This is a genomic window from Fictibacillus solisalsi, assembly GCF_900103485.1.
Taxonomy (GTDB): domain Bacteria; phylum Bacillota; class Bacilli; order Bacillales; family Fictibacillaceae; genus Fictibacillus_C; species Fictibacillus_C solisalsi.
The window spans coordinates 1,874,030-1,923,200 of sequence record NZ_FNHW01000001.1; the positions used below are offsets into that span (position 1 = coordinate 1,874,030).

Below are 49,171 nucleotides of genomic sequence, written 5' to 3' on the forward strand. Positions count from 1 at the left end.
TCCCGTTCAACCAGTTCGTACTCTTTCCCTTTTAAAGCACCGATATTGATTACCATGTCCACTTCAGTTGCCCCGTTTTCAATGGCATTTTTTGTTTCAAACGCCTTCACTTCAGGAGTACTTGCGCCAAGCGGAAAACCAATGACTGTACATACAGCCACGTCTGTCCCTTTTAGTTGCTCGTACGCGGTATACACCCAAACGGGATTAACACAAACTGAAAAGAAATTGAATTCTTTTGCCTCGGCACACAATTTTAAAATATCCTCTTTGGTTGTTTCCGGTTTTAAAGCGGTATGGTCAATGAGTTTAGCAAGATCTGTTGCAGCCATTTTTATCATCCTTTCCTCACTTCTATTCCACCTCTGTATTTTACCAAAACCCGACATTAAAATACAAAACTCCGGTTATCATAAAAAAAGAAAGCCCGGCTAACCGGACTTTCAGTGGAATCAGAAGTTTGCAATTTCCTTGGAAAGGTGATTATCAATTACTTTTACAAACTGACCGTCATTATACGGGTAACCCGCTTTCGAAATTTTCACAAGGACTTGTTTACCAATCATCTCTTCAGTTGCAGGGAACCTGACTTTAAGATAGTTCGGTGTATATCCGACATAAAGGCCTGTACCCTTTTCTTCCTTATATTCTTCTTCAGGAATAACCTCTACGACTTCATCTTCATAATTTGAAGCATATTCCTTCGCCAGTTGGTCTGAAAGCTCGATCAAGCGGTGAACACGTTCGTTTTTCACCTCTTCAGGAACTTGATCCTCCATCCGTGCAGCAGGTGTGCCTGTGCGCTTGGAGTATGGGAAGACATGAAGCTCGGAAAATTTGTGGTCACGGATGAAATTATAGGTCTCCATAAATTCTTCTTCCGTTTCCCCAGGAAATCCAACAATGACATCTGAAGTAATTGCCAAACCAGGAAGAGCTTTTTTCAACTTGGAAATACGCTCTGCAAAAAGTTCCATGGTATACTTTCTGCGCATTCTTTGAAGAACCGTGTTGGAACCGGACTGAAGGGGGATATGAAGATGTGGAACGACCTTATCAGATCGGTTCATGACCTCAATCACTTCGTCCGTAATCTGGCTCGCTTCAATAGAAGAGATGCGAAGCCGTTTTAATCCTTCCACTTTCTCATCCAATTCTGCAAGAAGCATGGCAAAGTTGTAATCTTTTAAATCTTCACCATATCCCGCAGTGTGAATGCCAGTAAGCACGATCTCTTTATACCCGGCATTAACAAGCTGCTGTGCCTGATGGATGACTTCTTTTGAATCCCGTGAGCGCAATAGCCCGCGTGCCCAGGGAATGATACAAAATGTACAGAAGTTGTTGCAACCTTCCTGAATTTTCAGGGATGCACGTGTACGGTCCGTAAACGAAGGAACATCAAGTTCTTCATAAACTCGAGCCTTCATGATGTTGCCGACTCCATTGATGGGAAGCCGTTCTTCTTTAAATTGCTCAATAAACCCTAGCATCTTCCCTCGATCCTGAGTTCCCACTACAATGTCTACACCCGGGATCGCCATGATTTCAGCAGGAGAGGTCTGGGCGTAGCACCCCGTCACACAAATGACCGCATCCGGGTTTTTACGGATCGCCCGGCGGATCACCTGACGGCTTTTTTTATCGCCTGTATTGGTTACAGTACATGTATTAATTACATAAACGTCAGCTGTTTGCTCGAACTCTTTACGTTCATAACCCTCACTTTGAAACAGCTGCCAAATCGCTTCTGTTTCGTAATGGTTTACTTTACAGCCTAATGTATGAAAAGCCACTGATGGCATTTCAATCACCTCATTAATTCAAAATGATAGGAAACAGCGCTTAGGAGATAAGAACTGGCTGTTTCTGTACGCAATATTCGGGGGCCAAATCCACAGGAAACAAAACCGGCTTCCTTTAATTCAGACACTTCATGCCTGCTAAATCCGCCTTCCGGTCCGATGGCACAAAGAAGTGTCGAACCGGGAGACATGGAATTCAGGACTTCAGCCAGCCGCTTCGTCTCTCCCTCTTTCGCTTCTTCTTCATACGCCACAATTTTATAATCAAAACCAGCTGCTTGTTTCAGAAGAGTTGTAAAGGAAACAGGCGTAAACACGTCAGGAATCACGCTGCGGTGTGACTGCTCAGCCGCCTCTTTTGCAATTTTTGCAAGCCGCAGGATTTTTTTCTGACCTTTTTTTTCATCCCATTTTACAATACACCGCGATGAAGAAAAAGGCAAAAATCCCTTTGCTCCAAGTTCAGTCCCTTTTTGTACAATCGTTTCCAGCTTATCTCCTTTAGGAATTCCCTGGGCAATGATGACCTGTATAGGGGATTCCTTTTGTTCCTGTATCTCTTCGATCACAGAGGCTTGGACAGAATCACGGTCCACTGCCGTGATTTCACAAAGCACAGTCCGGCCCTGACTATCGGAACAAATAATATGGTCGCCGTTTTCCATTCTCATTACTTTTGCAATATGATTTGCATCATCACCCGTGATTGTCACGGTGGTCTTGCTCATATCGTTTCCTGAAACAAAATACCTTTGCATGTTAGACCTCTTTCGAGTGCGAAAGATTGCGCGCAATGATCGCTACCCAGTCTTCCATCTCCAGCACCTCTACAATGGTAAAGCCGTTTTGTTTCAGCTCTTCTTTTACTTCGTTCTTTTTTCCCTGAATGATGCCCGAAGTAATAAACAGGCCATTTTGTTTAAGCACCCTTGCGGCATCTGGAACAAAACGCAGGATAATATCAGCAAGCAGATTGCCGACAATAAGATCGGCAGGACCGTCAATATCGTTTAACAAGTTATTCTGCTTTACAGTAATTTTTTCTGCTGCTTTATTCAGTTTCACATTAATATTGGCGCTTGAAACTGCTACATCGTCCAAATCAAATGCCTGAACACGCTTCGCTCCCAGGTGGGCCGCAGCGATACTTAAAACACCGGAGCCGGTTCCTACATCAATGACTTCATCCCCTGGCTTCAGGTATTTCTCAATGGCTTGCAGGCACATGACCGTTGTTGGATGAGTCCCGGTGCCGAAGGCCATCCCCGGATCCAGTTCAATGATAACCTCATCAGAGCTCACAGGCTGATAATCTTCCCAAGTCGGTGTAATGGTTATTTTTTCTGAAATTTTGACCGGTTTGTAGTATTTCTTCCAGGCGGTTGCCCACTCTTCTTCATTTACCTCACTAATGGTTACATGGTTATGGCCGAGATCGATATCATAGGTCATTAAATTATTAATGGCTTCCTTGATTTCATCTACTGTTTCACCAAGAAAGCTTGTTACCGGCAAATATGCCTTAATCAGTACGCCTTCTTCAGGATAATCATTAGGATCGAGTTGATAGATTTCCCCAAAAACGGATGTTCTCTCTTTAATTAAGTCTTCCGGATCTTCTATCACCACGCCGCTGGCACCTGCTTCGTGTAGAATGTTTGAGATTGGTTCAACCGCTTCCTGGGTAGTATGAATGCTAATTTCTGACCATTTCAATTCTATCAACTCCATTCCTATGATCCATTACTCGCCCTTGAAGGCTCTTTTTACTTTGTCAAAAAAGGATTCTTCATGCTCATCCGGCACATCTCCGCCGATTTCGGCAAAATCCCTGAGCAATTGCTTTTGTTTGTCGGAAAGCTTGGTTGGTGTCAGCACTTTTACCTGAATGTGCTGGTCTCCCTGGCCGCGCCCCCTGACATTTTGTACTCCTTTTCCGCGCAGACGGAAATGAGTTCCGGTCTGTGTTCCAGCCGGTATTTTCAATTTGATTCGCCCGTGCAATGTAGGAACTTCAATTTCATCTCCCAATGCAGCCTGAGCAAAAGTAATTGGCATTTCACAAAAAATGTCGTCTCCGTCTCTCTCGAAAAATTCGTGAGGAAGAACTCTGAAAACAACATAAAGGTCTCCTGGAGGACCCCCGTTTACGCCTGGTTCTCCATGCCCTGAAAGACGGATTTGCTGGCCGTTATCTACGCCTGCAGGGATTTTCACATTGATTTTCTTTGTGGTGGTTATTTTCCCTTTACCGTGGCATGTACCGCATTTTTCTTTGATGATCTTGCCCGTTCCGCTGCAGTACTGACATACTCGTTTGTTGACGATGCGTCCAAACGGTGTATTTTGCTCGACGTTCAGCTGGCCAGAACCTTTACAATGTGAGCATGTTTCCGGTTTCGTGCCAGGCTTTGCACCCGATCCGTGACATGTTTCACATGTTTCCTCTTTAGGAAGCTCAATTTCGGTTTCTTTACCGAAAACCGCTTCTTCAAACTTGAGGTTCATATTGTACTGCAAATCTGATCCCTGTCTCGGGGCATTCGGGTTTCTTCTTCCCCCGCCGCCGAAAAACATATCAAATATGTCTCCGAAGCCGCCAAAGTCAGCTCCTGCGCCTCCAAAACCCCCAAATCCCTGATTAGGATCCGTATGGCCAAATTGGTCGTACTGAGCTTTTTTTTGAGGATCTTTTAACGTATCATACGCTTCCCGCACCTCTTTAAACTTCTCGGCAGCATCCGGCTCCTTGTTCACATCAGGATGGTACTGCTTGGTCAGTTTGCGGTAGGCTTTTTTTATTTCATCGGTGGATGCATTCTTATCCAAACCGAGTACTTCATAGTAATCCCGTTTACTCATAGAAACCCACTCCCGAATCTTCACATAAAAATTATCTTACCATTGTTGCTTTTCTTTTTTCAACAAAGATCGTTAAATATGTGAATTGTTTTTAACATCTGCTAGTGAAATGCATTAAAACGGAAAAAAAGTCAAAGCCAAGATGATCGCCTGACTTTGACTTTTTCCTTAACAAATCACGTTATTATTTCTTTTCGTCGTCGTTCATTTCTTCGTATTCAGCATCTACCACGTTGTCATCGGCTTTCTTCTCGCCCTGCTCCTGACCTTGAGCTGCCTGCTGTGCTTGTGCAGCTTGTTCATAAAGCTTAACAGATAGCTGTTGAACAACTTCGCTCAACGCGTCTTTTTTGGTTTTAACCGCTTCGATATCCTGGCCTTCAAGCGCAGTCTTAAGCTCTTCTTTTGCTTCGTTTGCTTTGGTTACTTCGGCTTCGTCAACCTTGCCTTCAAGATCCTTAAGCGTTTTGTCTGTTGCAAAGATTAGCTGATCAGCTTCATTGCGAAGGTCAATTTCTTCACGTCTCTTCTTGTCAGCTTCTGCATTTTCTTCCGCGTCACGCACCATTTTTTCGATCTCTTCCTCTGAAAGACCAGAAGAAGATTTGATGGTGATGGACTGCTCCTTGTTTGTTCCAAGATCTTTCGCACGCACGTTTACAATACCGTTCGCATCAATATCGAAGGATACTTCGATTTGAGGAACACCGCGTGGAGCTGGAGGAATGTCTGACAATTGGAAACGGCCCAGTGTTTTATTATGTGCAGCCATTTCGCGCTCACCCTGCAACACATGAATGTCAACAGATGGCTGGTTGTCAGCAGCTGTAGAGAATACCTGGGATTTTGTAGTCGGAATTGCAGTGTTGCGGTCAATCAGCTTTGTGAATACACCGCCAAGCGTTTCAATACCAAGAGATAGAGGAGTTACGTCAACAAGAACAACGTCTTTAACGTCACCAGTAATTACTCCACCCTGGATTGCTGCTCCAAGAGCTACTACTTCATCCGGGTTAACTCCTTTAAATGGATCTTTTCCTGTGAACTTTTTGATCGCTTCCTGAACAGCTGGAATACGAGTAGATCCCCCAACAAGGATAACCTTGTCAATGTCGCTTGGTGAGAATCCTGCATCGTTCAATGCCTGGCGAGTTGGACCCATTGTACGCTCTACAAGGTCAGAAGAAAGCTCTTCAAATTTCGCACGGCTCATGGATACTTCCAAGTGTTTTGGACCAGTTGCATCGGCAGTGATGAACGGTAATGAAATTTGAGTTTGAGTTACACCAGAAAGTTCTTTTTTCGCCTTCTCAGCAGCATCTTTCAAGCGCTGAAGTGCCATTTTATCTTGAGAAAGGTCGATGCCGTTTTCTTTTTTGAACTCAGATACAAGATAATCAATGATTACTTGGTCAAAGTCGTCTCCACCCAGCTTGTTGTCACCTGAAGTTGCAAGAACATCAAAGTTACCATCGCCGATTTCAAGGATGGATACGTCGAAAGTACCGCCACCAAGGTCAAATACGAGGATTTTTTGATCGCTTTCTTCTTCAAGACCGTATGCCAATGCAGCAGCAGTCGGCTCGTTAATGATACGTTCTACTTGCAAACCTGCGATTTGACCAGCATCTTTGGTCGCCTGGCGCTGTGCATCATTGAAATAAGCAGGAACAGTAATAACCGCACGTTCTACTTTTTCTCCAAGATAGCTCTCTGCATCACTTTTCAATTTTTGAAGGATGATTGCAGAAATTTCCTGAGGTGTATACGCTTTACCCTCAGCTTCCACCTTATGGTCAGAACCCATGTGGCGTTTGATGGAAATAATGGTATTCGGGTTAGTAACCGCCTGGCGTTTTGCCACTTCCCCAACTGAACGCTCTCCATCTTTGAAGGCAACAACTGAAGGAGTTGTACGGCTGCCTTCCGGATTAGGAATAACCGTCGCTTCTCCTCCTTCCATAACAGCAACACAAGAGTTTGTTGTACCTAAGTCAATTCCAATAATTTTGCTCATGTAACATACCCTCCACTTTTATATGTAATATTAAGTGCCTTAATATTACTGATTTACTTTTACCATTGCCGGCCGAATGACTCGGTCCTTTAATTTGTAACCCTTTTGCAGGGTCTCAACGATTACGTTAGACTCATACTCTTCATCCTGAACTTGCATGACCGCCTGGTGAAGATTCGGGTCAAAGGCTGCGCCCTCGGATTCAATAACTTCCAGTCCTTCGCTCTTCATCGCCTCAAGAAGCTGGCGATACACCATTTCCACTCCTTGCAGAACAGAAGAGGCTTGAGCATCTTCCACCTTAACATCCATGGCTCTTTCGAAGTTATCAAGAGCAGGCAACAGCTGTGTAATCAGACTTTGAGATTTATATTTTAACTGAGCCGCCTGGTCTTCCCGTGTGCGGCGCTTGAAATTTTCAAAATCGGCCTGCACACGAAGCAGCCGGTTCTCAGTTTCAGACAGACTGGCTTCCAGCTGAGCAATTCTGCTGTCTTCCACAACAGGTTCAGATGATTCAGCCGCTTGATCTTCATCCCCCTGCGCGTTTGAATTTTCAAGATGTTCAGCCTGAGCAGCTTCCTCTTGCACAGTATCATTCATTTCCTCAAATTCAGCAGTATCTTTGTGATTGTTTTCCATGTTGTCACCTCCCTAACCTAATACGTTGTTCGTTAAGATTTAATATCTCGCATTAAACAGATTCGTAAATTCTTTACTGATGGTATCAAGCAGCCCGATAACCCGTTTGTACTCCATTCGGGTCGGCCCGATTAATGAAATTGTGCCGATATGCTTTCCATGAAAGGAGTAGGATGCTTTAATCAGACTGCAATTCCGGACCGCTTCCACTTGGTTTTCCTGTCCAATCGTTACGGTTATCCCTTCATTATTCGCAGATAACAGCTGTTCGATGACCGTCTTCTCCTCCAGTGCATCAAGCAGAATACGGACTTTTTCCACATCCCTGAATTCTGGCTGATACAGCATCTTTGTTTTCCCGCCAAAGAATATTTTATCCTTGTTGCTCCACTTGAAGATATCATCGATAAACATTGACGCTTGCTGGTGATTGTTAATATGCTTTCTGAACACAAGATTAAGCTCATCCCGTATTTTTTGGTGGAGCTCTGCGAGCGGAACACCTGTCAAGTTTTCATTCAAAATATTGACAAGTGCTTCAATTTCTTCAGGGGCTATGCCACCCGGCAATGTGACATGCCGGTTCTCGACCTGGCCCGTGCTTGTCACGAAGATCGCAACGGCCTGCTGTCCTCCCAACGGAATCAGCTGAATGTGCTTCAATGTCGTTTCCAGAGCTTCGGGTCCAAGGATAATGGATGTGTAATTGGTAAGTTCAGACAGAATTTTAGCGGACTGCTCAAAAATCCGTTCCGTTTCTGCCAATTTCTCATTAAATAATTCCTGTATGTTATAAATGTCAGCTGTTGATAGTATGGTTGGGCTCAACAGATGATCCACATAGAAACGGTACCCTTTTTCAGAAGGGACCCGTCCGGAAGAGGTGTGCGTTTTTTCAAGATATCCCATATCCTCCAGATCGGCCAGTTCATTTCGAATTGTAGCAGAACTGAAGTGAACGTCTTCTCTTTTAGAAATCGTCCGTGATCCAACAGGTTCAACGTGCTGGATGTAATCATCGATCAGCACCTGAAGTATAAAAAGCTGCCTTTCAGATAACATCCTTTTCACCTCCGTGGCTGTTAGCACTCCAAAAGAGTGAGTGCTAAATCTAATATTAAATTACCAAATGCCACTAAAGATTGTCAACGATTAAACTACACCGATAAACTCTTGAAACACTTCATTGCCCAAAAACGTACCATTCCTGGTTAATACCAGCATGTCCCCCGATCGTTTGACCAACCCACGCTCCAGCAGTTTATCGATTTGACTGCCAAACACATCAAACATCGACCGCCCGTATCGTTCCATAAATCGCTGATCAGAGACACCTTTCATTTTCCTGAGTCCCATAAAAAGTTCCTCTTCCATTTTCTCGGATGATGACAGAACATCTTCATGTATATAGGGAAAACCCGTCTCGTCAATGAGCGACATATACTTTTTCAGAGGACCCGCATTGGCCTTCCGCGAACCGTTCACATAACTGTGAGCCCCCGCACCAATGCCATAATATTCGTTATTATCCCAGTATTGCAGATTGTGCCTGCTTTCATAACCAGGTTTTGCAAAGTTTGAGATCTCGTATTGAACATAACCATGCCTATCCATCTCTTCCATGAGGATCTCATACATACGTGCTTCTTCCTCCTGTTCAGGCAGCAGAAGTTCTCCCTTGGCGGCACGGTTATAAAAAACGGTTTTCCGTTCAAGCTGCAGGGAATAGGCTGAAAAATGAGGTACCTCGAGTGAAAATGCGATATCAAGAGTTTCCTTCAGCATGTCAACCGTTTGGCGTGGAAGTCCGAACATAATATCGAGTGATAAGTTATCAAGCCCGAGCCTTTTGGCCTCCAATACCGTTTGTACAACATCCTGCTGATTATGAGTCCGTCCGAGCTCTCTTAATAAATTATCCTGAAACGCCTGTACACCTATGCTCAATCGATTTACACCGGCATCTCTCATTATTTCAAGTTTTCTTAGATCAGTCTGTTCCGGGTTGGATTCCACTGTGAATTCCTCCCGGTCCGGCGACGAGAAGTACCGGTTTACCATCGCCAAAAACCGTTCAAATTGCTCATAATCCAGAGCAGTTGGTGTCCCTCCTCCGACAAAAAGTGTCTTCATGCTGGAGTACGGTGACTGTTCCAGTGTGTTTTTCATTTCTTTTTCCATATAGTCCAGGTACTCATTGACAGGCTGGCCTTTCAGGAAAACTTTATTAAAATCACAGTAATGACAGATGTTCACACAAAATGGAATATGAAAATAAGCCGCTTCCGGCATACGATCACTGCTTTCGTTTCTAAAATTTCTGAAGACCGCAATAAATCTGCGGTCTTCTCTTGGTGCCTATTTTATTCGGTAAAATCAATCATTGTCCATACGCAATACCGCCATAAACGCTTCCTGAGGGACTTCAACCCGTCCGATTGTCTTCATCCGCTTTTTACCTTCTTTTTGCTTTTCAAGAAGCTTCCGCTTACGGGAGATGTCACCGCCGTAGCATTTGGCCAGTACATTTTTACGCAAAGCTTTAATGTTCGACCTGGCAATGATCTTCTGTCCGATGGAAGCTTGAATTGGAACTTCAAACTGCTGGCGCGGAATAAGCTCTTTCAATTTTTCAACGACTACTTTCCCCCGCTCATACGCGAAATCCTTATGAACGATAACCGATAGGGCGTCGATCTTTTCTCCGTTAAGCAAAATATCCATTTTCACCAGTTTAGAAGGCTTATAGCCAATCAATTCATAATCGAGTGAAGCATAGCCTTTTGTGCTTGACTTCAACTGGTCAAAGAAATCATAAACAATTTCAGAAAGAGGAATTTCATACAGCACATTGACCCGATTGTTTTCAAGATAGTCCATGGTTTGGAAAATCCCGCGTTTTTTCTGACATATTTCCATGATCGTTCCAACATAATCATTTGGTGTCATAATCGTCGCTTTTACGTAAGGCTCTTCCACCGTCTGTATGAGCTGGGCTTCCGGCATGTTCGCCGGGTTATCCACGGTAAGCTGTTCCCCATCGGTCATCATCACGTTGTAAATAACACTCGGAGCCGTAGCGATCAGGTCGATGTTAAATTCGCGTTCGATCCTTTCCTGAATGATTTCCATATGAAGCAAGCCAAGGAAACCGCAGCGATATCCAAAGCCCAATGCCTGGGAAGTCTCCGGTTCATATTGCAGTGCTGAATCGTTCAGCACAAGTCGTTCCAATGCTTCGCGCAAATCATTATATTTGGCATTGTCTACCGGATACAAACCGCAATAAACCATCGGATTCATTTTTCTATAGCCTGGGAGCGGTTCTGCCGCCGGTTTAACCGCGCTTGTGATAGTGTCACCCACCTGGGTATCCCCAACATTTTTTATCGCCGCGGTCAAATAGCCAACATCGCCGACCGTCAAAAACTCTTTGTTTACCGCTTTAGGGGTAAAGACTCCAAGCTCCACGACCTCAAATTCCTTTTGAGTGGCCATCATCCTGATCTTATCCCCCACTTTTACCGTTCCTTCTGTCACCCGGATATACGTCACAACTCCTCGGTAAGGATCATAAAGGGAGTCAAAAATAAGGGCTTGAAGCGGGCCGTCGGGATCACCTGCTGGTGCTGGAACTTTCTCAACAATCTGCTCGAGAATCTCTTCAATACCAATTCCAGCTTTAGCAGAAGCAAGGACAGCTTCAGATGCATCAAGGCCGATCACTTCTTCTACCTCATTTCTTACCCGCTCCGGTTCTGCACTCGGCAGGTCGATCTTATTGATGACCGGAAGAATTTCCAGGTCGTTTTCAAGAGCCAGGTAAACGTTGGCAAGCGTTTGTGCTTCAATGCCCTGAGCAGCATCAACAATAAGCAGCGCTCCTTCACAGGCAGCCAGGCTTCTGGATACTTCATAGGTAAAGTCAACATGTCCCGGGGTATCGATCAAATGAAAAATGTATGTCTCCCCGTCTTTTGCTTTGTAATTCAATTGCACAGCATTCAGCTTTATCGTAATTCCACGCTCACGCTCTAGGTCCATTGAATCAAGAAGCTGTTCTTTCATCTCTCTTTGGGTAAGGGCGCTGGTTTTCTCTAAAATGCGGTCTGCCAGCGTGGACTTTCCATGGTCAATATGAGCAATGATGGAAAAATTTCGAATCCTCGATTGCCTCTCCAGTTTTTGTTCTCGGTTCATTCGTTTCACTCCTACATTTTTGCGCAAAGTACACTAGTTTAGATTATAGCAATACAAGCACTCTTGTTCAATGCTGAACGCACCCAATTGCGAAAGCGCTTATAAAGCAAAAAACAGTTATTTTTCCCTCTGAAAAATAACTGTCAGCTCAAAGAACCAAAAATTTGTGATAGGATGGCTGATATCAGACTCACTATTCCTTGGAATAAGGAAGAAACAAGGCCGGACACTTTCTCTCCCATGGCAGAAAAAAAGTTAAACGCTTTGGATTCTTCCAACTGCTTTTGCTTTGTCTTTAAGTCATGAACATCAACCTGAGTGCCAAGCACTTCAGCCTCCCCAGCCCCTTTGCCTGACTCAAGCGTTAAGGTTTCCCCATTCTCCTGATTTCCCTTTAACGCGCTCATTCCATCAGAAGCCTGCTGCATTCCAAGAAGAACACCGAAAAAAAGAACAGCAGTGATAAAAAAACACTTGATCATAAATTTCGTCACAGGACCCACTCCGTTCACCATCAATTAATAACATTCGTATGTGGCAGCTTGTCCTTTTATGTGTTAATGCGTATAGGAAGAGCTGTTTGACTGGTCCACCTGCCTGTGAAGCGAGGTATTCAGCCCAACTGCAATCACGTTGGCCATGTCCTCTACAAACGTATCCACTTCTTTCGGAGTTACCATTAAATTATGCCCGAGGGGTGACAGCACTTCTCTTATTAATGCCCTTTTTTCATCTTCCTCCAATGTGCCCACCATGCCAAGAAACGACTGTCTTTCCTCTTGCCCCGGAAGATCATCCTCATTCAATACCTTTTTTTCGCCGAATGTCATCCATGAAGGGGCCAGAGATTTGGAAGGCTTATCCTTCTCTTTAATTTCCCGTCCAAAATGTTTCAAAATATAATCAATCGTGTCACTGGCAATGGTAACTGCATCCACAACTGTTGGAACACCAATAGCAATCACGGGAATACCCAGCGCCTCCTTGCTAAGTTCCTTGCGTTTGTTGCCTACCCCTGAACCCGGATGGATGCCGCTGTCTGAAACCTGAATGGTGGTGTTTACCCGCTCGAGCGAACGTGAGGCAAGAGCATCAATGGCAATAACAAAATCAGGATTGACTTTTTTGATGATACCTTCAATAATATTGCTTGTTTCTATACCGGTTATTCCCATTACTCCTGGAGAAATGGCACATACCGGCCGAAATCCTTCCTCCACGTTCTCAGGAGATATATCAAATAAATGTTTGGTAATCAGCAGGTTTTCCAGTACGTTAGGACCCAGTGAATCAGGTGTGACGTTCCAGTTGCCCAGACCGACGACCAAAGCGGTATCTGTTTCCTGAATGCCAAGCTCATTCATAAAATTCCTGAAATCCCGGGCAAATACTTCCTGAACCCGCTCCTGAAGTGCGGAATCCTTTTCTCGGATGCCCTGCATCTCAAACGTTAAATACGTTCCCGGCTTTTTGCCTGTAGCCTCCGCGCCGCGTTCATCAATTTCCACCCGGGTCAGTTTTATCCCGTCATGATCCTGTTCTTTAATGATGATTCCTTCAATCGTACTTTCTTTTTCCTTCATCTTTTCATCATTGACCAGCATTTCATGTGCTTCAATTGCTAAATCGGTCCGGACATTGTACTTGTTCAAATCAAGGTCTTTGTTGTTCATTTAGGCACCGTCCTGTCATGGGATATATTGTCTCTATTTTTGCCCGCAAAAACCCTTTTCATTCTTGTATTGCAATTGAAGAATGAAACTGATAGAATACTTTGTGTCCTATTTTTTTGCAACCCAAGTTGCAATGTTAGGGAGGTGAATGGATTGGCTAATATTAAATCTGCTATTAAACGTGTAAAAACGAACGATAAGAACCGTGCTCACAATGCTTCTTTAAAGTCTGCTATGCGTACAGCTGTGAAAAATTTCGAAACGAAGGTCGCTAACAACGATGCTGAAGGTGCGAAAGAAGCTTTTGTAGCTGCTACTAAAAAAGTTGATAAAGCGGCAACTAAAGGACTTATCCATAAAAACGCAGCATCACGTCAAAAGTCTCGTCTTGCTAAAGCGTTGAACGGAATTAACGCGTAATACGGGAACCGACATGAAACGACCTTATGGGTCGTTTTTATTTTTGAGCTGAATTTAAAAAACGAGGAAGAGCCCCTTTTAAGGGGCTCTTCCTCGTTTTTTATTTGGCCATTTTGAGCATGATAAGCTCCAAAATCAGCTGCTTGTCCATTTTACCGGTTTTCATTTCATAATCGGCTTCTGCAATCCGGTCGAGAAGGGTAAACAATTCTTGTTCGTCAAACATCCTTGCCTGTCTGGAAGCGAGCTTGACCGCATAGGGATGCAGCTTGAGTACCCCGGCAATTTGCTTTTCACCGTATCCTTTGGCAAACAGTTCTTTCACACCAAAGATAATCCGGAATTGACGTGCCATTAAAGAAAGAATTTTAATGGGCTCCTCATTTTGTTTCATTAAATCATAAAATGTTCTGAGAGCCACATCAATTTTCTTATGAACGATATCATCAATCAGCGAAAAGATATTGTCTTCAAGTGTGCGAGGAACCAGCTGATCAATGACTTCAATGGAGATGGTGTTCCCTTCCCCTACATACAATGCAAGCTTATCCATTTCCTGCACGAGAGCCATCAGCTCATTACTGACTTTTGAACTCAAATATTGTGCAGCATCTGCATCTATAAAAACGCCTTGCTGCATGGCACGGTCCTTGATCCATTCAATCGCTGAATCACCACTTAGCGGGGAGGCGGAAAGAACTTCGCCATTTTTCTTCAAGGTTTTGACGATCTTTTTCCGTTCATCCAGCTTTTCGGCTGGGACCACAAAAACCAGGATCGTAAAATCAGCAGGATCTTGTATGTACCGTTCGACGGTAGATAGATCATGCTCCACCTTGCTTTTGTCTTTTGCCCCCGTTAGAAAAAGGGCATTTTTTATGACAACCACACGCCTGTCCCCCATGAAGGGCAGCGTCTCTGCATCCTCCATTACCGCCTGTACCGGCGTTTCCTGATAATCGTAGGCTGAATAATTGAAATCCTTGTCTTCATCGTTCAGAGCGTACTTCACAATAGAGGAAATGGCTTGTTCTATAATATAAGATTCTGTTCCATACAAAACATAATAGGGAGCAAATTGATTTTGTTTTAAATTCTTTTGTAATGCTGAAATTGACAAACCCTTCACCTCAAACTTTCTCTATTCTTATCGTATGACGGAACGCGTTTTTTTTCAATAGTGGAACCATGTAATGCAAAAAGAAGAAGCAGCATATGCTGCTTCTTCATTTATATTAAACGCCGGTTACCAGGACCCCGGGACTCCCGGCAGCCAGCGAGTAAACCCTGAGATTGCCCTTTAATGTTATGATATCCTATGCGACTCAGCGATATTGGTGACAACAGTTAGCAAAACAGGAAAAGAATTTAGGATTTGCTGTTCAATTCTGAATCCTTTATGGATTTTTTTTTAGGGATAGCTTATACTTATATCGATATGGGAGGGTTGCGGAAATGAATCAGTTCGAAAAAGACGTTCAAAGCAAACGGAATGATTTAATCGATTCAGGCATGGGCTTTGTTTGGTCCTTTGGTTTTTTCACGTTAATCTTTGCACTGGGAGTTATCATCAAATTAATTGCATCTTAATACATAAAAAGAAGCCCACAGTGAGGCTTCTTTTTATTTTTTGGAGGCGGTTACACTGTGCCGGATTTTCCAGCCTCCTACTGAAACCGTAATTTCCACATCACCCTGCTCGTCCGTACGGAGGGTTTGAACTCCACGTTCAATAAATCGTTTCATCACTTCAGGATGAGGATGCCCATACCGGTTGTTCTTTCCGGCTGAAATCAAAGCATAGGAAGGCACCACTTGATCGATAAACTCGGCCGAAGAGGATGTTTTGCTTCCATGATGCCCGGCCTTTAGAAAGGTCGACCTGACCGGCTGCATCTCTCTTAGAATACGCTGCTCTCCCTGCCCATCCAGGTCTCCCGTAAATAAAAAGGAAGCAGCATTTATTTGTGCCCGGATAACAATGGAGCGTGCATTGCTTTCCGTCTCATCTCCATAGGGAGACAGCACCTGAAACACCCCTCCTTCCGCCGACCAGCTTTTCCCCCGCTGTGTAACGGTGATCGGCAGATGTCTTTTTGCCGCCTCATATAAGACCCGTGTTTCCAGGGGCTCTTTGATCGTTCCCTTTGGAAACAGCACTTCTTTCACCTTTATACGTGATAGAAGGGTTTGTGCCCCGCCGATATGATCCATGTCACCATGTGTGAGAATAAGTTTGTCAATTACCCTTATTCCTCTCGCTTTTAATGCCGGAAGCACTACCTCCTTCGTGACATCATACTCCTTTCTTCGTTTCTTCCATGCTTCTGCTGGAAAATGGATGGTACCCCCTGTATCGATCAAATAGACCCCCTTTCGATAAGCGAGCTCAATCAATGTACTGTCCCCTTGTCCCACATTTAAATAGGCCACTCTTCCATTCTTATCGAAAAGATGAATATTCCAATGCAGGATCCCAACAGAAAGCAGACATAGGACGGGAGCAATTAACTTTCGGATCACTCCGCCTCTCTCCAAACAAATCAGAAAATATATAATCCCCGCATAATAGAAAGGAATAACGATCAACGGCGGTTTACCAAACGTCATGGTAAAAATGTCTTGATTCAAATCAAGAAGTATATGGTTTGTAAGCTTCAGTACAAGTACTGCGGGATAAAAAAGAAGTTTAGCTAAAGAAATGGAAACAAACGAAAAGAGAACACCAAGGCTGGCCGAGGGAAGAGCAATGATGGACAATAACGGAATGAAGAGGAGATTTAGCGGCAGAGACCAAAGAGAGATTTCGTAGAACGAGGTAATGATCAGCGGGAAAGACACCAACTGGCAAATCAAACTGGACATAAAAATTTGAACCCAGTAGGAAGAATAGCGGCTGAAAATAAAACGGGAAGAAACCATGAGAGCAAAAACATTCAGAAAAGAAAGCTGAAAACCAAGCTGAAAGGCATAATAGGGGTTGATGAGAAGCATAGCGAGGCAAACGCAAGAGATGATGGTTAATGGATGCACTTTTATTCTATATCTCTGGAAGAGAACAACACACATTCCCATTATGCCGGCCCGTACAATGGAAGCCTCACCACCTGTCAAGAAAATATGCAAAGGCAGTATCGCAGCAATACAAACAGCAGCTTGTTCACGGGTCACACCCGCCCTGAGAAGCAGAACAAAGAGCATCCCGGAAAGAATGGCAACGTTCAATCCTGATACAGCAAGCAAATGGGAAAGGCCGAGACGCTGATATGCCTCATTTATTTTATCAGGTATATGGTCCCGGTATCCGAAGACAAGTGCATTTAACAAACTTGAGATTTCCTCGGGATAGGTACGCTCAATGAATTGAATTTCTTTCGATCGGAATGTGATCAGACGGTTAAAAAACGAGCGTTCCTGCGGTTTACACTGGGATGGCAGCAAAGCTTTACCCGTGACCAGCCAATGAATTCCTTGTTTTCTTAAATACTCGGAATAATTCATTCCCGCAAAATTCTCCTGCCCTGGAGGGTGTGCGAGCTTCCCCTGAAACTGGCACACCATCCCCGCTTTTAGCTCACGTCGGAGTAATTCCTGATGTTCCTCTGATGAAATTTTTTGCCGGACGATGACCGTTTCTTCTTTCAGCTTAAGTCTAAAGCTCAGCAAATCCCCGTCAATGTCAGGGAGGCTTTCGATCTTTCCGAGAAATACTCCTTCATCGCCCTCCAGGTCCGTTACATTTCGTTCATCAGCCAATTGATAATAAAAATAAAACGATAGAAAGGCAAACATACATAAGGAGACCGTCTTTCTATCCACCCCTGGTAAAAAATAAAAAAGGGCGATTATAAGAATCGCCCAGATGTAATGTCCATTCGATGAATAAATTGCCGCTATCGCACAAAGTGCATAAAGATAGCCAGCCTTCATCTTTATTTCAGATGCAGTGCGGCAGGATAGAGCTGCTCAGCCTTCTGTCTGAGCCTTGCGACTTTATCCTGACTGTCTGCAGCCCCTTCTTCCACTGCCTGTAAAAGGTCAAACGTAAGCTGCATTTGATCCTCATAATGAGGGTTCATCTTGTTCTCATTAAAGGGAACCTGCTTTACGATAAGACCAGCTTCCTTGAATTGTTCAATAGCATAGGGATGGTTTTTATAATCCTGTGCATAATACAAGGTTTTAATGCCGCTTTGTATAATGGTCCGGCAACAGTGAAGACACGGAAAGTGGGTTACATACATTTCTGCACCTTCTACCGGAACCCCGAACTTTGCACACTGCAGGATAGCATTCATCTCTGCATGGATGGTGCGTACACAATGTCCGTCAATGACATAGCATCCTTCATCTATACAGTGGACACCCCCTGAGATTGAACCATTGTATCCTCCCGCTATTATTCTTTTATCTCTCACAATGGTCGCACCCACTGCCAACCTTGTGCATGTGCTTCGGTAGGCAAGCAAATGGCTTTGCGCCATAAAATATTCATCCCAGGAAATACGCTCCATTTTTTCTCTCCCCCAATCGAATCTTTCTTTTTAGTTTAGGCATTCTCCAAGTGGATAGTCAATGAAATTTCCTAATCGGCAGTAACTTGGGCTCTCATATTTTCAAGTGATTTCTCTCCAATGCCAGGCACATTCAAGAGATCGTCAACGGTCTTAAAGCCACCATTCTCTTCCCTGAATGTGATGATAGCTTTCGCTTTTGAGGGTCCTATACCGGTTATGGTCTGCAGTTCCTGATCATTGGCAGTGTTAATATTCACTGCGGCTTGTCCGCTGTCATTTCCCAGTCCTTTTCCATTTCCCGCCGCATCAGCCGCAGCTGGCACTGCTGGTTCTTCACCTTTCTCCAGAATATAGAGAAGCATTTCGTCTTTGACCTTGCCTGAAAGGTTTACGCTGCGTTGTTCAGCGTTTTTTGTGAATCCTCCTGCTTTTTGCACAGCATCTATCACCCGGTCTCCTTCCTTCATTTCATAGACACCAGGACGGACCACAGCTCCTTTTATATCGAGCATGATTTTTGCTGACTGTAAATTTATCGAACCTGGGCTCTCTTTTACAGGGCTTTGGGCATTACTTGGTTCTTTCGCTGTTAATTCCTGCGGCAGCTCCTCTATGGCTTTTTCCTCCAATGGTACCTTTTGTTCATACAAGTACACCACCGCTATCCCAACTATGAGAACAGCTGGCAGTATATAGCGGTGCTTGCGAAACCAAACTTCATATTTTTTCAGCATACCGTGTCTCCTTTCATTTTTTCATAAAACAGGCCGCGTATGCATATGTATCAAGGTAGGATGGATCAGGGAGAGGAGGAGTAAACAGTGAAGCTAGGGTTTATTGGAACGGGAAACATGGGAAGCATCCTTGTGTCTTCCTTTATTGAATCGGCTGCTGTACAGCCGTCACGGATTATGGTGACCAACCGGACACTGTCCAAGGCCGAAGCACTACAGTCTGCCCATCCCAAACTCCGGGTGGCAGCTGCCGCGGAAGATGTGATTCGTTTTGCAGATATTCTGTTCATTTGTGTAAAGCCGCACCAATTTTTTGACCTTCTTTGTGAAAATAAAAAGCACATTTCAAAACATAAACTTGTCGTCTCCATTACAAGTCCCATTTCTTGTGAACAGATAGAAAATTTGCTTGACTGCAACGTAGCCCGGGCGATTCCAAGCATTACGAACCGGGCACTTTCCGGCACTTCCCTTATTACGTTTGGCTCCAGATGCCACACTGAATATCAGGAAAAATTGTTATCGCTCATGTCTTTCATATCAAAGCCCGTGATTATCGGTGAAAATGTCACCCGCATTTCGTCCGACATCGCCAGCTGTGGGCCAGCCTTTATCGGATACCTTGTGCAATGCTTTGTGGAAAGTGCTGTAAAAAAGACGGACGTTACCAAAAATGAAGCTACTCTTCTTGCCAGTGAAATGATTATCGGTATGGGCAAACTGTTGGAAAAAGAGGTCTTTTCGCTACCATCACTGATTGAAAAAGTATGTGTAAAAGGAGGCATAACAGGAGAAGGAATCAAAATTTTGAATGAGGATGCAGGAGAAGTCTTTGATCGTGTGATTGAACGGACGCATGAAAAATACCATGAGGAATGTGAAAAGATCAATGGGCAATTCGAGGTAAAAGAAGAACTAAAATAAGATTTCTCTAATTATCCCCGAAATCCTTCCTTAACAGAAAAAAATAAGCCATCAGTATGATGGCTTATTTCGATTTTTTACAAATGAAAAAAATTCTCTCAGCTTCAGATTTAAGTTCGTTCTCCGAAAAATCCCCGGTAATTTTTATTACTGTGAAGCCGGCTTCTTCAAGAAGATGCTCATAAGTCTGCACTGATAATGTTCTTTGCATATGTACTTCGTCAAATCGGGTATACCGCGAGTCCTCTTCATGTACAAAAAAGCTAAGTTCATGTTCTACACTGTCCGGATATTCCCCTTCATAGCACTGCCAGATGTAGGAAATTTCCTGCGCATTTTCAGCGAAAGTATTCCCGGAAAAGATATTATGAATTTTATAAAGGCTGTGTACATCAAACAAAAAGATTCCGTTTTCCTTCAGATGTCGATGTACAGAGTGAAAGGCTGCAGCTACCTTCTCTTCTGTCAAAAGATAGTTCAGCGAATCACAAAAAATGACAGCAGCATCAAATTCAGGCAAGCCTTCGATCTCGGTCATATCCTGCTGCAGAAATTGAACGGAAGCATGCTGAGTCATCGACTTTTCATGAGCTACAGCAAGCATATCGTCGGACAGGTCGATTCCGGTTACATCATAACCTTTTAACGCAAGCGGTATGGAAATCGACCCTGTCCCGCAGCCAACATCGAGAACACTCGATACGTCAGCTCCAACAGTGGCCATCGCCTGTTCAAAAAAAGAGATCCACTGCCCATAAGGAGCTTCTTCCATTAATTGATCATAATAATACGCAAAATGTTGATAGCTCATACCGGCTCCTTTTATTTATGAAAGGATTTGGTTCAGGTCAACTGATGGGGCATCTCCCCATAATTTTTCCAGGTTGTAATAGGATCGTTCGTCACGGTGAAAAACATGGACTACCATATCACCCATATCAACAAGAACCCATCTTGCCTGATCAAAACCTTCCATTCTCCGAATATTGATTTCCTTCTCTGCGGCTACATCCTTAATCTCCCGGGCAATGGCCTGAACCTGTTTCTCCGAATTCCCATGGCAAATTAAGAAATAATCTGCGACAAGAGAAATCCCCTTCATATCAAGCATCATAATATCTTCTGCCCGCTTGTCATCCACCGCTTTCACTACGAGTTCAATCAGTTCCTGTTCATTCAAAATTACATTCCTCCGTTTCTTTTTTATTTTTTAAGCTGTGCCAAAAGACTGTTATAGGTATTAATTGTTTCCGGATACACCAGCTGATTTTGCTTCATCAGGAAAGTTACTGTATTTTTCAGTGCTTGAAGGCACGCTGTGTCCAGGTCTTCCTCTGCCAGCTGCCGAACTTCTTCCACCCCGGGGAACTTTCTTCCAGGTTCAATATAATCGGCAAGAAAAATAATTTTCTCAAGCTTCCCCATCCCAACACGCCCGGTCGTATGATAGGCAATTGCAGCCAAAATGTCGCGATCCTTGATGCCTGCTTCCTTTTCTACCAAATAGGCGCCGACTGGCGCATGAAGGAGCTCTCCTCCATAATGCAGCAGACTTTCCGGCATGGCTTGCTTTCTTACGATTTCCTTCATTTCTTCTTTTGGCCGGAACTTGGCATAATCATGAAAGATTGCGGCCAGTTCTGTCTTTTCTTGATCCTCTTCATATCGGTCTGCGAGTTGAAGAGCGGTTTGCACAACGCCAAGCGTATGCTGATAGCGGTGCTCTGTTAATTGTTCCTTAACTATTTCAAGGGCTTTTTTGCGATCCATAAAGTCCCTTCACCTCGATTTGTTTTCTGACACGTTCCGGAATGAGATACGTGGTATTTTTCCCTTGAGACACTCTTTCCCGGATGAGGGTAGAGGAAACATCAAATAACGGCACTTCAAGCATGGCGGCCTGATATGGATTATGTTGGGCATTCAGCGGATGACCGCTGCGATTGATCGCGATAAAGGTCACCATCCGGCTCAGTTCATCAATCTGATGCCAGGTATGCAGTGAATCCAGCATATCTCCCCCAATGATAAAAAAGTACTCATGATCCGGATTTTCTTTCTGAAGTTCTCTCATCGTATCTATAGTATATGATGGCCCTTCCCTTTCAAACTCGATCAAAGAGAGGGAAAATTTAGCATTATCCTGGATTGCCGCTTTGACCAGTTCAATCCTGTCATGGTCTGAAACGCCAGATGCCAGTCGTTTGTGCGGAGGATGATTGGCCGGCATCCAAATCACCCCATCAAGTAAAAAAGCACTCAGCGCTTCCTGGGCAATGAGTAAATGCCCATTGTGAGGCGGATGAAAAGATCCTCCAAATATCCCTATTTTCGCCATTGTATCATTCCTTTACGGAAGTATGATCTCTTTGTTTTCTTTGGATTCTTTATAAAGAATAATGACGTTCCCGATCACTTGAACGAGCTCAGCCTTCGCTCCTTTGGCAACGGCTTGCGCTACTTCCTCGCGCGGTTCTTCACAGTTTTGAAGAATGCTGATTTTAATCAGCTCTCTGGCTTCCAGCGCTTCCTGGATTTGTTTGATCATATTGCTGTTGACTCCGCCTTTTCCTACCTGAAAAATAGGCTGAATCGGATTTGCTTTCGAACGCAAAAAGCGTTTTTGTTTACCTGTTAACATAACTTCCTCCCAATTCTTCAATCACAATCTTTTCCATCAATGATGCGTCCGGCGCAACACCTGTCCACTTTTCAAACGACAGCGCGCCCTGAAAAACGAGCATGGCCACTCCATTATCAATAATTGCACCGCGTTTTTCGCTTTCTTTTAATAAAGCGGTCTTAAAAGGATTATAAATAATATCCGATACCACTGTTCCCGCTTTTAGATGATCTACACGCAAAGGAAGACGATCCTCTTTCATGCCGATCGACGTGGTATTGATGACAATGCTGAATTCAAAAAGCCTTTCTTCAGCTTCCTGAAGAGAGATGACTTGATCCTGGTCCCTCAAACACTCGTTAAAAATGTCTTGTGCCTTTTCCATGGTACGGTTCGTGATAGCAATGGCCCTGGGTCCTTCTTTGCTCAATGCATAGCTGATGGCCCGGGACGCTCCTCCCGCTCCAATGATGAGAACCTTTGCCTCTTCGATTGGAAAGCGGACATGGCGCATCAAACCTTTTACAAAACCGGCACCGTCTGTATTGTACCCGGTTAATACTCCGTTTTCATTGACTACGGTATTGACTGCTCCGATTTTCAAGGCATCCTCTGCAATTTCATCAAGAAATGGCATAATGGCCTGCTTGTGCGGGATCGTTACATTCCACCCGGCAAAACCCTTTTCACGCATGTCTTGTACAGCTTCTGCCAACTGGTCCGGATGCACCTCATATTTATCATAAACGTAGGAAAGCCCTGCTTTTTCAAAAGCACCATTCTGCATCTGTGGAGACATGGAATGGCTGACAGGATATCCAATTAAACCAACCTTTTTTCTCATCCTTCCCTCTCCCTTCAGTTAAATGAGTGAAGGCCTTAACGTCACAGCAACGCCTTCTGGTGCATGGGCTGCAATCCTGGCACCCGGTTCTTTAACCGTAACCCAGCCAAGCCCTGATATCACCACATCTGTATCCTTTTCCTTAATAGTAAACTCATGCCTTTTTAGCGGAGGAAGGTTATCCGGATCAGAGGGCGGTGACAATAGATCACCCAGATGGTTTTGGTACAGCTCATCTGCATTCTCAAGTTTCGTCCGGTGGATATTTAATTCGTTGGACACATGGCAGACAAATGACCTTCTTCCTCCACTGATATAATCGAAGCGTGCGAGTCCTCCCAAAAACAGAGTCTGTTCCTCATTCAACTGGAAAACCATAGGCTTAATTTCTTTTTTAGGCATAATAAACTTCAGCTCATCCTTGCTGACAAAGTGAGCCATTTGGTGATGGTTGATAATACCTGGTGTGTCGAAAAGAGCACTCTCTTCATCCAAAGGGATATCGATCAAGTTCAATGTGGTTCCCGGAAAATGGGAAGTTGTAATGATGTCTTCCTGCTCCGTGCCAAGCTGCTTGATTAAACCATTAATGAATGTTGATTTACCTACATTCGTACAGCCCACAACATAGACATCTCTGCCGCCGCGCAACTCATCAATCCGTTCAGCCACATCCAGAAGACCTGTTCCTTTTGCAGCCGATACAAGATGGACTTCCTCTGCCTTTACACCCAACTCTCTGGCCATGGAAGACATCCATTGTGTAAGTCTGTTTTTATTAACGGATTTAGGTAGTAAATCTACCTTATTCCCAATCAGCATGAGTTTGTTTCTGCCGATATAGCGGTGGATGCCCGGCAGCCACGATCCGTTAAAATCAAAAATATCGACCACTTTAACAACCAATGCGTCCGTATCTCCGATGCCGGATAGAATTTTACGGTAATCATCATCCGTAAGGCTGACATCCTGAATTTCATTATAATGCTTTAAACGAAAACAACGCTGGCAAATGACAACCTCCCTCTTTAAACTCGAGGGTGGCGCATAGCCGAGCTCATCCTTGTTTTCTGTCTGTATGGTTGCTCCGCATCCAATACATCTAATTTGTTCCTTCAATCTTATTCCTCCCAGTTGAGCATGCCTTTCCTTTTCATCCAAGACAATAACATTCTTTCGATTTTTCTGTTTACCCTTGTCCATAATCCGTCCGTGCTGGCCACAGGCACAACCATTATGGTATGCAGTTTAAGACGGTTTCCTCCCAGCACATCCGTTAACAATTGGTCGCCGATTACCACAATCTCATCGCGCTTCAGGTTCATGTCGCGGATTGCCCGCTTAAACGCACGGGACATCGGTTTTCTTGCACTATAAATAAATGGTATTTGTACAGGGTCAGAAAAACTGCTTACACGCTGCTGCGTATTGTTGGAAACGATCGTAATTAAAATTCCCTTCTCCTTAAATGAACGAAACCAATTTATCAGTTCTGGAGTTGCTTCCGGACGATCCCACTCAACAAGAGTATTATCAAGGTCAGTGATGATTCCTTTTACATTCCGTTTCAATAACATTTCAGGCGTTATATCAAAAATGCTCTGGACATGTTCATCCGGCAAAAAATGTTTTAACATGCTGGACACCTCTATACTATTCATTCAGTTACACTTTTACATTGTACCAGTTATTCGCCATGTAACAACTTTTTTATTGTTTTCAAACAGCTGCCAGCCTCTCAAAAAGAGGGGTTATTCAGAAAAGTTTTCGACAAATTGTTCGCATCCGACAATGTGGATAACTTTATCAACATTGTCCCCTGCGAAATGAGCAGAATTTTCTGTTTTATAAACAACCTACCCACAGGTTATCCACCAAACATTGTGGATATTCGAACGATTGTTCTGTTTCCCTTTTCATGGTAAGCTGAATTTAGAAAGTATCAGAACTTATAGTTTATGCGGATTTATACCATTTCATAACCCATTCACCTTGAAAAAATGCATCCTAAGGCATTTAAAAAAACAGGAGGTGAACATGCCACCCGATGGCAGCTCACTTATGGAAAACTTATCGGACGAACTTTTGATTGAATCGTATTTTAAAGCAAAAGAACTGCGACTGAGCTCTGATTTTATCTCATTAATCCAACAAGAAATTGAACGAAGATCCCTGGAAAAGAGATTGAACGTTTATTTGCTGAAAGCCCATCACTAGATGAGGCTTTTTTTTATTTTTGATAGAACCCTCCCTTGAGGGAAAAACTAACCGTATTTTCAACTCTCAGCAGTATGTTTTTTCTGGTTTTTATATTAAATAGGAAGAAACAAAAACATTCAGTATTTTCAACGGTTTTAAGTTGATTGCGCCTGTTTTTTCTGCTTACAATGAAATGGCAATGGTTAAAAAATCACATACATAATCATGACTTTTTAAGGAGGAACGGATTTGTTTTTGTACTACATCGCTTTGCCTTTTATCGCGGCCTTTTTGCTTTTCCTTTTTTCCCGCTCGCTTTCAAAGACGTTCCATACTGGATGGCTGGTAGCAATTGTCCCTTTCGTTCTGTTTATTTTGTTTTTGACAAACAGTAGCGAAATTTCAGAAGGACAGCCTGTGGCTTCATTGACGAACTGGATTCCATCAATGGGTATACAGCTTTCCTTTTACTTGGATGGACTTAGCCTTCTTTTCACCTTGCTCATAACAGGTATTGGCTTTTTGGTTGTTTTGTATTCTGTTTTTTATTTAAGCAAAAAAGAAAATTTGATTCATTTTTATATTTACTTGCTGCTTTTCATGGGATCCATGCTTGGGCTTGTGATGTCTGATAATCTATTTGTTCTGTATACATTCTGGGAATTTACCAGCATATCTTCTTTTTTGCTGATCGGTTTCTGGTCACATCGTGCGCGATCTGTATATGGTGCTCTAAAATCCATGATGATCACAGTGTTTGGCGGGCTTTGCATGCTCGGCGGTTTTCTACTATTGTGGGTTGCAACGGACACCACCAGCATCAGGGAAATTATCAGCCAAAAAGAAGAGTTAATGGCAAGTCCTCTATTTATGCCGATCTTGTTGCTCGTATTACTAGGTGCCTTTTCCAAATCAGCTCAGTTTCCTTTCCATACCTGGCTTCCGGATGCGATGGAAGCTCCAACTCCTGTTAGCGCTTATCTTCACTCTGCCACCATGGTAAAAGCAGGAATCTACCTGGTTGCCAGATTATCTCTATTATTCAGTGGCAGTGATCTGTTTTTCCTTTGCGTATCAGGCTTTGGACTTGTCACCTTATGCTGGGGTTCATTTATGGCCGTGAGGCAGACGGATCTCAAAGGCATATTGGCTTTCTCAACCATAAGCCAGCTTGGGATGATTATGTCCATGCTTGGATTTGGCTCAGAGGCTGCCATTTTCGCTGCGGTTTTTCATATTTTTAATCACGCCACGTTCAAGGGGAGCTTGTTCATGGTTGCCGGGATTGTAGATCATGAAACAGGGACAAGGGATATTCGAAAGCTCGGCGGTTTGATGACCTTTATGCCGATAACCGCAACTCTTGCATTCTTTGGAACGTTTTCCATGGCAGGGTTCCCACTCCCCATCTTTAATGGTTTTTTAAGTAAAGAAATGTTTTTTGATGCTTCGCTGCAAACAGCGTCACCATCCGGTCTTGCCCGACAGACAGCTCCTCTCTTTCCCTATCTCGCTGTTTTGGGCAGCATCTTTACGTTTGTCTATTCAATGTATTTGTTCTTCGGAACCTTCAGAGGAAAAGTCCAATTGCACCAGCTGGAAAAAAAACCCCACGAGGCCCCGTTTGGCATGCTGATTCCGCCATTCTTGCTCGTTTGTTTCATCGTCGTAATCGGCGTTCTTCCCAACCTGATCAATGAACGCCTTTTGGCACCCGCAGCTGGTGCCATAGCCGGAAATTCGATCCATATCCATGTGGCGTTTTGGCATGGCATTAAACCACCGCTCATTATGTCTCTGATCGTAGTCACTGCAGGTGCCTTGTTATTTGTTTTCAAGCGTTACTGGGAGATTATTTACCGGTATCTTCCCGGAAAACTTTCTGCGGACAAAGCATATCAAGCATTTCTGAACCGTTTGCTGCGGGCGGCCAAAAAGATTACAGGTTCCTACATGACAGGTTCATTAAGTCTATATTTGGCAATCATTGTATTGTTTCTGGTATGCGTGACCGCCGGAATGATGGCTGTCACGGGAGGATTTGCCTTCAGTACGGCGGATCTTTCACCTGTAAAATGGCCGGAAGTTATTACAGGCGTTTCCATGTTGATAGCAGCTGTGGCCACCATTTTTATGAAACGCCGCATTGCTGCCGTTATTGTAATTGGCGTGGTCGGTTATGGTTTGTCCCTGTTGTTCGTCTTATTCCGGGCTCCAGATCTGGCATTAACTCAGCTTATTATTGAAACAGTTACCGTTGTTCTCTTTTTACTCTGTTTCTCACACCTGCCTGTGATGAAACCAAATTCTAAACCGCTGCGTTCCAGGGTGGCGGATGTCCTGATTTCATTAGCAGCAGGTACACTCATTACATTAGTCGCAATCTCATCACACAGTTCGAAATGGTTTCAGCCCATTTCCGATTACTTTGTCAAAACCTCATACTCGCTTGGCGGTGGTAAGAACATCGTGAACGTGATTCTTGTTGATTTCAGGGGGCTGGACACCATGTTTGAGATCACGGTTCTGGGGCTGGCCGCACTAGGGATCTATGGAATGATTAAAATTCGGTTACGGAAAAAAGGAGGAATGGAGCAATAATGGAAATTTTGATGTGTATTTTGGGAGGCGCCCTTTTTGCAGCAGGCATATATCTCCTGCTGCAGCGCCAATTGCTCCGTATCATTCTGGGGACGGCTTTGGTTTCTCACGGAGCTCATCTCTTAATATTAACAATGGGAAAATTAAACCGTGGGGCTCCACCTGTATTAGGCGAAGGAATCGGGCACTATACCGATCCACTTCCTCAAGCGCTCATCCTGACCTCCATCGTTATCAGTTTTGGCGTGACTAGTTTTCTACTGGTATTGGCGTATCGTGCTTACCAGAAAAACAGGACAGATATGATGGATCAATTGCGAGGTACGGAAGATGAGTAACCTGGTTGTACTGCCGATTCTGATTCCTTTGTTTTTTGGTGCAATGTTTGTTTTTTTTCACAATAAATTGGCTGCCGTCCGTTTAATGTCATTTGTTGTCCTCTTGATCAATACAGCTACTGCGATATTCATCGTTTACGAGGTTTATTCCAAAGGCGCATTGATCCTTGAGACCGGCGGGTGGAAAGCCCCCTACGGCATTATTCTGATTGCCGACAAATTGTCATCTCTGCTGATATTAACCACCAACATCATCGCGTTGGCGGCATGCGTGTATGCGGGAGCGACACTTGATGAGGAACGTGAAAAGCACTATTTCTACACACTGTTTTTGATCCTCATCGCCGGTGTAAGTGGTGCCTTTTTGACAGGTGACCTTTTTAACCTGTTCGTCTTTTTTGAAGTACTGCTGATGGCCTCCTATAGTTTAATTGTCCTTGGTGCCACAAAGGTCCAGTTGAGAGAATCCATTAAATATGTACTGCTTAACCTTTTTTCATCCATGTTGTTTGTGACAACTGTAGCCTTTTTATATTCGGTTACAGGAACCGTAAATATGGCCCAGCTGGCCGAACGTGTTGGCGAAATACAGCAAAAAGGCGTTCTTACATCAATCGCCATACTGCTGTTTGTCGTTTTTGCCACGAAAGGAGCCCTTTTCCCGCTTTACTTCTGGCTCCCGAAATCGTATACCGCGCCGCCGTCAGTCATCTCTGCCCTGTTTGGTGCACTGTTGACGAAGGTTGGAATATACTCCATCTTACGGGTCTTTTCCTTGATCTTCGTTTATAAATTGGAAACAACTCATGCCTTCTTCCTCTTACTGGCAGGGTTCACTCTGATTTTCGGTGTGATAGGTGCGTTGTCAACCCATAATGTAAAGCTGATTATTGCTTACAACATTATTCCTGCCATTGGTTTTATGTTACTGGGGATCGGTACGTTTTCAGCAGAATCTCTGGCAGGAACCATCTACTACCTGGTCCATGACATGATAATAAAAGCCGCCCTGTTCTTCCTGGCCGGTATTCTTGTTTATATTGCCGGTACAAGCGATTTACGGAAGATGGGCGGGTATATTAAAGGATATCCGCTGGTCGGCTGGATGTTTTTCCTTTCAGCACTTGTTCTTGCCGGAATCCCCCCATTTAGCGGATTTATCGGTAAATTGTTACTGCTCAAAGGAGCTTTTGCAGAAAAACACTATTTGGTAGCTGCCATCGGTCTTGGGTGCAGCCTGTTGATCCTGCTGTCCATCATTCGCATCTTTATTATGGCGTTTTGGGGTGAACAAAAAGAGGGCAAAAAGATAAAACTTAAGCGTGGAATGGTGATTCCTCCCCTTGCGCTTCTTTGCTTCTCCATTTTTCTCGGCATAGGAGCAGAATGGGTCTATCCGCATATACAATCAATTGCCGACGGTCTTGCCAATCCGTCGCAATATATTAATGAAGTTTTAAAAGCGAGGTGAGTGATTAATGGCCTTTCAATTGTTGATCAATATATTTATTGGGGTTATCTGGATGTTCCTGTCTGAAAACTATTTGTTTGGCAGTTATGTCAGCGGGTTTATCGTGGGAATCGGCTTGATTTACCTGCTGAACCGCTATATCCCCGATGAATTCTATCTCCTGAAGGTTTGGGCTATCATTAAGCTCATCTTCTTGTTTATAAAAGAACTAATCCTCGCAAATTTTGATGTTCTGAAATGGATTTATAAACCCAAAATGGATTTTCGGCCGGGAATTATTGCCCTTCCCACCGATTTAAAAACCAACTGGGAGATCAATTTGCTGGCGAATCTGATCACTCTTACACCCGGCACCCTCTCGGTAGATGTGTCGAGAGATCAGCGCTTCATTTATATCCATGCAATCGATCTGCCCGACACAAATGAAACAATCCATTCCATCAAAGAAACCTTTGAAAAAGCGATTATGGAGGTGACCAGATGAGCAGCTGGTTCGAAAATGTGGTTACTGTCTGTCTTATTGTGAACTGTCTTTCTGTTCTTTTACTGGTCTATCGGGTGGTTTGGGGACCATCTAGTGCAGACAGAGCAGTTGCCATAGATACAATCGGGATAAATCTTATCGCCATTACCGCTCTCGTTTCCATACGTCTGAATACTATTGACCTGCATGATGTCATTTTGCTGATCGGCATCCTTACCTTTATAGCAACCGTGGCCATTGCGAAATTTTTGGATAGGGGTGTTCTCATTGACAGAGATCGTAATTAGTATTTTTCTCATCCTTGGTACTTTTATTGTGTTTTCGGGAACGCTGGGCGTGCTCCGGTTTCCCGATGTGTATTCCAGGCTTCATGCCGCAACCAAAAGCGCCACATTGGGTGTTTCCGGTATATTGATTGGCTCCTTCCTTTTCTTTCTGTACGCTCAGGACTTGGTCAGCGGAAAACTTCTTCTTGGAATTGTATTTGTTCTGCTGACAGCGCCTGTAGGGGGGCACATGATTTCCAGAGCCGCCTATCGAAGTGGTGTTCGATTGTCCGAAAAAACGATACAGGATGAATTGAACACCGAGAGGGATTACTATTAATGATATTGGTCAGGAAAGTATTGGGAAATATCCCCTTTCCAAATTTACAAAATTAACATATAATGATAAGAATCTAATATATTTCATTAATAGTGAATGATTGATTACACAAGTATCTTTCCTGTCTTACGGACATAAGGTACGGAGAGTGATGTGATGTTATGTTCATGACGGCAAGAGAACGGGTTGATTCCACAGTAAAAAAGGTAAAAGGCCAAACGGCCAATATTTTAACATTGATCAACCTCTCACTCGGTGCTCTCGCTTTATTGTTTATTTTTAAAGAGGATTTGAAAACAGGCTTCATTTTAATTTTTTTGGCTGGTCTTTTTGACCGTTTTGATGGTATGGTTGCCCGGAAATTAAACATAGAATCAGAGTTTGGCAAACAGTTAGATTCCCTTTGTGATTTAATTTCATTCGGCATTGCACCCGCATTTTTGATGTACCAAGCTTCTCTTTTTGAATTTGGTGTTCCCGGTATTATTTTTACGATCTTATTTATCGTTTGCGGTGCCATACGACTGGCGCGTTTCAATATCACGGAATTCACCGGATCATTTGTCGGAGTCCCGATTACGGTGGCAGGCTGTTTGGTTGCCATTTGCTACCTTTTGATTCCGTTCATTCCCGGCTATTTCTTTATGTTTATTATGATCGCCTTTTCTTTTCTGATGATCAGCACGATCTCAATCCAAAAAAGATAAATCCAATAAGGGCAAACAAAAAAACAGCTTTACAGCTGTTTTTTTGTTTTTTATTGAGTTAATCTTGTGTCAGCTCCAAAAATTCCTTCACGTCTTCGATGGCCACATCAATCCCTTTTTTCCAGAATTCTGCCTTCGTCACATCTTCATTCAAATGTTTCATAGCAAGCTCTTCGACCGTCATGCTGGCTGTATCTCTGAGCAACGCAATGTACTTTTCTTCAAAGCTCGTTCCTTCCTGTTTGGCAATGGCATAAATGCTGGCACTGAATAAATAGCCAAACGTGTAAGGGAAGTTGTAAAACGGAACATCTGTAATATAGAAATGAAGCTTTGATGCCCAGAAATACGGGTGGTAGCTTCCCAATGAGTCACAAAATGCTTCTTTTTGTGCTTCGATCATGATCTCCTTCAACCGTTCAACAGGAACAAGACCTTGTTTGCGCTCTTCATAGAACCTTGTTTCAAATAAAAAGCGTGCGTGGATGTTCATAAAGAACGCAACCGAGCGCTGAGCTTTGTCTTCGAGGAGGGAGATTTTTTCCTCCTTGCTTTTTGCTTTTTTCACGGCGGCATCAGACACCACCAACTCCGCAAACGTAGAAGCCGTTTCAGCCACATTCATCGCATAGTCTGTTGCCAAAAATGGCATGTCGTCCATCACATACGAATGAAAAGCATGGCCAAGTTCATGAGCCAATGTGGAAACATTGCTTGGAGTACCTGAGTACGTCATGAAGATCCGCGTTTCATTTTTCACTGGGAATCCTGTACAGAATCCGCCTGGTCGTTTTCCAGAGCGATCTTCTGCTTCAATCCACTGCTTTTCAAAAGCCCGCTTGGAAAACTCCGCCATCTTCGGGCTGAAGGATTGGAATTGTTCTACAATAAAGCTGGCACCTTCATCATAGCTCATTTTACTGTCAACATTGGTAAGCGGAGCATCTACATCTGCCCAGCTCAGCTTCTTCACACCTAACAGTGAAGCTTTTCGGTTCAAATACGTCACGAACAGCTCCTTGTTTTCCTCGATCGCCTGCCACATCGCCTTTAATGTCTCCTCTGACATTCGGTTAATATCGAGAGGTTCTTTCAGGACATTCTCCCATTTACGATGTTTATACACACTGTTCCGGAATCCAGCAATATGGTTTAAAGCTTCTGCACAAAAATCCGCCTGCTCTTCCCATGCTTCTGTATATTTGGCAAAAACACTTTCTCTTTCGTCTCTGTCCGGACTTGTCATGCGGTTTTCGGCCTGCCCGACAGAAAGGGTTTCTTTATTTCCGTCCTTTTCCACTTCGATGCCAATTTTTCCAACGACCGTGTCATACAGAGTAGACCAACTGTGATAACCATCTACAGCCAAATCATTCATCAGCGCTTCTTGTTCATAAGAAAGCTTTTGTGAAGCAAGATTTCGTCTTTCTGACAATGGAAAAGCAATAGCAGCAAAATAAGGTTTTTGAATCACGCGATTCCACTCTTCATCCGGAATGTCCGCCATCTTGTTATCCAAAAGAACCAAAACTGTAGCATAAACAGCATTTAATGATTCCAATTTTCCACGAAGATTCAGGGCCTGCTTGTCATTGACATCCTGAGCTGTCAAACAGCCGACAAAAGAAACACATTCATTGATAAGCGCTGCACTTTGCTGAACGCCTTCAACAACTTCTTGAAGGGCTTCCTCCGAAAATTGAAAACTTTCGACTTTTTGATTAAGATCAGCCAGTTGTGTTTCAATGCGTCCGATAGCGGCAAGCAATTCCTCAGAGCGGCTTCCGCCCTTAAATATTGATTCCAGATCCCAGCTTTCACGCAAACCTTGCAATAGCATCTAAAATCCCCCTTATGTATAAAATATTCGATCTATTTCCATTATAGTGAAATTTTCATAATAAATCGACCCTTTAGTTTATTTTAAATAAAAACTCTCTTCCTTCATTCAGGAAGAGAGCAAAGAAGCTATTCTGCGATGCAAAGATACATGAAATAAACGAGTGTAATGATCATTATGGCAAAAAGCAAAACTTCCTGCATACGCCCGAGCCTCCCTTATGTAGAATGTTCTTTACATCTATTCCCCTTAATTCTTAGATCAATCCCTTTATTGGTATTATTCGATCGAAAACATTATGTCCATTCGTTCAAGTCTTTTTGATACGAGATGGCTCCTTCGAAAATACTATGGAAAGAAAAAAAAAGCGTATTCCATTTTAATGCGAATTTGTTGCATTTTCCTGTATCGTCGCATATATTATAGTCAATTCTCAAAATGTTGAATGCAGGAAACTTTTTAACCTTAAGGACACACCCTGTGACTTATTTTGCAAAAGAAGGTGAGCAACATTGAATAGTAAAGCATTGGAAGCTGCAATGCCCAGAAAGGGGAAAATTCGCAGAGCAATTCCTTTTCTCGGCCCCGCATTTCTTGTAAGTGTGGGTTATATCGATCCCGGAAACTGGGCCACCAATATTGAAGGCGGCGCTGCTTTTGGCTACACGCTATTGTGGGTTCTATTGCTCAGTAACCTTATGGCCATTCTCTTGCAGACAACAGCTGCAAAACTGGGGGTAGCCACCGGAAAGTCATTATCAGAAAACTGCCGGCAGCATTTTAAAAAGCCGGTCGCTGTTTTTTTGTGGATTACGGCAGAGCTGGCTGCTATGGCAACCGATCTCGCCGAATTTCTTGGAGCAGCACTCGGGATCTACTTATTGCTGGGCATTCCTTTGTTTCCGGCTGCTTTGATTGGAGCTGCCATTACATTTGGCATCCTTCTGCTTCATAAATACGGTTTCCGTTTTATTGAACAATTGATCCTGGGCTTTGTAATTATAGTGGCAGCGGTCTATATTGTTGAATTGTTTTATGCAAAACCCGACCTTGGGCAGGTCGGCTACCATATGGTCGTTCCCCATCTCAACTCGGCGAGCATCCTTGTGGCCATCGGAATGCTTGGGGCAACAGTCATGCCGCATAATATTTTTCTTCATTCTTCGGTTGTGAAAAATCGGCTGAAAAAGAACCAGCCAAAGCATAATCACCTGGTATATAAGTACGCTATCGTTGATTCACTGCTTGCGTTGAACGTGGCATGGTTCATTAACTCGGCCATGATTGTAGTGGCAGCAGCTGTCTTTTACAAGAATGGCTTGAAAGTCACATCCATAGAAGATGCGTATTCTACTCTGACACCGCTTCTCGGTGGATTTGCAAGTCTCGCCTTTGCCATAGCCTTGTTATCAGCCGGACTTTCATCTTCTGTAACGGGGACTATGGCCGGCCAATATATACTTGAAGGCTTTTTGAACATTAAGATTCCGATTTGGGTACGAAGGCTCGTTACCATGATCCCTGCTCTTATCATTATTGGAGCGGGAATCGATACATGGAAAGCGCTCGTGGTCAGCCAGGTCGTTTTGAGTCTGCAGCTTCCGTTTACCATTATTCCTTTAATCATGTTTACCCGCAGTAAAAAGATTATGGGTAGCTACGCAAACAAGCGGTGGACCAATATCCTGCTGATATTGGTGGCAGCCATCATTATTATGTTGAATGGCCTTCTCATTTATCAGACATTCGGAGGCGAATTTTAAAAAAACAACAAGCCCGGCTTTTGCCATGGCTTGTTGTTTTTTTATCCTATCACTTTACTCACAATAATCATGAGGATTCCTGCTAATGCAAGACTATAATTCGGGGTCAAGTTTTTTTCTTCCAATGGTTCTGGTTGGTTAAAAAGCTGATCAAGGGCTTGTTTCCGAAGCAATGTATCATTTCTGTACCTCGAGGTACCCTCTATTGTAACCGCTCTCATTTTTACTGTAGTAACCAAATCCTTATTTTCAAAATAGTAAAAAAGGTACACATACCGTGTACCCTTTTTTGCTTCTTTCATTAATGAGCAGACACCTTTGCGTTTTCCTTGTCATGAACCGCAAGTCTGTTCATCAGCTCCATACTGCCTTTATTTACTCCAACCAGTTTGGTTTTAACACCATCCTGGCGATATTTTAATACGACCTTATCAATGGCTCCAATAGCCGAGTCATCCCATAAGTGAGCGTAGGTGAGATCAATAACGACTTCATCAGCCCTTTCTGCAAACTCGAATTGTGATACAAAGTCGGTGACAGAAGCAAAAAACAACTGCCCTTTTACTGTAATCAATTTTTTGTTTAATTCTTCATCCAAATGGGAGTGGACCTCCACTTTAGATATTTTCGAAGCAAAGAACAACGCACTTAAAATGACACCTGCAACAACACCTTTGGATAAGTCATGTGTAATCACAACCGTTACCACCGTTACAATCATAACAGCCGCATCGGTTTTAGGCATTTTGTGCAGCTTGGTTAAAGATGACCAGTCAAACGTACCAATGGATACCATAATCATAACGCCAACAAGAGCTGCCATCGGAATCGAAACCAAAATATCATTTAACACAACGATCAGCACCATCAGGAACGCACCCGCCACAAAAGTGGATAGTCTTCCTCTTCCGCCTGATCTGACATTGATTCCGGATTGCCCGATCATGGCACAGCCAGCCATTCCGCCAAAAAATCCTGCCACGATATTTGCAATTCCCTGTCCTCTGGCTTCCTTGTTTTTATCACTGTCCGTATCGGTATAATCATCGATGATCTGTGCGGTCATCAGCGATTCAAGAAGACCGACAAGAGCCAGCGCGATCGAATAAGGGAAGATTATCTTTAACGTTTCCAGGTTAAATGGAACATCAGGAATAAGGAACGTTGGGAGCGATTGGCTTAAATGCCCCATGTCCCCTACTGTCCTTACAGTTGAACCAGTTGTAACAGCAAAGATGGTAATGACGATAATAGCCACCAACGGCGAAGGAACCAATTTTGTGATTCGCGGGAACAAATAAATGATAGCCAGTGCCCCTGCAACCATGGCATACATTGGCCAGCCTTCACCCACAAAATGGGGCAGCTGTGCAGTAAAAATTAGAATCGCCAACGCATTTACAAATCCAATCATGACTGGACGCGGCACAAACTTCATGTATCTTCCTAGTTTAAGCGCTCCAATAATGATTTGGATAATCCCTGTAAGAATCGTCGCCGCCAGCAAGTACTTCAACCCGTGATCTGCCACCAAAGATCCCATTACGAGCGCCATCGCTCCGGTTGCAGCCGAAATCATGGCTGGACGTCCACCAACAAAGGAGATCACGACAGCAATACAAAATGAGGCATACAATCCAACCATTGGATCTACCCCTGCGATAATGGAGAACGCGATTGCTTCTGGAATAAGGGCAAGCGCAACAACAATACCCGAAAGGATGTCCCCTCTGATATTGCCAAACCAATCCTTTTTAATTGTCTCGAAATTCAACTACAAAACACCTCGTTTATACTTATTTTTAGTGACTTTCAACTCTCATGAAAGTCGGGGCCGTTATCAACGGCTACGATTATACCACGGATCACTAAAAGGAGTTACTATTATGTAAGCGCATAAATAATTTCTTATCTTTAAAATCCTTTGATTTTCTCCATCTAACAAGAAAATCCTATGTTTTACATTAAATTGGTTTTATAAATTAATCCTATGACCAGGTTACGTTTTATTGAGAATGATGGTGGTATAAACATTAATAACAACTTTCGTCTAGCAGAGAAAGGAGTTTATTATGTTGGAAAGACTTGCTCCAAACACGAAAATTCAAGGTACCGGGCTTAATATATCCGACTTTTGGTCTTGGGGGTTTTCAGATGTTTTAACAAATTCATTAAGAGGTGTTTTTGCCGAATTTCTTGTTGGAAGCACATTAGATGTGTTACACCAACCTCGTATTGAATGGGATGCTTACGATTTAATGTACAAAGGCAAAAAATCGAAGTAAAATCTGCTGCTTATATACAGTCCTGGCATGAAGGCCAATATTCCAAAATAAGCTTTGGGATTGAAGCAAAAAGAACTTATAACTACGAAACACGAACCTACACAACAGAACCTATCAGAAATGCAGATCTTTATGTTTTTTGTTTACTTTTTGAAAAGGATGCGAACCTGATTGATGTTCTTAACACCGAGCAGTGGCACTTTTATGTAGTAAAAACCACTGTCCTAAACACTTTATTCCCTCAGCAAAAAAGAATTTCATTAAGTACTTTAGAAAAAGTCACACAACCAGTTGCTTATACAGAAATAAAAGAGACCATAGAGCTTGCGATAAAATAACTTGCAAACCCTCAATTTCGACTTTGGTTATTTACACTTCCGGAAAGAGGATAACAGTGTATAGTAACGATAAAAAGCAGCCTCCCAAACAAAGAAACAAGTATTCCTTCGTACAAAAATAAAAGGGTACTCCTTAGTGTAAGGAATACCCTTTTATAGATGCAGCAGGAACAATTACTTAATAATTTGGCCGATCCTTCTGGCTCTGCTGACGGCTTCGATAAAACTCGTGGAACAGCTTCATCAGTGCCCGTTTTTCAATCCTCGATACATAACTTCTGGAGATCCCCAGCATTTTCGCTATTTCCCGCTGGGTCTTCTCTTTTTGCAGATCCAGGCCAAACCGGCCGACAATAACTTCTTTTTCACGGTCATCAAGCACATGAATGTAATCATATATTTTCTTTTTTTGCATTTTCAGCTGAATGGCATCCACTACGTCCTCTGTTTCCGCTTTCAGCACATCAATCAGTGTGATCTCGTTCCCTTCCTTATCGGTCCCAATCGGATCATGAAGAGATACGTCTTTTTTCGTTTTTTTCAAGGCCCTCAGGTGCATGAGGATTTCATTTTCAATACAACGTGCGGCATACGTCGCAAGCTTCGTACCCTTCCCTCTCGAATAGCTCTCAATGGCCTTAATCAAGCCAATGGTCCCGATGGAAATTAAGTCTTCCGTATCTTCCCCTGTATTCTCAAATTTCTTCACGATATGTGCAACCAACCGCAAGTTGTGTTCGATCAGTTTGCTTCTGGCCTCCTGGTCTCCCTCGGCCATCCGTTTTAAGTATTCTTTTTCCTCGTTTTCAGAGAGGGGCTGCGGAAACGCATTGTTTTTCACATACGAGACAAACAGCATAACTTCTTTGAAAAAGTACCCTAATACAACAAGCAACCCGGACATTCAGACACCTCCCGGCGGTTTTTTCGTACTCTTATCTGTATGCCGGGTTGGGCTTGTTAGGTGTCTGTACAAATGGAATGAAACACACTCTAAAAATATCTAATTTTTCTCATCGATTTTTCCATTATATTTTTAATTCCTCTTCCACTAACTGACCAATAAATCCATAAGAAAAACTGTCTTAAAGATGCTCCGATCTTCAGCTAACGCACCCTTAAGATTAAGTGTATTTCTTCACAAACTCATCCTCATTCACATATTAAAAGAAATTCTGCCCCGTTTGTAACATTTTAAAAAAAAGCTACTAAGATAGTTGTAAATATTACATATTAATAAATGGTTGGAACCATTCCTCCATCCATACGGATTGGAGATCCCTTAAATGCAGATGCATATGGACTGCATAAGAATGCAGCTAATCTGCCTATTTCCAGCGGTTTAATAAATCGCTGTATTTCAGATTGAGGTAGATTTTCAATCATAAATTGTCTTTCTTTTTCTGAAAAAGACATGTTATCATTATTGTAAATCCCCTCAATAATTTGTTGTACATTTTCAGAAAGCGTAGGTCCAGGCATAATCGTATTGATTGTAACTTCGGTTCCTTTTGTTAATTTAGATAAGCTTTTTGACAATGATAAAAGCATGGATTTTGTCATACAATACTGGGGCATCTGTCCAGAAGGCATTACTGCTTCTTCACTTGCAATAAAGATAATGCGGCCATCATTATTTCCCAACATTTTCGTTAAATAATATTTGGATAATCCATTTGCAGCTAATACGTTAGTTCGGAAGTATTTCTCCCATATTTCATCGGTAAGATCTTCATATTGCATAATTTCATATATTCCCATGTTGTTCACTAAAATAGCGACACTGGGGAATTTTTTAAATAACTCTTCTCTTTGTTGGGCATCAACGATATCCGCTGTAGCATTCTGGGGAGAAGTTGTTGGGAAAGTTGATTTAATTTCCTTTACCGTTCGTTCTACCTCTTCATCATTACGTCCATTTATAAGAACATTAACACCTTCTTTGGCCAGTTCTATAGCAATTGCTTTGCCTATTCCTTTTGTAGAGCCTGTAACAAAGGCTGTTTTATTGTTTAATTCCAGTTCCATCCTATATTTCCCCTTTACTTTTTATCTTTTAAGACGGTTCCAATTTAATTGAATTTATACTTACATATTCAGTACGCCAATTCAAAGGGGTAATACCTTCCCAACCACGAAAGGCTCGATAGAACGAGCTCTGATCTTTATACCCTACAAGAAAAGCCACTTCTTTAATATCTAAAGAAGGATTTGACAAGTACTCTCTTGCTAGTTCATGGCGTGCTTCTTTTAATAGCTGTTTGAAGCTTGTTTGTTCGTCAGTTAGACGGCGCTGTAAGGTGCGTTCGCTCATTCCCAACTCACTTGCTACATCTTGTATTTCTAGTCGATCTCCTGTTAAACTGCGTTTCAATATCCACTTAGCTATCTCCGTTATAGTGTGACGACGTCGCTGTTCGTCCAAGGTTTGGTCGAGTACGGGGGTTAATATGTCCAGTAATTCAGCATTGTAAGAAACAAATAGGCGATCCAAATCTTCTCTATGCAATGTCAATCTGTTACATTTTGCACCAATTTGGATAGGACAACCAAAGTAATCTTCCATTCCTTTTACTTGATTCATGGTATGTTTAAATTCTACTAAGCTCGCTTTTAAAGGCAAACCTGTACCACGTCTCCCTAGCTCAAGTAAAAATGCAAGCGTAGTTCCAACAAGCAACGGTGGACCAGGTTGATCAATATCCGACCATTCTACTTCGATGGTACAACCTCCGCCTTCCTCCACAATGCGAATATTTTCAGGAGGACACAATTCTTTATACCGAGCCATTCTCTTTAGGGCATCCCGGTAGTCACGAGCATGGTAAGCTGCCAGTACAGACGGTGGAAAATGAGATGTTTCAAATACTGTCGGAAGCTTAATTATCCCCTCTTCCATATCACCGATAAGATCGGAATATGCTTGCCATATTGCGAAATATTGCTCAGTAGTAACAACAGATTCAGTGATCACGGTAAGGGGCAATTTCGCTTTCCTAACCACATCTTGAGACGTAATTCCAAGTTGATACAGTCCTTCCCAAAATCCATCCTGTATTTTAATACGATTATGTGCAGTCATATATTACACCTCTCATCTATCAACACATTAGCGTTTTTTAGAAAATGGACGCAGCTAAGTTTGCTAACGGGACAGTTATTTCATTTTACTTATATAATCCGGTCCTGTAACTAGCACAAAACGACAATACACTAGCAATAGACGCCAAATAATGAATCATCTTCTAGTATACAGGTAACCTTCACAACAGTATTTATATTAAGCAATCTTGCTTGGGCTCATTGAATTCGTTTTTTGAAATCATTATTTCGATGGTCTCATGAAGAAGGACATATTCCAAAAAACCCAGCAGCGAAAATAAAAGAACCTACGGGAATCGAATTCCTAAATTTTTGACTGAAATGGAATTTGAACATTTCGGGAAACCTGTTGTTCCCCAATGGAAAAGGCTCTGTTTGAATTCATGTTTTCCACTGGATGTAGACCTAGGTGAAGTTGTTACCCGAAGGTAGAAAAAATTGGTCGAACCGGTCAGCTGTTATAAGAGGTAAAGGCGATAAGGAACGGGAAGTCTATTTTAAAATCCGCTGCGAAATTTGGTTAAAACGATACCTGGATAGTCGTGTAGACAGGGATCCTGCTATCTTTGTCACGAAACGCGATCCTCATCGAATGGGCATAGCTACGATGGGTTACATAATTAAGCGAATTAATTGCCAACCGTGCTTGCATTAACAAAGATATACTTCCGAATCAACTGACCACAGCTATGCAACCCATTATTGAATAATGGAGCACCTCTAAATGTTATTCAAAGCTTATTAGGTCATGAAAAAAGTGAAACTACCTGGATTTATGCGCAATTAAGCGGAAGCATCAGACAGGATTTTTATAGGAAACTATTTTTAGCCATAGAAAAGTACTCCAAAAGTCAGAATTCAGCTCTAACTTATGGAGTGCAGTACAGATACATTACTTTTTCACTCTTGCCACTGTTAGTTTAGAAGGATTTTTTTTATCTTCTAAAGTCGAAAGTTTCATTAGGTACACTTAATTCGTGGCCATTAATTACAACAGTATTTTTATCTATCCATTTAATAATAGCTTTTTCTTCGTGGTAGTCCCAATAAATGTTCTTTGGCTTTTTGTTCTCTTTATTAAAATTTACTTCTCCACGAACAGCAAAATCTGTTGTTGCTCCTCCATTTGAAACATAGGCTTTAAGCGTATAAGTTCCATCAGGTGAACTTACTTCTGAAATTAAATCTCCTTTAGGTAAACGACTCATATCAAAAAATGCCCAATAAACACCGTATCCTAATAACCCAAGGATAAATAAAGGAATAATAATGATCATAATTTGTTTCTTTTTCAACCTTTTTCCTCCGAAAGACTGCATAAAAATAGTTTATCAAAAACAATCCCTTAAACCTTATGTAAAAGATGAACTTTTTTATTAAAACTAAAGAGTTTGCTCAGTAGTACTTGTTATTCATCAATTCCTTCCTGTTTCAACAGTATTAGTCCCTCTTTAAGTAATTTGAGATTGTTCTCTTCATAGACATCAGCAAGTTCCTCAGCAATAAAAAATCCCTTAGATTTTTAAAATCTAAGGGCTAATGTTCCTTCCTGTCCTTCCAAAGTAATGATGTACGTGTCCATCATTAAAGGTGGTTGTTCCCGAAAACTCATGATAATGAGTCCCATCGCTCAGATAGATAGCAGGTCCTGTGTCTCCTGAAAACCCATGAACATGCCCATCTGCAAAAGTGGTTTTTCCCTCATAGTAATGAACATGAGGAATGGTGTTATTTGCTGGCGTTGTTGTTCCCTGAACGTTATGCGAATGTCCGTTATTTATCGTCGTTTGCGTGGCATATTGATGTCGATGAAGAACTCTGTCATTCCATTCTATTTGTTCAATATCATGCTCGTGCACAGAACCCCCTCCTCTTTCTTGAATCACGACTGAATATATATATGCACCAAATTAAACACGTATAACTCCAATCTTGATTTACCCAAGCGACTTTTTCATCAAACCAGTACCTATATAAAGCAATCGTAATGACATTAGAATCTCATTTTACTCTCAACGTGCCACATGCGTCCGAAGCTTGGTGCTATCCCTCTTGAATAGCTCTCGATCGCCTTGACAGCCCGATGGTCCCAATGGAAATTAAGTCTTCCGTATCTTCCCCTGTATTCTCAAATTTCTTCACGATATGTGCGTGCAACCAACCGCAAGTTGTGTTCGATCAGTTTGCTTCTGGACACCTCGTCTCCCTCGGCCATCCGTTTTAAGTATTCTTTTTCCTCGTTTTCAGAGAGGGGCTGCGGAAACGCTTTGTTTTTCACATACGAGACAAACAGCATGACTTCTTTGAAAAAGTACCCTAATACAACAAGCAAACCCGGACATTCAGACACCTCCCGGCGGTTTTTTCGTACTCTTATCTGTATGCCGGGTTGGGCTTGTTAGGTGTCTGTTCCAAAATGGAATTGATGGCAACACATTAACAATATCTCAAACTAAAAACTATACATAAGGTGAGGGATACTTTCGAGGAGAATTTACATTTTTTGTAAACATCAGAAAGGAAACGCAAAATACGAGGCGGCTTTGTGGGGGGATTCAATCTGCCAGACTGTATTCAAGTAACATTTGAACGCTTTTCACATTTGTTCCTCCCTAGCGACCCAAAAATGGTATATCATGCTCAGTAGTAATTTGTTAAAATTCACCATTTGAAAATTGAAAAGAAAGCTCTAGAAGATAAAAACACTTAAAGCTCTCCCTCCTCCATACATCGTATAGACAATAACCGATGTCTATAAAAAACATACTAAGATTAGTATGTTTTAATTTCTCCGAATTTCCCTTCTTATCTAAAACAAATGGTACGCACTTAATCGCCTCCGAAGGCAAGTCTAATAGTAGTTAGAGCGATGTAAAAAATACATTAAGACAGGAACCTGTTGCAACCTCCCTTTGCAGTAAGTAACAATTTGGACAATAGAAATTATAATTGATTGAAATGGAAAACTAACGTTAATACTGTGGTTGAGAAAGGAGTTGACTCTTTTGGCTGAGGAAAGAAGTGAAAAACCGAATGAAATTACTAACCATATGGATGATGAACAACTATTCATGGTTGTTAAAAAAACCTATGAACATATAGAAGTTATTAAATACCAGGATGATAAATAGTTCCAATGCCTATTTCAGGAAACTGCTAACTTCCTATAAAAAGAAAAGAAAGGTCGTTATTTTATGATAGATCAAAAAAAATGCAGGGATTCTTTTGTAGTAAAAACGAGCATTGTATTACCACCTGATACAAACAATCATGGAACGTTGTTTGGTGGAAAACTAATGGCTTATATAGATGATGTAGCTTCAATTGCCGCAATGCGCCATTCCCGTAAAAATACTGTTACAGCTTCGACTGATTCTGTAGACTTCTTGCACCCTATTCATGTCAGTCATGCCGTCTGTCTAGAGGCTTTTGTTACATATGCAGGCAGAACATCAATGGAAGTATTTGTTAAAGTAATAGCAGAGGACTTACTATCAGGAGAACGGAATGTATGCGCACTTTCTTTTTTAACCATGGTCGCAGTTGATCAAGACGGTAAGCCTACCCACGTTCCAAAAGTCATTCCAGAAACGGATGAGGAAAAAGGATTATTCAATTCTGCAGCGGAGAGAGCAGCGAACCGAAAAAAAAGAAGAAAAGAAAGTGGGAACCTGGCAAAGGACTTCGGTACCGGTTTGCCATGGTGAAAAGCCTGATCCTTAATTAGAATGCATATTTGCAGCCTTACTGATCTCGTTAAGTTAATGTAAATAATTCAAGTTGTCATGTAGCAATCCTTTGCTTCTAACGAGAAGACTGGCTTTTCCTTTGCTCATTTTTGATTAAGTCAAGGCTACTTATGACAAGTTACGATAGAGTCGTAAAAGGTAGCTCAGAGGTATTCGCTTCAAAGGAAATAAAGAAGAATATGAATTTTAACAATAGTGACCTGTGCCTCTTTGAACTGCACCCCAAATTTTAGACACACTCTAAAATTTTGGAGGTGCTTTTCTTTTGGCTAAATTTTCGAAGGAAGAAAAATGTTGGAAGCGGTAAAACGGTATTAAAAGCGAGTGAGGGACTTGGGCCTATTGCCAAAGAGATAGGCGCGAATAAAAGGAGCCTCCAATACTGGGTGAAAAGATACGAATACCATGGCGAACGTGCTTTTATCAAATGCAATCCAAATTATTCCGTAGACTTTAAACTAGACGTACTTACCTATATGAACGAACATGGGACGTCTTTCTTTGAAACAGCTGCGTTCTTTAATCTAATACTCCTCTTTTGGACTGGCAAAACAGAGTAAAAACGCTGGGATGGGCTGCCCTACAATTTTTTTAAAAAAGCCCTCCAACAGGAGCTAGAAGCGTTACGTATGGAAAATGCGTATTTAAAAAAGTTGAATGCCTTAGTTCAAAACAAAGAAAAATCACCAAACGAGACAAAGCGCAAGTAGTCTATGAGTTAGGGCATGAATTTCCGGTTTATCCAGCTCGCAGAAATTCTACGCAGTTCCTATTATTATTGGTTGAAATATAAGATCGTCCCGATCCGGATGCGGAGTTAAAGAAACGGATACAGGCGATTTATGATGGCCAGACCTAGTGAATCAAAAAAGGTGCAGCGTCTCCTTGATGTCTAAGTTCATTGCGAATCCGCCGATAGCCAAACGATCACTTTATTTTGCAATCGGACCCGTTAGCTTAATAAATAAAGCCGTCTTATTTGGCAGTTGGATTCTACTGATCCCATAAATATGTAACAGTAAACTTAAGTGTACTTTAAAAGCCTATTTTCTCGGAGGTAGGCTTCTTTATGGTTATTGCTCATTTGTCACATTTATAGTACCAAGTGAGGTAAAAAAAATAACGCATTTTTTTAGGTATGTTTTCACCATCTTCCATATTTCTACATAGTATATTGAGAGATTAAGAGTTTCTCTCTTTTTCTCAAAATGTTTACTAGAGGGTTTTTAAAGCCCTCGATGGACAGGCTTTGCTGCTCTGTCCGAAGGGAGGAAAAAGAAAATGTCTTCTAAAGACGATCGAAATTGCAATGTGGGAACGCATATCATCGGGGGCCCGGAAACGGGGGCAGGTACGATTTTTCCTATCTCTACTGGTTTGACTACCATATTTGAAGATCAGACCAATAATCACAATAAAACATTGATCAATATCCAAAACGATGTGGGAGCTCCCATTGTAGTCAACATCAATACAAGAGAATGTGGAGGGCCCATCGTATTTACGCTTAATCCTGGACAAAGGCGTGTCTTCCAAGTAGAGGATTTTGAAAGTTTGACCGTTACGGTGACGGCGACAGCATCCGGCATCATCCTTTTATCTGTGCAAAAAACATTCTGTATCTGTTGTGAGGAGGAAGAGAATTGAGTTGCAAAGACCATAAAAAATGCCACACGGAAACCCATACCTTTGGGAACGAAAACATAGCCACTAGTAATGGGGTATTTAATCTTGATCCTGGAGAGAACCCTATTTTTGATGATGTCACTTGTAATCACAATAAAACATTGGTCGACATCAACAACCTCTCTACTGGCGTGATTACCATCACCATTCGTACAAGAGGTTGTCACCGAGACATTACTGAAATGCTTGGTGCTGGGCTAAGACGCGTGTTCCAAGTAGAGGATTTTGAAAGTTTAACAATTAATTCGCAAGTCGCTGGTGCCGTAAACGTGATTGTTCAAAAAACGTTCTGTATTTGCTGTGAAGAAGAAAAAGAAGAAAGCTCTAGCTCTAGTTCTAGCTCTAGTTCTAGCTCAAGCTCTAGCTAACGCTCATTCAGGTTTACTTCCTGATGAAACATCTATGTACAATTTTTTAGTAATTAGTAGTTTATCCATACCAACGTCTCTCTATATGCATTTAACGAGTATGAGGTGCATTTAAATGGCAGAAAAAAAGAAATCCCGAAAAAAGATTATTGTGAACCGGAATATATTGTTAAAGACGAATATACCGAAAAAGAAGTAACATTCGTTCACCCTATCATCCATATTGAGAGAGAGCATATCAAATATGTCCCTCGCCATGTCTATAAAGAAGAATCAATATATGAGCTCATAGACCCTGGCTTTCCAAAATGTAATTGCAAAAAGAAAAAGAAGAAAGAATTTGATGAGTCCAGTTCCATCCCCCGCAAAAAAAAATGCCCCTTTCCATAAGTAAACGCGTTAAGGACAGCTACGATCTTCAGCTAGCGCACCCATTAGTTTAAGTGTAATCCTTCACGATCCCTGCTACAAATCCAATCCATAATAATTATTCTTCCGGAATCAAGTAAGAAAACATGCATTATTATTCAAGAAAAGCGCCTTATTGTGAAAGATAAAATTATTCAATAAGGGGAATAGAATATATTGGAAGGTGAAAAAATGGAAGAAATTCACATTGTAGTAGCTACAAACAATCGCTATGCAAAACCTTTGGCAGTTATGTTAAATTCGCTTTTTAAGAACAAGATTTCAAAGAATACCATTAGTATTTATATCCTCTACAGCCGTCTATCGAAAAAGAATGAATATAAATTGAGTGAAATTGCCAATAAATTTAATTTTAAAGTCCAATTTTTAAGATTAGAAAAATCACTATACAGTAATTATCCATTGATTGACTACTTAACGGCGGAAGCCTACTATCGAATTTTTATACCAGATTTATTAGAAAAAAAAATTAAGAAAGCAATATATTTGGACTGCGATATAATAATTAAAGAGGACTTATCTAAATTATGGGAAATTGATATTGAAAATTATTTTTTAGCTGCAGTCAGAGACGACCTTGCTAAATATAGATATACAGACCTCTCCATTCCAGTAGGTTGTTATTTTAATTCTGGTGTTTTGTTAATTAACCTGCAAAAATGGAGGGAAAATCATATATCAGACAAAGTTATCAAATTCATTAGAAAAAATCCAGATAAAATCCTTTGGGCGGATCAGGATGCTCTTAATGCGATATTATACGACAAATGGCTAATGCTAGATCCTAAATGGAATTATCAAGCAAATTCTTTACAACTTATGGAACCATCCATTATTCATTATGTTGGTTTTAACAAACCCTGGAAGAAAAATCACCCATTTCGGAATGAATATCATAAATACTCAGCCACAACTCCATGGTAATAACAACTGTATCTACTTATGATACGGCTCACCGCACCTATTTAACCCCCGGTTATTAAACATGAACAAAGGATCCCCTATTGAAATGGGCATCCTGTTCGGGTGCAAACAAAGTGCTTAATTAAAAATCCGCTCACTAATCAATCGAAAAAAATCCGTCCACTCTCTTGAAACTCGGTTTATATCCTGTAATCATCTGGGTTACGTTTCCATATAGGAGCGGATAAATCGTCAGACTGGACATCATCAACGTGATGAGGGACGGATCTAACTCTTTTGGAACCAAGCCCAAATCTTATTTCAACCTCATATCCCGACATATGATTGAAGTACCAGCTTTCTTCTTTCCTCAACATTTGAGTTTCAGGAATGGAATCAATCACTTCCCAGGCTGTAAATTTCAAAATAGCCAACCGCTTTGAAGATCCTTATGAAATTCAAATGGGAGACTTGCTGGAAGTTCCGGACTGCTTTATAATCAAACCTTTACATCCTCCTCTATTAAAAAGAGCAAGCAATCGAAAATATAAGTGAACAAGTCTAGTCCACTTGAACAAAAACCATATTATAACGATAGTGAAAAAGGCTCGGCGTTAGCTGTAGTCTTTTTACTGTATCGAGTCTTAAGATTTTTCCAATCATTATTACTTAAATTTGAAATCTCATGGCTAAACCACTCCAACTGATTCCATGACCAGCAAAAACCTGGAGAGTAGATATAAATAAAAAAAGCACCCATCTTTATAGGTGCAATTGAATGTTGCCCATTAACTATAATGTATTTTTCATGCAACATTATTGACATTAGAATCTCATTTTCCACACAACGGGCCGCATAGAGCATGCTTAGTTCCCTTCCCTCTTGAATAACTCTCAATCGCCTTGATCAGCCCAATGGTCCCGATGGAAATCAAATCTTCTGTAACTTCCCCTGTATTCTCAAATTTCTTCACGATATGTGCAACCAACCGCAAGTTGTGTTCGATCAGTTTGCTTCTGGCCTCCTGGTCTCCCTCGGCC

At 42.1% G+C, this 49,171-nt stretch carries 50 protein-coding genes and 4 pseudogenes (1 of these 54 only partly in view); 20 read left to right on the forward strand and 34 right to left on the reverse strand.

What is annotated here, in order from left to right; translation table 11 throughout:
- The 12 genes from deoC to gpr all read right to left on the reverse strand — a co-directional run.
- Positions 1-332, reverse strand: partial view of a deoxyribose-phosphate aldolase gene (deoC, locus tag BLT53_RS09670; protein WP_090234424.1) — the 5' portion only. It extends 343 nt beyond the left edge of the window; only the first 332 of its 675 coding nucleotides appear in the window; it begins with the start codon at positions 330-332; its stop codon lies beyond the left edge, outside the window.
- Between the two features lie 120 nt (positions 333-452).
- Positions 453-1,805, reverse strand: a complete 1,353-nt coding sequence (gene mtaB / locus BLT53_RS09675) for a tRNA (N(6)-L-threonylcarbamoyladenosine(37)-C(2))-methylthiotransferase MtaB (protein WP_090234426.1) — start codon at positions 1,803-1,805, stop codon at positions 453-455.
- Positions 1,806-1,810: 5 nt separating this feature from the next.
- Positions 1,811-2,563 carry a 16S rRNA (uracil(1498)-N(3))-methyltransferase gene (locus tag BLT53_RS09680; RefSeq protein ID WP_090234427.1) on the reverse strand — a complete coding sequence of 251 codons (753 nt, stop codon included), beginning with the start codon at positions 2,561-2,563 and terminating at the stop codon, positions 1,811-1,813.
- Position 2,564: 1 nt separating this feature from the next.
- Positions 2,565-3,521, reverse strand: coding sequence for a 50S ribosomal protein L11 methyltransferase (gene prmA, locus BLT53_RS09685; protein WP_170834295.1), 957 nt, complete (start codon positions 3,519-3,521; stop codon positions 2,565-2,567).
- 27 nt (positions 3,522-3,548) lie between these two features.
- The gene (gene dnaJ, locus BLT53_RS09690) at positions 3,549-4,667 is read right to left on the reverse strand and encodes a molecular chaperone DnaJ (protein ID WP_090234428.1); all 1,119 of its coding nucleotides are present in this window, start codon (positions 4,665-4,667) and stop codon (positions 3,549-3,551) included.
- A 184-nt stretch (positions 4,668-4,851) separates the two neighbouring features.
- Positions 4,852-6,684, reverse strand: coding sequence for a molecular chaperone DnaK (dnaK, locus tag BLT53_RS09695; RefSeq protein ID WP_090234430.1), 1,833 nt, complete (start codon positions 6,682-6,684; stop codon positions 4,852-4,854).
- A gap of 45 nt (positions 6,685-6,729) precedes the next feature.
- Entirely contained in the window at positions 6,730-7,326 is a 597-nt protein-coding gene (gene grpE, locus BLT53_RS09700; protein WP_090234431.1) for a nucleotide exchange factor GrpE, read from the reverse strand.
- 39 nt (positions 7,327-7,365) lie between these two features.
- Positions 7,366-8,388 (reverse strand): heat-inducible transcriptional repressor HrcA, encoded by a 1,023-nt coding sequence (gene hrcA, locus BLT53_RS09705; RefSeq protein ID WP_090234433.1) that lies wholly within the window; start codon positions 8,386-8,388, stop codon positions 7,366-7,368.
- Positions 8,389-8,478: 90 nt separating this feature from the next.
- Entirely contained in the window at positions 8,479-9,618 is a 1,140-nt protein-coding gene (gene hemW, locus BLT53_RS09710; protein WP_090234434.1) for a radical SAM family heme chaperone HemW, read from the reverse strand.
- An 84-nt stretch (positions 9,619-9,702) separates the two neighbouring features.
- Entirely contained in the window at positions 9,703-11,526 is a 1,824-nt protein-coding gene (gene lepA / locus BLT53_RS09715; protein WP_090234435.1) for a translation elongation factor 4, read from the reverse strand.
- A gap of 143 nt (positions 11,527-11,669) precedes the next feature.
- Positions 11,670-12,020 carry a DUF3679 domain-containing protein gene (locus BLT53_RS09720; protein WP_170834296.1) on the reverse strand — a complete coding sequence of 117 codons (351 nt, stop codon included), beginning with the start codon at positions 12,018-12,020 and terminating at the stop codon, positions 11,670-11,672.
- Between the two features lie 63 nt (positions 12,021-12,083).
- A complete protein-coding gene (gene gpr, locus BLT53_RS09725) occupies positions 12,084-13,199 on the reverse strand; it encodes a GPR endopeptidase (protein WP_090234438.1) in 1,116 nt (371 codons plus the stop codon).
- A 153-nt stretch (positions 13,200-13,352) separates the two neighbouring features.
- Here gpr and rpsT point away from each other — a divergent pair, with 153 nt between their 5' ends.
- Positions 13,353-13,619: a 30S ribosomal protein S20 gene (rpsT, locus tag BLT53_RS09730; protein ID WP_061971210.1), complete on the forward strand. Its 267-nt coding sequence runs from the start codon at positions 13,353-13,355 to the stop codon at positions 13,617-13,619.
- Between the two features lie 100 nt (positions 13,620-13,719).
- Here the strand turns inward: rpsT and holA are convergent, their stop codons facing one another.
- Positions 13,720-14,739, reverse strand: coding sequence for a DNA polymerase III subunit delta (gene holA / locus BLT53_RS09735; protein ID WP_090234439.1), 1,020 nt, complete (start codon positions 14,737-14,739; stop codon positions 13,720-13,722).
- A gap of 335 nt (positions 14,740-15,074) precedes the next feature.
- Between holA and BLT53_RS09740 the strand changes: the two genes are divergently transcribed.
- The gene (locus BLT53_RS09740; RefSeq protein WP_074440502.1) at positions 15,075-15,209 is read left to right on the forward strand and encodes a YqzM family protein; all 135 of its coding nucleotides are present in this window, start codon (positions 15,075-15,077) and stop codon (positions 15,207-15,209) included.
- A gap of 33 nt (positions 15,210-15,242) precedes the next feature.
- Here the strand turns inward: BLT53_RS09740 and BLT53_RS09745 are convergent, their stop codons facing one another.
- From BLT53_RS09745 to BLT53_RS09755, 3 genes are all read right to left on the reverse strand, one after another.
- Complete coding sequence (locus BLT53_RS09745) at positions 15,243-17,549, reverse strand: DNA internalization-related competence protein ComEC/Rec2 (RefSeq protein WP_090234440.1); 2,307 nt, start codon at positions 17,547-17,549, stop codon at positions 15,243-15,245.
- Positions 17,550-17,551: 2 nt separating this feature from the next.
- Positions 17,552-18,133: a ComE operon protein 2 gene (locus tag BLT53_RS09750; protein WP_090234442.1), complete on the reverse strand. Its 582-nt coding sequence runs from the start codon at positions 18,131-18,133 to the stop codon at positions 17,552-17,554.
- Between the two features lie 71 nt (positions 18,134-18,204).
- Positions 18,205-18,870 carry a helix-hairpin-helix domain-containing protein gene (locus BLT53_RS09755; protein WP_090234443.1) on the reverse strand — a complete coding sequence of 222 codons (666 nt, stop codon included), beginning with the start codon at positions 18,868-18,870 and terminating at the stop codon, positions 18,205-18,207.
- An 87-nt stretch (positions 18,871-18,957) separates the two neighbouring features.
- Here BLT53_RS09755 and comER point away from each other — a divergent pair, with 87 nt between their 5' ends.
- Positions 18,958-19,794 carry a late competence protein ComER gene (comER, locus tag BLT53_RS09760; RefSeq protein WP_090234445.1) on the forward strand — a complete coding sequence of 279 codons (837 nt, stop codon included), beginning with the start codon at positions 18,958-18,960 and terminating at the stop codon, positions 19,792-19,794.
- 64 nt (positions 19,795-19,858) lie between these two features.
- Here the strand turns inward: comER and BLT53_RS09765 are convergent, their stop codons facing one another.
- From BLT53_RS09765 to BLT53_RS09800, 8 genes are read right to left on the reverse strand one after another with little or no spacing between them, the layout of a single operon-like run.
- A complete protein-coding gene (locus BLT53_RS09765; RefSeq protein ID WP_090234447.1) occupies positions 19,859-20,605 on the reverse strand; it encodes a class I SAM-dependent DNA methyltransferase in 747 nt (248 codons plus the stop codon).
- Between the two features lie 15 nt (positions 20,606-20,620).
- Complete coding sequence (gene rsfS, locus BLT53_RS09770) at positions 20,621-20,974, reverse strand: ribosome silencing factor (RefSeq protein ID WP_090234449.1); 354 nt, start codon at positions 20,972-20,974, stop codon at positions 20,621-20,623.
- A 23-nt stretch (positions 20,975-20,997) separates the two neighbouring features.
- Positions 20,998-21,564: a bis(5'-nucleosyl)-tetraphosphatase (symmetrical) YqeK gene (gene yqeK / locus BLT53_RS09775; RefSeq protein WP_090234450.1), complete on the reverse strand. Its 567-nt coding sequence runs from the start codon at positions 21,562-21,564 to the stop codon at positions 20,998-21,000.
- Positions 21,542-22,132: a nicotinate-nucleotide adenylyltransferase gene (locus BLT53_RS09780; protein ID WP_090234452.1), complete on the reverse strand. Its 591-nt coding sequence runs from the start codon at positions 22,130-22,132 to the stop codon at positions 21,542-21,544. Before BLT53_RS09780 ends, yqeK begins: the two co-directional genes overlap by 23 nt.
- A gap of 12 nt (positions 22,133-22,144) precedes the next feature.
- A complete protein-coding gene (gene yhbY, locus BLT53_RS09785; RefSeq protein WP_090234454.1) occupies positions 22,145-22,435 on the reverse strand; it encodes a ribosome assembly RNA-binding protein YhbY in 291 nt (96 codons plus the stop codon).
- The gene (gene aroE, locus BLT53_RS09790) at positions 22,422-23,261 is read right to left on the reverse strand and encodes a shikimate dehydrogenase (RefSeq protein ID WP_090234456.1); all 840 of its coding nucleotides are present in this window, start codon (positions 23,259-23,261) and stop codon (positions 22,422-22,424) included. Before aroE ends, yhbY begins: the two co-directional genes overlap by 14 nt.
- A gap of 18 nt (positions 23,262-23,279) precedes the next feature.
- A complete protein-coding gene (gene yqeH / locus BLT53_RS09795) occupies positions 23,280-24,380 on the reverse strand; it encodes a ribosome biogenesis GTPase YqeH (RefSeq protein WP_090234458.1) in 1,101 nt (366 codons plus the stop codon).
- 2 nt (positions 24,381-24,382) lie between these two features.
- Complete coding sequence (locus BLT53_RS09800) at positions 24,383-24,898, reverse strand: YqeG family HAD IIIA-type phosphatase (RefSeq protein WP_090234460.1); 516 nt, start codon at positions 24,896-24,898, stop codon at positions 24,383-24,385.
- A gap of 424 nt (positions 24,899-25,322) precedes the next feature.
- Between BLT53_RS09800 and sda the strand changes: the two genes are divergently transcribed.
- The 8 genes from sda to pssA all read left to right on the forward strand — a co-directional run bounded on the left by sda (position 25,323) and on the right by pssA (position 31,667).
- On the forward strand, positions 25,323-25,478 hold the full coding sequence (sda, locus tag BLT53_RS09805) for a sporulation histidine kinase inhibitor Sda (protein WP_090236815.1): 156 nt from the start codon (positions 25,323-25,325) through the stop codon (positions 25,476-25,478).
- Positions 25,479-25,709: 231 nt separating this feature from the next.
- Positions 25,710-28,061 (forward strand): Na+/H+ antiporter subunit A, encoded by a 2,352-nt coding sequence (locus BLT53_RS09810; RefSeq protein ID WP_244520388.1) that lies wholly within the window; start codon positions 25,710-25,712, stop codon positions 28,059-28,061.
- The gene (locus BLT53_RS09815) at positions 28,061-28,399 is read left to right on the forward strand and encodes a Na(+)/H(+) antiporter subunit C (protein WP_090234462.1); all 339 of its coding nucleotides are present in this window, start codon (positions 28,061-28,063) and stop codon (positions 28,397-28,399) included. The genes BLT53_RS09810 and BLT53_RS09815 overlap by 1 nt, the downstream gene beginning before the upstream one ends.
- Complete coding sequence (locus tag BLT53_RS09820) at positions 28,392-29,870, forward strand: Na+/H+ antiporter subunit D (RefSeq protein ID WP_090234463.1); 1,479 nt, start codon at positions 28,392-28,394, stop codon at positions 29,868-29,870. Before BLT53_RS09815 ends, BLT53_RS09820 begins: the two co-directional genes overlap by 8 nt.
- A gap of 7 nt (positions 29,871-29,877) precedes the next feature.
- Positions 29,878-30,354, forward strand: a complete 477-nt coding sequence (locus tag BLT53_RS09825) for a Na+/H+ antiporter subunit E (RefSeq protein WP_090234465.1) — start codon at positions 29,878-29,880, stop codon at positions 30,352-30,354.
- Entirely contained in the window at positions 30,351-30,641 is a 291-nt protein-coding gene (locus BLT53_RS09830) for a Na(+)/H(+) antiporter subunit F1 (protein WP_090234466.1), read from the forward strand. The genes BLT53_RS09825 and BLT53_RS09830 overlap by 4 nt, the downstream gene beginning before the upstream one ends.
- A complete protein-coding gene (gene mnhG, locus BLT53_RS09835; RefSeq protein ID WP_090234468.1) occupies positions 30,622-30,960 on the forward strand; it encodes a monovalent cation/H(+) antiporter subunit G in 339 nt (112 codons plus the stop codon). The genes BLT53_RS09830 and mnhG overlap by 20 nt, the downstream gene beginning before the upstream one ends.
- 167 nt (positions 30,961-31,127) lie before the next feature.
- Positions 31,128-31,667, forward strand: a complete 540-nt coding sequence (pssA, locus tag BLT53_RS09840; protein WP_090236817.1) for a CDP-diacylglycerol--serine O-phosphatidyltransferase — start codon at positions 31,128-31,130, stop codon at positions 31,665-31,667.
- Between the two features lie 58 nt (positions 31,668-31,725).
- Here pssA and BLT53_RS09845 read toward each other — a convergent pair whose 3' ends face one another.
- Positions 31,726-33,507, reverse strand: coding sequence for a M3 family oligoendopeptidase (locus BLT53_RS09845; RefSeq protein WP_090234469.1), 1,782 nt, complete (start codon positions 33,505-33,507; stop codon positions 31,726-31,728).
- A gap of 512 nt (positions 33,508-34,019) precedes the next feature.
- Here BLT53_RS09845 and BLT53_RS09850 point away from each other — a divergent pair.
- Positions 34,020-35,270, forward strand: coding sequence for an Nramp family divalent metal transporter (locus BLT53_RS09850; protein ID WP_244520389.1), 1,251 nt, complete (start codon positions 34,020-34,022; stop codon positions 35,268-35,270).
- A 41-nt stretch (positions 35,271-35,311) separates the two neighbouring features.
- Here the strand turns inward: BLT53_RS09850 and BLT53_RS09855 are convergent, their stop codons facing one another.
- Together BLT53_RS09855 and BLT53_RS09860 are read right to left on the reverse strand one after the other, a co-directional pair.
- A complete protein-coding gene (locus BLT53_RS09855; protein ID WP_090234471.1) occupies positions 35,312-35,572 on the reverse strand; it encodes a hypothetical protein in 261 nt (86 codons plus the stop codon).
- Complete coding sequence (locus tag BLT53_RS09860) at positions 35,572-37,044, reverse strand: SulP family inorganic anion transporter (RefSeq protein ID WP_090234472.1); 1,473 nt, start codon at positions 37,042-37,044, stop codon at positions 35,572-35,574. Before BLT53_RS09860 ends, BLT53_RS09855 begins: the two co-directional genes overlap by 1 nt.
- 298 nt (positions 37,045-37,342) lie before the next feature.
- Here BLT53_RS09860 and BLT53_RS25395 point away from each other — a divergent pair, with 298 nt between their 5' ends.
- Positions 37,343-37,555, forward strand: a complete 213-nt coding sequence (locus BLT53_RS25395; protein ID WP_244520390.1) for a hypothetical protein — start codon at positions 37,343-37,345, stop codon at positions 37,553-37,555.
- A gap of 516 nt (positions 37,556-38,071) precedes the next feature.
- Here BLT53_RS25395 and sigK read toward each other — a convergent pair.
- From sigK to BLT53_RS09880, 3 genes are all read right to left on the reverse strand, one after another.
- Entirely contained in the window at positions 38,072-38,797 is a 726-nt protein-coding gene (gene sigK / locus BLT53_RS09870; RefSeq protein ID WP_090234474.1) for an RNA polymerase sporulation sigma factor SigK, read from the reverse strand.
- A 329-nt stretch (positions 38,798-39,126) separates the two neighbouring features.
- Positions 39,127-39,921, reverse strand: a complete 795-nt coding sequence (locus BLT53_RS09875; protein ID WP_090234475.1) for an SDR family NAD(P)-dependent oxidoreductase — start codon at positions 39,919-39,921, stop codon at positions 39,127-39,129.
- 28 nt (positions 39,922-39,949) lie between these two features.
- Positions 39,950-40,975 (reverse strand): helix-turn-helix transcriptional regulator, encoded by a 1,026-nt coding sequence (locus BLT53_RS09880; protein ID WP_090234477.1) that lies wholly within the window; start codon positions 40,973-40,975, stop codon positions 39,950-39,952.
- Between the two features lie 225 nt (positions 40,976-41,200).
- Between BLT53_RS09880 and BLT53_RS25775 the strand changes: the two are divergent.
- A pseudogene (locus BLT53_RS25775) lies at positions 41,201-41,820 on the forward strand (tyrosine-type recombinase/integrase); the annotation flags it as partial.
- A gap of 110 nt (positions 41,821-41,930) precedes the next feature.
- On the opposite strand, the gene BLT53_RS09890 reads toward BLT53_RS25775, so the two are convergent.
- The 3 genes and pseudogenes from BLT53_RS09890 to BLT53_RS09900 all read right to left on the reverse strand — a co-directional run.
- The gene (locus BLT53_RS09890) at positions 41,931-42,314 is read right to left on the reverse strand and encodes a DUF5412 domain-containing protein (protein WP_090234479.1); all 384 of its coding nucleotides are present in this window, start codon (positions 42,312-42,314) and stop codon (positions 41,931-41,933) included.
- A gap of 210 nt (positions 42,315-42,524) precedes the next feature.
- Positions 42,525-42,854, reverse strand: a complete 330-nt coding sequence (locus tag BLT53_RS09895) for a YmaF family protein (RefSeq protein ID WP_090234480.1) — start codon at positions 42,852-42,854, stop codon at positions 42,525-42,527.
- Between the two features lie 156 nt (positions 42,855-43,010).
- A pseudogene (locus BLT53_RS09900) lies at positions 43,011-43,291 on the reverse strand (sigma factor); the annotation flags it as partial.
- A 709-nt stretch (positions 43,292-44,000) separates the two neighbouring features.
- Between BLT53_RS09900 and BLT53_RS25620 the strand changes: the two are divergent.
- The 6 genes and pseudogenes from BLT53_RS25620 to BLT53_RS09930 all read left to right on the forward strand — a co-directional run bounded on the left by BLT53_RS25620 (position 44,001) and on the right by BLT53_RS09930 (position 48,151).
- Positions 44,001-44,126: a hypothetical protein gene (locus tag BLT53_RS25620; RefSeq protein WP_280138800.1), complete on the forward strand. Its 126-nt coding sequence runs from the start codon at positions 44,001-44,003 to the stop codon at positions 44,124-44,126.
- Between the two features lie 63 nt (positions 44,127-44,189).
- Positions 44,190-44,702, forward strand: a complete 513-nt coding sequence (locus tag BLT53_RS09905; protein WP_090234481.1) for an acyl-CoA thioesterase — start codon at positions 44,190-44,192, stop codon at positions 44,700-44,702.
- Positions 44,703-45,343: 641 nt separating this feature from the next.
- A pseudogene (locus BLT53_RS25780) lies at positions 45,344-45,591 on the forward strand (IS3 family transposase); the annotation flags it as partial.
- Positions 45,592-46,025: 434 nt separating this feature from the next.
- Positions 46,026-46,391 carry an S-Ena type endospore appendage gene (locus tag BLT53_RS09915; RefSeq protein ID WP_090234484.1) on the forward strand — a complete coding sequence of 122 codons (366 nt, stop codon included), beginning with the start codon at positions 46,026-46,028 and terminating at the stop codon, positions 46,389-46,391.
- Positions 46,388-46,798, forward strand: a complete 411-nt coding sequence (locus BLT53_RS09920) for a hypothetical protein (protein ID WP_090234486.1) — start codon at positions 46,388-46,390, stop codon at positions 46,796-46,798. Before BLT53_RS09915 ends, BLT53_RS09920 begins: the two co-directional genes overlap by 4 nt.
- 585 nt (positions 46,799-47,383) lie before the next feature.
- Positions 47,384-48,151 (forward strand): glycosyltransferase family 8 protein, encoded by a 768-nt coding sequence (locus BLT53_RS09930; RefSeq protein WP_090234488.1) that lies wholly within the window; start codon positions 47,384-47,386, stop codon positions 48,149-48,151.
- Between the two features lie 781 nt (positions 48,152-48,932).
- Here BLT53_RS09930 and BLT53_RS09935 read toward each other — a convergent pair.
- A pseudogene (locus BLT53_RS09935) lies at positions 48,933-49,171 on the reverse strand (sigma factor); the annotation flags it as partial.

Coding starts and splice junctions, on each gene's coding strand:
- mtaB (WP_090234426.1), bottom strand. CDS start 1,805: ATGCCATCAGTGGCTTTTCATACATTAGGCTGTAAAGTAAACCATTAC.
- BLT53_RS09680 (WP_090234427.1), bottom strand. CDS start 2,563: ATGCAAAGGTATTTTGTTTCAGGAAACGATATGAGCAAGACCACCGTG.
- dnaJ (WP_090234428.1), bottom strand. CDS start 4,667: ATGAGTAAACGGGATTACTATGAAGTACTCGGTTTGGATAAGAATGCA.
- dnaK (WP_090234430.1), bottom strand. CDS start 6,684: ATGAGCAAAATTATTGGAATTGACTTAGGTACAACAAACTCTTGTGTT.
- grpE (WP_090234431.1), bottom strand. CDS start 7,326: ATGGAAAACAATCACAAAGATACTGCTGAATTTGAGGAAATGAATGAT.
- hrcA (WP_090234433.1), bottom strand. CDS start 8,388: ATGTTATCTGAAAGGCAGCTTTTTATACTTCAGGTGCTGATCGATGAT.
- hemW (WP_090234434.1), bottom strand. CDS start 9,618: ATGCCGGAAGCGGCTTATTTTCATATTCCATTTTGTGTGAACATCTGT.
- lepA (WP_090234435.1), bottom strand. CDS start 11,526: ATGAACCGAGAACAAAAACTGGAGAGGCAATCGAGGATTCGAAATTTT.
- gpr (WP_090234438.1), bottom strand. CDS start 13,199: ATGAACAACAAAGACCTTGATTTGAACAAGTACAATGTCCGGACCGAT.
- BLT53_RS09740 (WP_074440502.1), top strand. CDS start 15,075: ATGAATCAGTTCGAAAAAGACGTTCAAAGCAAACGGAATGATTTAATC.
- BLT53_RS09745 (WP_090234440.1), bottom strand. CDS start 17,549: ATGAAGGCTGGCTATCTTTATGCACTTTGTGCGATAGCGGCAATTTAT.
- BLT53_RS09750 (WP_090234442.1), bottom strand. CDS start 18,133: ATGGAGCGTATTTCCTGGGATGAATATTTTATGGCGCAAAGCCATTTG.
- BLT53_RS09755 (WP_090234443.1), bottom strand. CDS start 18,870: ATGCTGAAAAAATATGAAGTTTGGTTTCGCAAGCACCGCTATATACTG.
- BLT53_RS09765 (WP_090234447.1), bottom strand. CDS start 20,605: ATGAGCTATCAACATTTTGCGTATTATTATGATCAATTAATGGAAGAA.
- yqeK (WP_090234450.1), bottom strand. CDS start 21,564: ATGGATCGCAAAAAAGCCCTTGAAATAGTTAAGGAACAATTAACAGAG.
- BLT53_RS09780 (WP_090234452.1), bottom strand. CDS start 22,132: ATGGCGAAAATAGGGATATTTGGAGGATCTTTTCATCCGCCTCACAAT.
- yhbY (WP_090234454.1), bottom strand. CDS start 22,435: ATGTTAACAGGTAAACAAAAACGCTTTTTGCGTTCGAAAGCAAATCCG.
- aroE (WP_090234456.1), bottom strand. CDS start 23,261: ATGAGAAAAAAGGTTGGTTTAATTGGATATCCTGTCAGCCATTCCATG.
- BLT53_RS09800 (WP_090234460.1), bottom strand. CDS start 24,898: ATGTTAAAACATTTTTTGCCGGATGAACATGTCCAGAGCATTTTTGAT.
- sda (WP_090236815.1), top strand. CDS start 25,323: ATGGAAAACTTATCGGACGAACTTTTGATTGAATCGTATTTTAAAGCA.
- BLT53_RS09815 (WP_090234462.1), top strand. CDS start 28,061: ATGGAAATTTTGATGTGTATTTTGGGAGGCGCCCTTTTTGCAGCAGGC.
- BLT53_RS09820 (WP_090234463.1), top strand. CDS start 28,392: ATGAGTAACCTGGTTGTACTGCCGATTCTGATTCCTTTGTTTTTTGGT.
- BLT53_RS09825 (WP_090234465.1), top strand. CDS start 29,878: ATGGCCTTTCAATTGTTGATCAATATATTTATTGGGGTTATCTGGATG.
- BLT53_RS09830 (WP_090234466.1), top strand. CDS start 30,351: ATGAGCAGCTGGTTCGAAAATGTGGTTACTGTCTGTCTTATTGTGAAC.
- pssA (WP_090236817.1), top strand. CDS start 31,128: ATGACGGCAAGAGAACGGGTTGATTCCACAGTAAAAAAGGTAAAAGGC.
- BLT53_RS09845 (WP_090234469.1), bottom strand. CDS start 33,507: ATGCTATTGCAAGGTTTGCGTGAAAGCTGGGATCTGGAATCAATATTT.
- BLT53_RS09855 (WP_090234471.1), bottom strand. CDS start 35,572: ATGAAAGAAGCAAAAAAGGGTACACGGTATGTGTACCTTTTTTACTAT.
- BLT53_RS25395 (WP_244520390.1), top strand. CDS start 37,343: ATGTTGGAAAGACTTGCTCCAAACACGAAAATTCAAGGTACCGGGCTT.
- sigK (WP_090234474.1), bottom strand. CDS start 38,797: ATGTCCGGGTTGCTTGTTGTATTAGGGTACTTTTTCAAAGAAGTTATG.
- BLT53_RS09875 (WP_090234475.1), bottom strand. CDS start 39,921: ATGGAACTGGAATTAAACAATAAAACAGCCTTTGTTACAGGCTCTACA.
- BLT53_RS09880 (WP_090234477.1), bottom strand. CDS start 40,975: ATGACTGCACATAATCGTATTAAAATACAGGATGGATTTTGGGAAGGA.
- BLT53_RS09890 (WP_090234479.1), bottom strand. CDS start 42,314: ATGCAGTCTTTCGGAGGAAAAAGGTTGAAAAAGAAACAAATTATGATC.
- BLT53_RS09905 (WP_090234481.1), top strand. CDS start 44,190: ATGATAGATCAAAAAAAATGCAGGGATTCTTTTGTAGTAAAAACGAGC.
- BLT53_RS09915 (WP_090234484.1), top strand. CDS start 46,026: ATGTCTTCTAAAGACGATCGAAATTGCAATGTGGGAACGCATATCATC.